The following is a 57,671-nucleotide window of genomic DNA, read 5'->3' as shown; positions in this document are numbered from 1 at the left end:
AAGCAAGCTATAGAACAGCAAAATAGGGCTTTCGTTAAAAGGGTAAATGTTCGTCTCGGAGAGCCACTACCAAAATCGATGCTTGATAAGCAACTGGAACAAAACGATCCTTTCTTAGTTGCTCAATTGGTTGTTAAAACTCAAAAAAAATTGAACGAAGGAGAATCAGTACTTCATCCAAAAACGAAGCTCACAAAGTTTGACCGTTTTATTTTGTGGATAAAAGGAATAAGAAAGTAATGGAATATTTTTATCAAGTTTTCACCTGTACATGTCTAATGGATCCTGACGCATTAATCAGAGACAATGGAGCTCAACGAATGAGGCGTCAAAATGAGTCAGAAAGCACGTATAAGCGCTACCCGTAGGCGTTTAAAGAAGAAGCTGTAGGCGGAATTTGGTATCGCCAGGCGGACTATTCCAGCCAAAAATCACAGATTTTTGTCGTTCAGGCAGGCTGAGCTTCGCTCCTATAGAAACTGGCTTCACCCAGCCCGGCACCACCATTTATTTTAAGGTTACCGCACCAAATGCCATTGGGTTTGTCGGCCGGCGAAGTAAATAACCTTGCTGCCATCAAAGTAGGCGCTTTGTTCCAGCTTGATTTGCACCCACTGATCCTGCCATTCCGGTACTTGTTGTTTGATATTGCCTTCAATCGCATAGGCGGTATTGGCATGCAGCGGCCAGTCGCCCTGTACCGGTGTGTCGCCCTGATTATCCCACATGCCGATGGTTGGGCCCGGTGCATGGCCCACAAAGCCGATAGCATGGGTGTAAGTGCTGTGGTTGATATTATGTTTTTCGGCGGCTTTATGAGTGGCAGCCAGAATCTGGTTGCCGCTGCGGCCGGTTTTAAACTCTGTAGTAAGTAAATCCTGCCAGTGGTTGCCCGTTGCCAGCGCGGCTTTTAATCCTGCCGGGGCATCGGTTTCGCCATTTTTCAGCACATAGGCCATTTCCTGGGTGTCGGTACACAGCTTCAGATAACAAATACCCACATCGGTGTGTAGTACATCACCACGTTCAATGGTGCCGCTGATACCGCAATAGGGGCTGTCAGCCTCACATTCCAGGCCGGGGCGCTGCAGATTCACATAGGGCATAAACCATACCGGTAGATCCAGCTGTTCAAAGCGCTCGCGAAGATACCAGGCTACATCATCAGTGTGTGTAACACCGGGAGTGATGACTTTGTTGCTGAAACCTTCGGCAATCACGGCGCGGGCCAGGCTGACAATTTGCGGGTACAGGTCAAGTTCTGCTTTTGTACGCTGTTCCAGCCAGCGTACTACTAAATTTTCGGCGGGCACTAAGCGATTCTGGTATTCGGCAGGCAGTACCTCTAACAATTTCTGGTGTAGGCCTGAGGTTAAGCCATCGGCAACCGGCCAGTGCTCAGAAACGTTAATACCGATTTTCTGAGGCTGACGTTTTACTATCTCATCGGCCAGCGCCTGCCATTGCTGCTCTAAATCACCACCGGCCCAGGCTGATGTATAGGGTTCACCCAGCGGATAGCGGTTTACCGATAACTTTTCCACACTGCCGTCGGCTTTGTGGCTGAACAACAACATGGTGGTGCGCCTGGCGGCAAAGGTGGGCTGGGGCACCAGGGTAAAATACACCGGGTCTTCGGCATACTCGCGGTTAATCACCAGCCACATATCCAGATCAGATTCCGCCATCAGCTTTGGCAGCAACTGTTCCAGCCGCTGATTCAGGATCTTATTCTCAGGTGCTATCCGCTCTCTGGGCGTCAGTACATGATAGTTATCGGTACTCACAAGCTGCCGCCCCTGGTCAAAGTGTTCTGTTTTTGCCTGAATAAGCAGGGAGGTAAACAGCAACGCCGATAGTGTGGCCCGGATAACAGATGTTTTCATACTCGCCTCTGTGATGTTTTGTTTTTATATGGCAGTGGTTTACTGATTACTCTACCGCGACCAGCGACAAAGTGCAGCGTGATTTGAACGCTTTAATTGCTTTACCCATCGCGAAAACTAGTACTGGTATTATGCCCTTCCTCTGGCTGGCGCAAGTTTGTCGGAGGTGGTACAAAAAAACAGCGAAGTGTTCTGTGAGCAATCATGGAATCCCTCCAGATATAAGCTGTTACACCTCACTGATCTGGCCTTGACACCTATACGGCAAGGCCGTATATTTTGGCAATGTTATTCATCGAAACTTCAACATTCACCAAGCTATTACCGAACTACCTTACGGATGAGGAATACCGTGGGCTTCAAACTTACCTTCTACAGAAGCCAGATGCCGGGGAGCTGATAAAAGGTTCGGGGGGTGTTCGTAAAGTTCGGTGGGCACCAGCGGGATCGGGAAAGAGCGGTGGCATCAGAGCAATTTATTACTGGAAGAAATCTGACCACGAGATATGGATGCTCACACTGTACAGTAAATCAGAGCGCGCCAGTATTCCTGGCCACATGCTCAAGCAGATAGCGGAGGCAATCAAAAATGGGTGACAGGAACCTTGGGGCAGAGATCCTTGACGGTATCAATGAAATCAAACAGTTCAAGAAGGGCAAATTGGCCCTGCGAACCCATGAGCTTTCAGAACCTTCACCGCCCAAAGTGATCAGGCTGAAATTGCACATGTCGCAATCAGCATTTGCCGGTCTTATGGGCGTGAGTGTGCGAACCCTTCAGGATTGGGAACAGGGTCGACGCGAGCCGCAGGGTCCTGCGATTGCGCTTCTGCGCATTGCTGAGCAACACCCGGAAGTTTTTAGCCAGCTTCACTGACCAAAGTGAGGTGTAACCAGGCCATGCACCGGATACCAAAACCTCCGCTTAGCTGCGGTTCTGTCACCGGTGATGGCGGCCGTTAGCCGACAAGGAAGGTAATTTGAGATTTCAGGGAAAGCTTACTAATTGGAATGATGATAAAGGATTTGGTTTTGTAGAGCCGAATGGCGGTGGTGATCGCTCTTTTGTTCATATAAAATCATTCCAAAAACGCTCCAGAAGACCCGCTGAAGGCGATTTGATTATCTATGAGCAAGTTAAAGAACCTCAGGGTAAATTCAAAGCAATCAATGTCAGCTTAGTTGCTGACCGTAAAGTGCGCCCAGAACCACCGAAGAAATCCGCAAATCCGGGAGCGTTAATTGTTGTTACATTTAGTGTGATTCTAACGGCAACTGTTCTTTTAAAATACCTGCCGCCAGAGGTTTTATATTTGTACATAGCCACAAGCACTATAGCTTTTATTTTTTATGCTTTTGATAAATCTGCGGCTAAAAATGGCCGCTGGCGTACACCAGAAAGCCACCTGCATTTTCTTAGCTTGGTTGGTGGCTGGCCGGGAGCCTTTTACGCTCAAAAGAGCTTAAGGCACAAATCCAGTAAAACAGAATTTAAGCGGGTGTACTGGGCAACGGTCATGATGAACATCTTTGCGTTTGTCTGGCTTTTTACCGGGCAAGGTCGACATTTCCTGCTGGCAATTGTCGGCTAATGCCAGTTACGGTGATGGCTAATACATTACTGCATCGGCTCCATTGGAATGTCGTTCAGGTTGCGTCAGTGAAGCTGGAATGGTCACCGCTTGCGTTGCAGCGTGTGAAAGAAATTGCCGTCTGAGATGAGTTTATTGGCCCGGATTACCAGGAGCATCCCGTTGTTGTATAAAAAATCTCTGTTTATGGTGGCGATTACCCTTGCTCTGTCTGCCTGTACAACAGGCCGCCTTGAGTATGTAACGCCTCAGGGTGAAACAAAATTTGCCTGTGAAAATGAACAGCCTCAGTATTAAACGTGTCGCCCTGTACGCTGGTCTGATTGCGGTGGTTGTGGGCGCGGTGGCCTTTGCGCTGAACTGGTTACTCTGGGGTGGGAATATGCCCGGGTATGGTGCGTTGCTTTGTCCCGGCAATTTTATGCTGGTATATGTATGGCACCCCCTATTCACTGAAGAGATAGATTTCTGGCCCAAACTTGTACTTCAGCTTAGCGGGCAGTTTATTGTTGTTGTGGCTTTTACGGCGTTGTTAATGTGTTTAATAAAAAGATTACTGTCTGCTTACCGGCCTTAACCAAGGCCTGTTTCGGGCATTGATGTGCTGGTCTTCGGCCAGAATTGCACCCTGTTCAAAGTGTTCCACTTATCACTACGGAGAAGATCGTTGGAAGTTATCAGAAGTAAGGCGTTTAAGGCTGATCGGGCCTGGGGCGCAAAAGATATCGCTAATATGAATGGCATTACCACCCGCCTGCACTGGACAGATCAACCCTACAAATGGCACGTTAATGATGGCGAAGAAGTATTTGTGGTGCCAGAGCGCCATATAGTTTAAAAAACGAACACCAGAGCTGCCTGAAAAAGCCTCAATCAAGGCGTGGTTGAGCAGGAATAGCGACACTCTTTCAAGCAACCAGAACGCAGAGTGAGGATTTTTCAGGCGCTCCCGAAGGGCGAGGCCCAAAAAACGCGCATCCGGCGGCAAATTTACTTGATTTAGGCCCACTAAACCTTCAAAAATTTGCCTTGCCTGCGCGCTTTTTGAACTCTCGCTGGTGCTGTTTTTTAAACTATATGGCGCTCTAATGGTCAGGTTGAAATGTTTTACCGGGTAAATGGCGAGGAAGAATCAACGGTGTTAAACACCGGCGATATTTTCTTTGCCTCAACAGGCACTGAGCATGTCGCTCATCCGATAGGTGAAGCCAGGATACTGGTTGTTGAAAGTGAAGGCAGTGTGTAGCCATTTCACAGGCTGAAAATAAAAGGGGGAAATCCCCCTTCAGTTTGTGTCAGTTCAACCTTGTTTTGCGCTCTGGCGCAGTTTGGTTACCACCTGATAACCAATGCCCCAGTTGTCGGTATTGACCTCCTCAATCAGCACAAAGGTGGTGTGAGGCTCTTTGTTCAGCACATCTGCCAGTAACTGAGTTGTGCCCTTAACCAGTTGGCGTTTTTGCTCAGCGGTAACGCCTTCGTCGGTTACTTTGATATTTACGTATGGCATGGTTTCTCCTCGGTTTTATTGAGTGGGGTAAAGGGATTGTCGGCATAGAGTTTGGAGACGATACGCCAGTCTCCTTCTTCTTTAAGCAGTCCCAGATAGTCGATAAACTGCCTGCCCAGAAGCGGGCAGCTTACTCTGGCCATGGCCTGTTCGCCGCAAAGCTCTATTGACAGAATCTGGTAGGCAAACGGGTGATCCAGTGCCTGAGGCACGGGCCGGTTTGCCACCAGCTCCAGCCATTGTTTTTTACTGCGCCGCACCCCCGGGGCATAGAGGTGGGTATTGGCGTCAAAAATACTATCGAGCAAGCTCACATCGGCGCGATGCAAACCATCGAAGTAGTGCATCAGAATTGCCTGAACTGCCTGTAGATCTTGAGTGCCGGCATCCTGGCTCACAAGGCCTGGCCTTCTGCGGCCACCGCCGCCTGATAACTGGGCCGTGTTCTTACTCTGTTGATCATCGCCTGGCAACGGGGGCCGATAGGGATCTCAACCGGGAAGAACTGCCCCCAGTTTGCATACACTGCCAGCAAAATATCCGCAGGGGAGAGGCTGTGTCCGCCCGTGTATGGCTGATCTGCCAGCTTGTTTTCTACCTGTTGCCACAGCCGGGTAACCTGATCAGCCGCTGCGATCAGGGCCTGTTGCTTTGCATTACCTTCATCCATAACGCTGTTGATAAAAAACAACTTGCTGTACGCCGGATGCATGGTGGCATTGGCAAACATCAGATTTTCAATCGTCTGTTGCCGTGCCTGGGCATCACCAGGCAATAGGTCGTTGGCGTGCTTTTCCAGCAGATAAAGAATAATCGCCGCCCCTTCGGTCAGCACTTTACCTTCTGTTTCAAGGGCGGGCACGGCACCGACAGGATTGATCTGCTGATAATCGGCTACCCTGGCCTTGCTATGCAATTCAAAGGGTTGCTCAAGTTCCCGTAGAATCACCTGAATCGCCAAAGAGCAGGCGCCGGGTGAGAAATACAGCTTGTACATGGTGATCTCCTGTTGTTAAACGCTCCGCTGATTCGGAACACCTCCAATATAAAGCGATGTATTAGGCTGATATATGGCTATAATGCGATAACACTTTTTCCAATAAAGAAACAATATGGATAAGTTTAAAGCCATGCAGTGCTTTGTGCGGGTGGTGGAACTGGGCCGTTTCAGCAAGGTGGCTGAGCAAAGCGGTGCCAGCAAGTCGATGATCAGTAAACAGATCAGTAGCCTGGAAGCAGAGCTGGGAGCAAGGCTGTTACAGCGCACTACGCGCAGGCTACAGCTGACTCAGTTAGGAGAGGAATATTTGCAGCGCTGCCGCGAGATCCTCAGGCAACTGGAAGATACCGAAGCCCATATTCAGGAACAGCAGCAAGTGCCCAAAGGCAGGCTCAGGATCAACGCCGCCATGGCTCTGGGCTTAACCGCTCTGGCCCCGGCTTTTGCCGAATTTATGCGCCAATATCCGGACATTGAACTGGATATACAGCTAAGCGATGAGGCGCAGGACTTACTGGAGCATAATTTTGACCTGGGCTTGCGGGTAGCCAGTCAGCCATTTGATTCAGGTTATGTTGGTAAGGCCATCACTCAGTTTAGTTACAGCATCTGTGCATCACCTGCGTATTTGCAGCAAAATGGGCCGATTAACCACCCCGACGATCTGCTTAATCACCAATGTTTTGAATACAGCTATTTTCGCAGTAAAAACCTGTGGCCGGTGGGCGCAGAGGGCGTGGTTATAGGTGGCAGGCTTAAGGCCAACAGCTCAGTGTTTTTACTGGATATGGTCAAACAAGGCATGGGCGTGGGTTTTATTCCCCGTTTTATCAGCCACCCGGCACTGCAGTCCGGTGAGGTCGTAGAAGTGCTGGCCAGTGAACAAAAACCCAGAATGACCCTCTATGCCCTTTATCCTGTAAGGCATTTTGCGCCCCCCAGACTCAGCCGCTTTATTGAGTTTTTGCAGAACTGGTTTGCCCGGCATCCTTATCTTTGCAGCTAGCAAAGCGTTTAGCTGATGCGCCAGCAATAATTGTCTTTGTGAATAACTATGTATGCATAAAGCGATTCATCATCCGCAAAAAATCTGGCACTATTGCCGCGTTCCAGAACCAGACAAAGAGCCACCATGGAAAGTAGCCAGATTTACCATACAGGGACTCAGTGCCGTTTGCATTCCTGCAGTACAATTTATCAGTCAAGTTCACATTTGGCTGCGGCTAATACGCATACTTTTCTGCCAGCCGGTGCGCCGGATTGTGGCGAAGCCCATTGCCAATGCCATAAAGATTAACAGCAGAGCTACCCGTCAATGTCAGCACCAATTGAGATACTCAATATTGCTCCGGAACCTCAGGATTTTATGCGTCTTAGGGAATCTGCCGGATGGCGCAATCCGGATTTGCAGACGGTGACAGAGAGTATTGCTAATACTCTTTTTTGGGTAACAATCTGGCTGAATAAAAATTTAGTCGCCACTGCGCGCATCGTTGGCGATGGTAATATGTACTTTTATATACAGGACGTTATCGTTCTCCCTTCTGAGCAAGGGCAGGGGGTAGGCAGCCTGCTGATGAATGAGATAGAGACCTACTTGCATAGGCGATGTGCTGCTGGCGCAACGGTCGGGCTCTTATCCGCTTTTGGTAAAGAAGCGTTTTATCAAAGGTTTGGTTATTCCATACGCAATGGTGAAACCCTCGGGTTCGGGATGTGTAAGTTTATGTAGTGACGGACAGAGTTGTTTTTCATTGATTATCTGAATTCAGGTTATAGAAAATACGTTGTTTAAAAACGGAGAAAACATGGAACGTTTTTACGAAGACAGTGCTACTACTGCACTTTTTATTTCAGCTACCGCTTTGGCGTTAGTGTCGGGTCTGGCCAGTAATGTCCTGCTTCAGTTTCAGGATATTTTCGGTGGCTTTGGCGTAGGGCTGCCGTTCTGGCTTGGTTGGGTATATGGAAGTTACTCGTATTGGTGGATATCAGCCACTGCCATGTTTGTGTTGTTTGGGTTTTCCTTTGTTCCGGATATTAAACGTTCCAGCTTATTTAAGCATGCGTCAACACATATCGCGATGGTGGGGCTGGTCGTGGCAAGCGTGCTGATAGTGTTTTCTGTTTTGGCTATTTACTTGCCCGTTTTACACAGCGCTTAACACAGAGAGTTTCTATTATTTCTGATTGCCGTTGCAACTATGTTTCGACGATAAGAATGCAGAGCCGGGATCCAAACTGGTCTGTTAGAAAAGAGCCAGAGCGTGGTGCAATATACTTCTGCAGCAGACTGCGCTCAGTTGATTATAAATAGAGGTTAAGCCTGTTGCTGACTCTGCTCCAAGGCGCCAGAATAGCGTTTTTGAGCCGCTGAGATTGCTATGCTTAACCTGACCCTCTTGGGAGTATTTATTCCGACATTCTTATTTGTCTCGGTGACACCGGGCATGTGTATGACTCTGGCGATGACATTGGGCATGAGTCAGGGCGTGCGCCGTACCTTCTGGATGATGTGGGGTGAAATGCTCGGTGTGGCGCTGGTAGCCATACTGGCTGTCAGTGGCGTCGCCGCGATCATGCTGCAGTTTCCTGCTGCGTTTCAGTGGCTGAAAGTGGTTGGTGCCTGTTACCTGGGTTATGTCGGTCTGCAAATGTGGCGCGCTAAAGGTAAGCTCGCGTTGCAGCAGGTTGGTCTGGTGCCTCAGTTGATGCCAAGGCGTGCCTTGTTTAGCCAGGGATTTATTACTGCAGTGTCTAACCCCAAAGGCTGGGCTTTCCATATGGCGCTGCTGCCGCCTTTTATTGACAGCCAACTGGCGTTCTGGCCACAACTACTGGTGCTGGTTGCGATCATTATATTGCTGGAGTTTTTATCAATGCTGTTGTACGCCAGCGGTGGTAAAGCACTGGCGGCATTTTTCAATCAGCAAAATAATGTGCAAACACTTAACCGGATCGCTGCCAGCCTGATGTTTGCAGTAGCACTTTGGATGCTACTGGGTTAATCGGTTTTGGCCTGCGTCAATCCTGATTTGGTACTTCCACCCCGGTAAAGTGTTTGAGACGGCTTAATCGCGGCCGGTGGGATATGCTCAACAGGTAAGAGCGCGCCTCCTTTGAGTGGGTGGGATGAACAACCTGCGATTAACGGTAAAAATTGAACCTAATCCATTCGTACAAGGAGATGTTATGTTTGTGGTGATTTTCCGGGCAAAGGTCCGCGAGTTTGACGACGAATATTCGCAAACGGCGGCACGTATGCGGGAGCTGGCAATTAAAGAGTTTGGCTGCCTGGAGTTTTCAGCGGTAACCGAGGGCAGTGATGAGGTAGCCCTGTCTTACTGGCCCTCAGAAGAGCACATCAGGCGCTGGCGCGCCCACCCCGAACATCGGGCGGCCCAACAACGGGGAAAGGAAAAGTGGTACGCGTCCTATTCTGTACAGGTGGCGGAAATTTCCCGCCAGTACAGTTCTTTGAAATGATTGTGCATGAGTATTTTTTATAGCGGGAAGCAGCTGTGTTTATTAGTTCGGCTGAAATAACTTACCAGGGTCTGGTCAGACAGCAGGGCGCTTATCTGACTTTGCGACCCGGCCTGCCACTCAGCCAATGGGTAAATTGCTTCTGGCAACTAAGGGTACCGGATGGCGAGTTTATCTACCGTGTGGTACCCGATAATTGTGTTGATTGGATCTTTGACCTCAGCGCCAAAGAACAAAGCTTTATGGTCAGGCCTTTTGTTTCGCCAGTGGAATTTCCTATATCAGGCCCGGCGTCCTATTTTGGTATCAGGTTCCACGCGCTGGCCTGTCAGGGGCTGACCGGTGTTCCTGTCGGTGAATGGGCGGGCAAGGATAATAGTATCGATGCTAAACCGCTTATTGAACCGTTGATTTCAGGGCAGGTGCAGGAGGTAATTTCACTGACCGATCAGTTCAGTCAGCGATGTGAGTTGCTTTTGGCTGCATTGCCGCAGCTGTTGCACGTTCCCAGGGTTGACCCGCGATTGGCAGGCTTTGTCCTCAGTACCTGTAAAGGGCTAAATACCGGCGCCGATCTGACCCGGTTGGATAGCACAGATTTTGGTATATCTGCCCGTCAGCTTCGCCGTTTAAGCCAGTTGCATCTGGGATTGTCGCCGAAAAATTTTCTGAAAGTGGTCAGGTTTCAGGCGGCGCTGCATTTGCTTAATGTAAAAGAACACCGGAGCGTATGGGCCGGTCACTATTACGATCAATCCCACTTTATCCGCGAGTTTAAAACGCTGGCCGGAACTACGCCTGTAAATTTTCTGAATATGTCCGTTTTGTACAATAAATAGGGCCTGGAGTGGCGCTATAGTCAGCCCTGGCAACAGCAAAACAAAGGAGCAATACCATGATTGATATTCAGGCGACATTTCCGGTGATGGTGGCGAAAAATCTGGACAAACTGGAGCAGTTTTATACCGGGGTTTTCGGCTTTGAGGCGGTGTTTTTCGAGCCCGGTTTTTACCTGCACCTGGTTGCATCGGGCACGGGCTCCCAGTTGGGGTTTATGTGCGCCAATCATGAGTCGCAGCCAGCTTTTCTCCATCCTGAGATGTGTGCTGATGGCTATGTGATCAGCTTTGAAGTGAGCGATGCAACAAAGGCCTATGCAGAGGCGAAGAAATTGGAGTTACCTGTTGTGATGGCGATAAAGGACGAGGCTTGGGGGCAAAGGCACTTTATCCTTGAAGATCCGGCGGGTTTTAAAGTCGACATTGTAGAGCACCTGCAAAGCCCTACAAACTGACAAGTTTTGTAACAGCTTGATCCATGCCGGGCTAAGCTGCCCGGTGTTAGAGTCAATGAAACAATGCAGTTAAAGGCCAGCCGGGCGCTTTCAGTGCGTCCTGCACGATGTTTAACCTGCAGTAAAATGAGGCTTTGGTTTTAAACAGGGAGTGAAGATGAAATCTATTACCACATTTCTGATGTTTGTCGGTGAGCAGGCGGGGAAGACCGAAGAGGCCGTTAATTTTTACACTTCATTATTTTCTGATTCTGAAGTTCTCTCCATTGAGCACTATGGTGCCGGTGAAAACGAGCCTGAGGGGGCAGTTAAAATCGCCAGGTTTACCCTCAATGGCACCTTGTTTATGGCCATGGACAGCCACTTGGGGCACAAATTCAGCTTTACGCCGTCTATCTCAATGTATGTTGAGTGTGAATCTGAACAGGAAATCGACGAAGTATTTGGCGCCCTGGCCAGTGGTGGTACCGAGCTGATGCCATTGGAGAACTATGGTTTCAGTAAAAAATTCGGCTGGCTGAATGACCGCTATGGCGTGTCCTGGCAATTGAACCTTATCTGAGTTGACGATAAACACAGACTTCCTATGACGGTACTGTGTTTAAAATTGATTAACCAGGTCTGTATGGCAACAGGATCAAAGAGGGAGCCCACCATAGAACTGTAGGTACAAACTTAAGATAGAAAGACAGATGCAGGCAAGACGAAGTATGCACGGAATGTTGCGTGACATCTTGTGCTTTTTCACCGCTGGACTGACTACACTATTAGATGCCCATTATTATGCGGAGACTATGGATGAAACCCCAATTCAGAGCTGGCAATAATATTGCCATGAAAATCCCACCCCATGAATATCAGCAAACCTTACGTTTTTACCGCGATGTAATTGGTCTCAAGCCGCTTCCGGTGACTGAAGAGGATGCTACTCCGCGCTTTGAATTTGGCGATAAGATACTGTGGCTGGATAAAATCAGCGGCCTTAGTCAGGCAGAGATCTGGCTGGAGATTCTGACTGATGATATGGACAACGCCGCGCGTTTTCTAAGCGACAGTGGCGTAGTCCGTTGTGATGAAATTGAGCCCTTGCCCGACGGGTTCAAAGGTTTCTGGGTGGCTAACCCCGGCAATATCATTCATCTGATCTGCGAGTCCGATAAGCTAAACTAGTTCAGCCTTTCATACGGATGGATTATGCCAGCTTCAGCAGGCTGGCCGGTACCATATCCAGTGAATCAATCAGGCCAAGCAGACCGCCCACTTCCTGGCTATGAAAGGCACAATTGACAAAGTTTGGTAACAAAACCGCCTTACGCGCATAGCCTATGCTGTCAAAGTTGATCCCGCAGATCTTTTCAATGATTTTATCTGGCAGGGCCAGTCGGGTTGCCAGAAACAGGTGCCTGGAGGCGCGGTAGCGGCGTACTTCTGCCAGGAAAAACATATCGCAACTGAAGCGTTTAACCGCATTGGGATCATTGTTGAGAATATAGTCAGCCAACAGTAGTGGTATTAAACTGCGGTTTTCCGCTTCGCTGTTATCTTCACTCAATACTATAGCAGTGTGTCCGAGTCGCGTGGCTTTCGGTGGCAAGAGTACCCCTTTATCAGCCGTGCTGAAGGGCTTGTATACCAAAGTGCAGTTAAGCTGTTCTGCCAGCGCAAGGGTATCCACTACGTCATCATGGGTGCAATGATCGACCAGCTTCTGCAGATACTCACCCCGGGAACTCATGTTTGTTTACCCTTCATCTGATGGCTGTCTAAGCCCTTTCCTTTCAACAAGTTATACGCCCATTATGGTTACAGAACAGCTAAAAAAGCAATTCTGGGCATAGCTAAAGTACAGGTTGCGCCAGATTTCCAATTAGTACGTTTACTGATAGCCTGAGCTTAACGTCGCTGTCTATGCAGGTATAAGAAAAATATGACACAAGATCAGTTAACAGTATTAGGTATTTTACTGGGAACGGTGGTGATGTTTCTGTGGGGCAAGTGGCGTCACGACATGGTGGCCCTGGGTGCGTTGCTGGCTTGTGTAATAACCGGGTTGGTTTCACAGGAGCAAGCCTTTACCGGCTTTGCTCATCCTGCAGTGATTACGGTGGCCTGTGTATTGATTCTCAGTCGTGGATTGCAGACATCCGGTGCCGTGGATGCACTGACCCGCAAAGTGTTGCCGGCCAAAGCGGGTATTACGCTGAGTCTGGCAGCACTGGTTGGCGTTGCCGCATTACTGTCGGGGATTATGAATAATGTGGGTGCCATGGCATTGCTAATGCCAGTTGCCGTGCAGATGGCGCGCAGGTTGGAATTACCTCCCGGTCAGATCCTGATGCCCCTTGCCTTTGGCACTATTTTAGGTGGTATGACAACGCTGATTGGTACGCCGCCGAACCTTATTGTAGCGGGCTTTCGACAACAGGCCGGACTGGAGAGCTTCTCCATGTTTGATTTTACTCCGGTAGGATTGGCCGTTGCTGTGGCCGGAGTGATATTCGTTGTATTGCTGGGCTGGCGCTTGGTGCCCGGGCGCAAACAAAGTGGTGTGGAGGGCTTTGAGTCGGGCGCTTATGTTACCGAAACTCGCGTAGAGCAAGGTAGTAAAGCCGAAGGGATGAGCTTGCGTGACGTTCAGAAGGTGCTGGATGGTGATGATGCGCAGGTTCTGGCGTTGGTGCGCCATGAGATGCGGATGACGGCGCCCAACCCTTACCGTACGGTCAGAGCCAAAGATATTCTGGTGATCGAAGCCGAAACAGAGGCATTGTCGAATGTGTTATCTGGTCTGGGGCTGAAACTTGAAGAAGCTAAAGATACTCGTTCAGAAGAAGAGCAACATAGCGAGAGCGAACACGGCGAGGGTAGTGAGAAGCGTGAACACGCCGCGGACGAAAAAGCAAAGGCCAGCAGGAATATTGAGCATGACGACGGGTTGGATCCCGATTCCCGCGAAGACGAAGACAGCACTCAGGACAGTGAAATAGTACTCAGCGAATTGGTAGTTTTGCCCGGTTCTCCATTAAGTGGCCGCTCCGCTTCAGAGTTATTATTACGCACCCGCTACGGGCTGAATCTGCTGGCACTGTCACGCCAGGGCCACCGCTCAATTAAACGCCTGCGTCAGACTGCGCTGAAATCAGGAGATATGCTGTTGATGCAGGGTAGCAAAGAAGCAATTGGCGAGTTTGGTGCCGACAACAGCTGCGTGCCACTGGCTGAGCGGGAACTGAGTATTCCGGATACTAAAAAGGCCTGGCAGGCGAGCCTGATTATGCTGTTTGCCGTGGGAGCGGCAGCGTTCGGTCTGTTACCTGCAGCGGTCACGTTTACTCTTGGTGTATTAGTATCAATGGCGTTGCGCACTGTTCCACCAAGGGCAGTCTATCAATATGTTGACTGGCCGGTGATTGTATTGCTGGCGGCATTGATCCCCGTAGCCGAAGCGATGGAAAGCACCGGTGCAGCGGGTTTGATAGCGGCATTTCTGCTCAACTCGGTTGCACTGGGTGATGCCGTGGTGGGTCTGATTCTGATTATGGTGGTGACCATGTTTTTGTCTGATTTGATGAATAATGCAGCCACTGCCGCCATGATGTGTCCGATTGCTCTGGGCACTGCATCAGCACTGGGAGTCAGTGCCGATTCCTTTTTGATGGCAGTGGCCATTGGAGCATCCTGCGCTTTTCTGACTCCGATTGGTCATCAGAACAACACCATGATCCTCGGTCCGGGCGGTTTCCGGTTTGGTGACTACTGGCGTATGGGATTGCCACTGGAAGCGTTAGTGGTGATCGTCAGTATTCCCATGTTGTTATGGATCTGGCCGTTATAAGTACAGGATTTTTCGCGAAGTAGCTGATGTGACTTACTCAGTGACGTATGTATAAGGAAAAATAACCAATAGTGTCCTGTGTTACTTACAATGATGTTTAGATACAGCTATACGTATATTTAGCTCTGATAAAGTGCGGGCCGATTAAATTCAGTTTTTTTTCCGACAGCCTGATAACAGTGGAAGGAGTATTCACTGAAATTAATATTAAGCGGCAAAGCGGGCTCTATCACTATCGTTCTGCTACAAATTGTTAACCATAAAGATAAGGTTGGCGTTAACGATTTCTGTCATCTTTACTCAGTAGGATACGCGTATCTATTGGTCATCCATAAGGCTGCTAAGTGTTTTTACGATGATGGCGTGTATGATGAAGTTGATTTCGATATGAAACTTAGTCTTGCAGGCCTGTCAGTCTGCCACCATGATAAGTCAGAGAAAGGATTATCGTTATGACGGTTGACTTATACAAATTATTGGTAGATGAAACGCCGGATGCGCTTATTGCCACCTGTCCGGATGGAAAGGTGCGGCTATGGAGTGGGGGGGCGGAAGCCACGTTTGGTTATACTCAGCAAGAGGCCATTGGTAAGTCGGTTTACGAGCTGATTATTCCTCAGGACCGCGTCGAAGAAGAACGCGATATTCAAAGCAAGGCGCAGGGGTCTGATGTGGCCACCTACGAGTCACTCCGCCAGCGCAAAGACGGCTCTTTGATATACCTCAGTATTTCTATCCGTGCAGTTAAGGATAACGGGGGTAAGGTAAAATACTTTGTTTCCAACCAAAAGGATGTCACTCATCAGAAGATTGAACGTGATGCGAAATTGCTGGCAGCCAGATACCTGAATTTGCTGGAATCGATGCCCGATGCCATTGTCATGGTCAATGTGACAGGCAGGGTCGTCATGTCAAATTCTCAGGCAGAAAGCATGTTTGGCTGGTCACGCAAGCAATTGTTGGGTAAACCCATCGAAGTGTTGATGCCTCAGCGTTTTGTCGGCCCTCATGTTGGGCACCGCTCCAAATACTTTTCTCAACCCAGAACCCGTTCAATGGGGGCCAGCCTGGAGTTATATGGGCTGCGCAGAGACAATAGTGAATTTCCCGTGGAAATCAGCCTCAGCCCTATCGAAACGGAAGAGGGTACGATGGTGATGAGCGCAATCCGGGATATCACAGAGCGTAAGAAAGCTGAGAATAAATTTCGCGAGCTACTGGAATCGGCCCCTGATGCAATGATTATTGTCAGCCGGGATGGCAGCATCGTTCTGGTTAACTCGCAATCTCAAAAACTTTTCGGTTATTCACGGGAAGAGCTGTTAGGCCAGAAGGTAGAAATGCTCTTGCCTGCCCGTTTTCACGATAAACATCCTAAACACCGGGATTCGTTTTTCACTGAGCCCAGGGTACGTCCAATGGGTGTGGGCCTTGAGTTATACGGGCAGCGCAAAGACGGTACCGAGTTTCCTATTGAAATCAGTCTTAGCCCTCTGGATACAGAGGGTGGGTTGTTGGTGTCCAGCGCAATACGGGATATCTCTGAACGTAAACGGGTAGAGCGTGAGTTACAGAATAAGAACCTGGAGCTGGAAAAAGCGAACAGTGCGAAGGACAACTTTCTGGCTACCATGAGCCATGAGTTACGCACGCCCCTCAATGCCATTATCGGGTTCACCGGAACGCTTTTAATGAAATTACCTGGTCCTCTTACTACTGATCAGGACAAACAACTACGCACTATACGCGGCAGCGCGAGGCATCTGTTGTCGCTGATTAATGATTTGCTCGATCTGGCCAAAATTGGTGCCGGGAAAATAGAGCTGAATCTTGAGCGGCTCGATTGTCGCGAAATAATACAGGAAGTCTCAGGCACGTTACGTCAGTCCGCTGAAGACAAAGGTTTGTCGCTGGAGTGCAACTTGCCCGCGAAGAAAATGATGGTAGAGGCTGACAAAAGGGCATTAAGTCAGATCGTTCTCAACCTGATTAATAACGCAATAAAGTTTACCGACAAAGGGCATGTCAGAATTGGCTGTAAGCGCAGTAAATCGAATAATAAAAATGTTGTCAGCATTACGGTTAGTGATACCGGTGGTGGGATTCGCAAGGAAGATCAATCCAGATTATTTACCGCCTTTTGCAGAGTGGACTCCAATTCCACGACACCCCAGGAGGGTACAGGGCTGGGGTTACATTTGAGTCAACGACTGGCCAACCTTATGGATGCAGAGATCGTCTGTAAAAGTGAGTATGGCCAGGGTAGTGAGTTTTCTCTACGACTCAGGGAGAGCTTAAAATGAGCGCGACGATACTGACCATCGAAGACAATCCGGACAATCTGGCATTGATGGTCTACATATTAGAAGCCTTTGATTTCAGGGTTGAAACCGCGACTGACGGTCACAAGGGGCTGGAAACCGCCTCGCGAGTTAACCCTGATCTTATTCTGTGTGATATTCAGATGCCGGAGATGGATGGGTACCAGGTGATCCGGCATTTAAAAGACGATACCCGTCTTGCCCATATTCCGGTAATAGCGGTGACGGCATTTGCTATGGAGGCGGATAGTCAAAAGATTAAGCGAGCTGGATTTGATGGTTACATTACCAAGCCTATCGAGCCCGAAGATTTTGTTGAGCAGATTCGCACGTTCCTGCCATCGGCGAAGGTAAGGAACCAGGAGTCATCCTTTGTCGCTCCGGCATCAGTGGAACAGAACAAAAAAACGGTGTTGGTCGTTGACGATCAGCCTGTTAATCTGGAATTGGCTACCAGTTTGCTCGAACACTACGGTTATCGGGTACTCAGAGCGCAGGGGATGAAAAAAGCGCGGATGATTCTGCGGGACGGTGTGCCAGATCTGATTTTGTCGGATGTCTGTATGGATGACGGCAATGGTTATGATTTTATTCGTGTGGTTAAGGCGGAGCCTGCACTTCAGGACGTACCTTTTATCTTTTTGACCTCCACGGCCATTTGTGAAACAGAGCGCGCGAAAGGTTTGGCTCTGGGTGCAGACAAATTTCTTTTTCGGCCGATGGAACCACAGCAATTACTACGGGAAGTAGAACAATGCATGAATCGAAACGGACCACGGCAATGACAACCATATTGGTAGTGGATGATCATGCTGTAAGCCGGGAGTTTTTAACAACGCTGTTTGGCTACCGTGGGTACCGGGTACTGGAAGCCGCCGACGGCAAGGAAGCCCTTGAAAAAGTTCGCGAAACTCATCCTGATCTGGTTGTTGCCGATGTCCTGATGCCGACAATGGATGGATTCGAATTTGTCCAGCGGGTTCGTGCCGAGCCTGATATCGAACAAACCCGGGTGATCTTCTATACCGCCAGCTATCATGAACACGAAGCCAAATCTCTGGCCAGAAGCTGTGGGGTTTCGGATGTGCTGACCAAGCCCTGTGACCCGGAAATTGTTTTGGATACGGTGGAACGAGTTCTGAAGGAAGTGACCGAGATGTCTCCAATGCCGGAGAAAGCTCAGTTGGATGAACAGCATCTGAAATTACTCACCAATAAACTCAAGTATCTGGCTGACGATTTAGGCACAACAAATGAACGCTATGCCACCCTGATTGAGATCAACTTACAACTGGCTTCTGAACGTGATCCCAAGCGTTTAATGGACAGTTTGTGTCATATTTCCCGCAAACTGATAGGGGCAAAACATTCGGTACTGGCGGTTAAAGAAAAGCGCGATCATAGTCTGATATATACAGCGTCCAGCGGTTTTGATAAGGATATTTCCACTGGTCTGCAGGTCAATGATCTGTGGCATGGTGACATACCCGGCAAGATGAAAAATCAGAAAACTGTGAGCCGGACTAACCTGAAACAACGAAAGCCTGACCTTGGCCTTCCTTCAGGCCATCCTGAGGTGAACTCTGTGCTTGCGGTTCCTATTATGTCTTTATCCAAACTATATGGTTGGATTTGTCTGAGCGACAGATTAGGCGCTGAGAAATTCAACCAGGAAGACGAAAGGTTACTGACCATTCTCGCAGCGCAGACGGGCCGGATATACGAAAATGGCAGTTTATACGCCAGTTTATTAGAGCAGGAAGAGCGATTCAGGCAGCTTGCTGAAAATATCAATGATGTGTTTTGGTTGGTCTGTGTGGAGACGGGCGAAGATATATACATCAGCCCGGCGTTTGAAGATGTCTGGGGGCTTACCAGTAAACCGGGTAACAGGCGAACTGAGTATTGGCTGGCTGCTGTTCATCCGGAGGATCGCGAGCTGATACCTTCAGTGTTAAATGAAGATACGCAATATGATGTGGAATACCGTATCCTCAGGCCCGATGGTTCTGTTCGGTGGCTCCATGATCGCGGTTTTCCTGTATATGATGCACAAGGTCAGGTTTATCGCTTTGCCGGAATTGCCAAAGATGTCACCAAGCGTAAGACAGACGAAGAAAAAATTGCCCGTCTGACCCGGATTTATTCGGTGCTCAGCCAGATTAACGCCGCCATTGTCAGGATTCATGAACGCCAGTCCCTTTTTGATGAAGTGTGCCAGATCGTGGTCACCCATGGGAAATTTGCTATGGCGTGGCTTGGTACACGGAATCCGAAAACCAATACGATTGTACAGGTCGCCTGTCAGTCCGGTGAGTCTGAAATGAGCAATGTTGCGGACAAGTTTCATGGTCTGAGTGAGGATGACGCCGAGACCGGAATTGTCGGGCAATCTATATCCCGGATCGAGTCAATGTATTGTAATGATATCAGTCAGGCAAAAGCGGTCGGTTCATTTAGTCAGGCCGCCCTTGAGTGCGGCTATAATTCGCTTGTTTCTCTGCCAATCCAGACGGAAGACAAGGTTGTTGGTGTACTGGTCTTGTTTGCAAAAGAAAAAGAATTCTTTGACGCCACCGAAATGAAACTGTTGCAGGAGTTGGCGAATGACATTTCGTTTGCGCTGGAATATATCAAAAAGGCCGAACAGGCTAACTATCTTGCTTACTATGACGCATTAACCGGGTTGTCAAACCGGACACTGTTTCATGATCGCCTGAGTCAGTTTATCCAGATTTCGCAACATGAATCGGAGCGTCTGGCTTTGGTGATCATGGACCTCAACCGTTTTAAGACGGTCAATGATACCTTCGGCCGTCAGGCAGGCGATAGCCTGATCCGGCAACTGACACAAAGACTGAGATCTCATGTGAAGGACTCCGCTCACCTGGCAAGAGTCGGCGCCGATCAGTTTGCCTTGTTGCTTCCTGATTTCAGGCACGCAGATGATGTTGCCAGAAGGCTGGAAAGCTTGCTCAGAGCGTGTGTAGACGAACCGTTTAAACTGAATGGAGATCAATTACGCATATCTGCCAAGGCCGGTATAGCGCTGTTTCCTGAAGATGGGAAAGATGCCGATTCATTGTTTCTTAACGCTGAGTTGGCGGTAAAAGGGGCCAAGTCAAAAGGAACGGAGTTCGTATTCTTTGACCGGAAAATGTCAGACAGCGTCACCAAGTCGCTGGAACTGGAGAATATGTTACGCCAGGCTCTGGATAATAAGGAGTATGTGCTGTATTACCAGCCTAAAGTGGACCTGAAAACGGGGCAGATTAGTGGTCTGGAAGCCTTGATCCGTTGGAAAAGCCCAACCCTGGGGTTGGTGCCACCGGTTCATTTCATTCCTCTGCTGGAACAAACAGGGCTGATTCTTGATGTTGGCGTATGGGTTATGGAACAGGCCGTGAGAGATATTCTCAGTTGGCAGCAACAAGGTGTCAGTGTGCCGCGGGTTGCGGTCAATGTATCTGCGTTTCAGTTAAAGCAAAGCGATTTTGTTGCCAGAACCAGTCAAGTGGTCAGCGCCCTGGGGGCTGAGATGTTGCTGGATCTGGAGCTGACTGAGAGTATGCTGCTGGGAGATGTCGAAGACAGCCTAAGTAAGCTCTCTGCGATCAGAGCACTAGGATTAGAAGTGGCGATTGACGATTTTGGTACCGGCTATTCGTCCCTCAGTTATATTGCCCGCCTGCCTATAGATAGTCTGAAAATTGACCGTTCATTTATTATCAAGATGTCACAGCATGATTATGACATGATCATTGTTTCGACCATTATCACTATGGCTCACAATATGGGACTTAAAGTCGTTGCCGAAGGCGTTGATGATATCAGGCAAGTTAGTATTCTAAAGAAAATGGGTTGTGATCAGGTACAGGGGTATTTGTTCAGCCACCCGGTATCATCGGAAGCAATACAGGATTTACTGATTCAGGATAATCCTTTTAGTTTGTCGTAGCAGATAATAGGTATTAATAGCCGCTGGCCACCGTATCAGCCTGTTTTAACCCCGTATATCTTTGCTAAGATAGCGCCCTGGCCGAATTAAGATCAAATACTATGCGCTGTAATAAACAGACTGATTACCCTCTTGAAACCCTGCCTCAGCCTGTTATTTACCAGAGCATGACCCCACAGCGTTTTAGCACCGATGTGGTGCCGAAGTTTGAGCCTGCGGTATTTAAAGGCTTTGCCCGGGACTGGGATATCGTTAAGGCAGCCAGACAGAGCGCCGGGGATGCGGCCGGTTATCTGCAACACCGGGCGGCCAAAATCATGCACAGGATGGTGATTGCGCCGGCTGATATAAAGGGCCGGATTGGCTACAACCAGAGCCTTGATGGCATGAACTTTCAGCTACAGGATATTGATCTTGCCAGGGGCATTGAGCAGATGATCAATGGTGACAGCCAGGCTCAGGAGCAGCGCTGTTTTCAATCTGTACCGGTCACCTCCGGGTTTCCCGCCTTACTGGATGAGATCCCTAATCCCCTTGTCAGTGACACGGCCAAGCCATTTGTCTGGGTAGGTAATCGTTTGACGGTGTCTCCTCATTTTGATGAGGCCAACAATATTGCTGTGGTAGCGACGGGGCGCAGGCGTTTCACGTTTTTTCCGCCGGAGCAGTTAGCTAATCTGTATATTGGCCCGCTTAATTACACACCTGCCGGCCAGCCAGTCAGTCTGGTGGATTTGCATGAGCCTGATCTGCAGCGTTTTCCCCGCTATGCCGAGGCTTATCAACATGGTCTGTCGGTAGAACTCGAAGCAGGCGATGCGGTGTATATACCCTCACCCTGGTGGCACCATGTGCAATCGCTGGAGCCCTTCAATATTCTGATTAACTATTGGTGGAGCGGCTCATTTGTTTCCAGTTCTATGCCTTTTACCTTTTTGTTGCACGGTATGCAGGTAACCAAAAATATGACACCGGCCCAGCGCCAGGCCTGGAAAAGCATTCTCGATTATTATCTGTTTGAAGAGGGCGCAGATCCCGCCGCCCACATTCCGGAACCTGCCCGGGGAGTGCTGGGGCAACTGACACCGGAGATGGCCGCTCAGTTGCACCAGTGGCTGGCTCAGCAAATACGCTAAGAGGCCAATTATTCGGCTCGATTGATATCGACCAGTACCGATTTAACGGTAAGCTGGTTATGCAGGGTTTTGTGTACCGGGCATTTATTGGCAATCTCCAACAACCGCTGGCGCTGTGCCTGATCCAGCTCTCCTTCGAGCCTGATTTGCCGTTCAATTACTTCCAGATTATCGCCTTCACAATCCTCACAGTCCTTGCCATGTTGGCGCTGGTGGCTGAGCGTTACCTCAACGTGCTCCAGTGGCAACTTCTTATGTGTGGCATACATTCTCAGCGTCATGGCGGTACAGGCGCCTAAGGCGGCCAACAGGTGTTCATAAGGATCGGGGCCCATATTCTCCCCACCCATAGCCACAGGTTCGTCGGCCAGCCAGTAGTGGCTGTCACTGCTGACATGCTGGGTGAATTTGTGGTTTTTCTCCGCCACCTTAACCTGACCTTGTGCAACTTTGGTCTGCGGTTTTTCAGGGCTGATATAACGACCGGCCCAGGCTGAGATAACATTGGCGGCGTAATCGGCATCGCTTTTCCGGCTTAGCAGGTGATCGGCATCATCAAGGCTGATAAAGCTCTTCGGATGCCTGGCATCCTGATAAATCTTCTCCGCTTCATTAATACTGACCTGGGTGTCGCCAGGTGCATGCATAATCAACAGCGCCTTGTTCAGCTGTGTAAGGCGCTTGCCCTGGTATTGGTCGATATCCTCCAGAAACTGTTTCTGAATCTGGAAGTGGCGGGGGCCCAGTCTGACCCGGGCCTGACCCTGTTGTTCAATCTGTTCTACGGCGTCGCCAAAATTTTTAATCACATGGCTGGCATTGTAAGGTGCACCGATAGTGGCCAGCGCTTTAACCTCCGGTACCTTGTCTGCCATTGCCAGTATCGCCGCACCACCAAGGCTGTGACCGATCAGCAACTGCGGTGCCTGATAATTCTGGCGCAGAAACTCACAGGCCCTGAGTAAATCACCGATATTGGAGGAAAAGTTGGTATTGGCAAAATCGCCGTCACTGTTACCCAGGCCGGTAAAGTCAAAGCGCAACACCGCTATACCCTGCCCGGTCAGGGCTCTGGCAATACGTGAAGCCGCAGCAATGTCTTTGGTACAGGTAAAGCAGTGGGCGAACAGAGTATAACAGCGCGGGGGACTTTGTGGCTGCTCGAGCAGGCCGCTTAAATTGCCGTCACTGCCAGCAAAACTGACTTCGATGCGCATGGTTTTCTCCTTGACAGGGATAACTGAGGGTTATCATGCCAGTTATCCCCGTTAAACAACAGTGTCGTCATTAAGCGGGTTTATCACCACTCATCCGGCTAACCAGCGCCTTGCTGCTGGCGATCATCTTTCCGGTTTTCTGGCGCAGTTTCAACAGCAGCAAATAGGTCAGTGGCAGCAACAACAGACTGGTCAGGGTCGAGAACAGCAGCCCGCCAATGATGGCGATTGCCATGGGTGAGTAGGGCGGACCGTCACCGCCGATCTGTGTACTGCCCAGCGCCAGCGGGATCAGCCCCAGAATAGTGGTGGCGACAGTCATCAGTATCGGCCGCACTCTGTTCAGGCAGCCTTCGATAATGGCGTCAGTGGCCTTATAGCCTTCGTTAATCAACTGATTAACCCGGTCCACCAGCACGATACCGTTATTGACCACGATACCCATCAGGATCAGCATGCCGATCATACCCATAATCGACATTGAGGTACCGGTGAGCAAAAAGGCCCAGAATACCCCGGTAAAGGAGAACAGCAGTGAGGTGATTACGGCCGTAGGTAACAGCAGGGACTCAAACAGTGCGGCCATCACGATATAAATCATACACACAGCCAGCAGCATATTGATCTGCATCACCGATTCATTTTCATTCTGGTTACGGAAACTGCCATCGAGGGTCCAGCTGTAGCCAGCGGGCAGCTCAATGTTACCCATAATATTTTCAATACCTTGGCGGGCCTGTTCCAGCGTGGTGCCCTCTTCGAGATTGGCGCCGATAGCCAGAGCGGTCTGACGATGATAACGGCGGATCTCCGAAAGCCTTGGCACAATGCGGATATCGGCGAGCATATCCAGGGTCACGTTCTGGGTTTCACTGCGTTTGACGGTCAGGTTTTTAAGCGCCTCTACCGAATGTTGCAGGCTTTCATCAAACATCAGGCGAATATCCACCTCTCCGGTGTCGCCATGGCGGAAGGTGCGCAGATTATTGCCGCGCAGGGCCGTGGTGACCACATTGGCCACGTCTTCGGCACTGATGCCGAAACGAAAGGCTTTCTGCCTGTCTACCAGTATCTGTAGCTCTTCTTTTTCGGCGCTGATATCGGCGCGCACGTCGGTTAAGCCCGGCACCGATTTAAGCACCGGCACAATACGATCGGCCATTTCCATCAGTACCTCAGAAGACTGGCCGAGCAGGGTCAGGCGCACACCGCCATTTTGCTGATTCCAGCTAAAGCTGGGCTTGGCTCTGACAAAAGACGGAAAGTCCTCTTTGATCATTTCCTTGATCTTATTCTGCTTAACCGGCAATTCGTCATTCAGGGTAATACCTGATACGGCATGGCCGGTATTGTAATAGCTGTACACCTGCTTGATATGAAAGCGCTGCTGATTGGCATAGAGGAAAGCCTCCATGCGGTCTACTTCTTTTTCGACTTCATCAAGACTGTAGTTACCCTGAATATTGTAATTCAGCCACAGCTGGTTATTGGGGTTCTCATTATCCTGATCGCTGCTGACCACACCCATGGGTATGGCGGTGCTGATCAGAATGCCTAAAGCAATCAACGCGGTTTTGCCCTGATGAGCCAGGGTCCAGCGCAACGCGCCCTGATACAGACGCCGGAACCGGCCCGGCCCGTGGTCTTCTTGTTTGCGCCTTGGCTGCATGCGGCTGGTCAGAAGCGGGATCAGGGTCTGGGCAATCAGCAAAGAGGCAAACAGGGAGATACAAATGGCGATCGCCACATGCTCCAGAAATACCGTGATGTTGACTTTGGCACCGATGATATTAGGCAAAAACACAATGGCGGTGGTGGCGGTACCGGCGATCACCGCCAGGCTGACCTTGGAAACACCGGCCTTAGTGGCTTTTATGGCGTCGGGCTCGGATTCTTTTTCATGAAAGATACTCTCGGTGACCACCACCGCATTATCAACCAGCATGCCCACGGCCAACATCAGACCCATCATCGACAGAATATTCAGGCTGTAACCCATAAAATACATACAGGCCAGTGCGATGCAGATGGAAAAGGGCACCGATAACACCACTATCAGGGTGCTGGTCCACTGGCGTAAGAAGCCATACAGCACCAGCACCGAGAGCAGGGCGCCAATTAACCCCGCCTGCAGCAGATCGCTGAGTGACTCTGTTACGCTGTCTGCTTCATCCTGCATGATAAACAGCTTGATACCGTTAAAGGCCGGATTGTCATTGGCCTGGTCTATCACATCCAGCACCGCCTGAGAGACCTCCACCAGATTGCTGGTGGATTCGCGGAAAATATTCAGGCCGATGGCATAGCTACGATCCAGGTGGCGGCCCTCGGTGCGCTTGGGACTTTCATAATTGATATCGGCGATGTCTTTAAGGTGGATGCCGCGGCGGACGATCAGATCTTCAATCTCCTGCTTTGAGCGAAACTCACCCTGAGGGTTGACCATGATCTTCTGATTCAAATCCTCTATATGGCCGGCGCTCATGGAGAAATTGGCATCCCTGAGGGTTTTGCTCAGTTCATTGACATCCACATGCAGGGCGGCGATACGGTTTGAGTCAAGGCGTATGGCAATTTGCTTCTTGAGCACGCCGTAGAGCTCAACCTTAGACACACCGGGTACCCGCTCGATGGGCATTTTCAGGTTGCGCTCGAGCAGGTCGTAGGCGTTAGACAGGTCCCGCTCGCTGGATATGCGCAGCTGAAAGATGGGCATATCGTTGGTGTTGAACTTGTAAACCAGCACCCGCTCCACATCCTGCGGCAGTTCGTCGCGGATGGCATCGATCTGTTCACGGGCTTCGATACTCTTGGCGCTGATATTTTCATCCCAGGCGAACTCCAGGAAGATTTCCGCTCTGTCTTCATTGGAGGTGGAGGTCATGCGCTTGATACCGGAGAGGGTCGCCAAAGCCTCCTCCACCGGCTTAGTGATCATCCTTTCCACCTCGGCCGGGCTGGCATCTTTGTAAGGCACCTGCACCACGATCTGAGGAATATCGATGCCGGGGAATTTCTCCAGAGGCAGCAACCGGCTTGCCAGCAGCCCCATCAGCAGCATGGAAAAGAAAAACATGCACAGGGTAACGGGTTTGCGGATAGCAAAGGCGGCCAGTGAGGCGCCCATATTATCAAACTGCTTCATGGCTGAGCTCCCCATTAACAGGGGCCGGAACAAAGGCCTTGCGATCAAACAGGCTGTAAAGCACCGGGATCAGCAGCAACGTGAGCAGGGTGGCAAAGGCCAGCCCCCAGATCACGGTCACCGCCATGGGAGTGCGGATTTCAGCGCCTTCACCCAGGCCCAGCGCCATTGGCAATAAGCCTAAGGTAGTGGTGAGGGTGGTCATCAGAATCGGCCTCAGGCGACTGCTGGCAGCCTCGAAGATGGCACTGTGTTTATCACTGCCGGCGGCGCGAAGCTGATTGATTCGGTCCACCAGTACGATGGCGTTGTTGACCACAATACCGGCAAGCATAATCAGGCCGATAAACACCACCACGCTGATGTGGGTGCCACTCAGATACAGACCGTAGATGGAGCCTGCGCAGGCCAGCGGTACAGTGAACAGGATCAGAAACGGATGCAGCAGGGATTCAAACTGTGAGGCCATCACCAGATAGACCATAAATATGGCCAGCAGCAGGGCCAGTTTGAGGGAATCGAACGAGACCTGCATTTCTTCATTTTGCCCGGCCACACGGGCCTGCATAGTCAGCGGCAGGTTCAGCTGATTCACCAGTTGTCTGGCCGCCAGTGCACCTTCACCAAGATCGCCGTAAGCCAGGTTAGCCGAGATGATGGCCACCCGCTCCTGACCCACCCGGGTAATTTCGCTCGGACCCACTGACATCTGAATGTCGGCCACTGCGTCCAGCACGATGGCCGGGCTTTGACCCGGGTTGACAATCATATTGCCGATATCGGTGATGGAATCCCGCTGATCTGCCTGGCTGCGCACCAGAATGTCCACCTTGCGATCATCGATGGAATAGCGGCTGGCGACCTCACCGCCGATTTTAGCGGACACCCGTTTGGCCACTTCAGAGGCGGTCAGCCCTAACTGGGCCAGTTTGCCGTGATTAAAATAGATCTTCAGCTCAGGATGTCCGGCCTCAAGACTGGATTTAATATCCACAAAACGATCCTGTTGCTGCATCATAGCGACCAGCCGGTCGGCCTGGCGTGACAATGCGCCGAGCTCATAGCCGGTGATTTCAATCTCCAGCGGCGTACTGAAGCTGAATAGCTGCGGGTTGCCGAATTTGGCCTTAACGCCGGGTTGCGTGCGCAGATACTCGCGCATCTGCTCTTTTACCTTAAGTTCATTCTCTGCGCTGCTGTCGGCACTCATCACCACATTGAGTTTGCCCCAGTAGTCGCCGCCCTGTGCACTGGAGGCATTCATAAGACTGCCGGTACCGGCCAGCGAGTAGGTGCGCTCAACCTTATCCAGTTGATTGGTAAAATCGGTCAGTTCGGCGATGATGGTATCGGTTTGTTCAAGCCGGGCACCGGTCGGAAGGTTTACTTCCACATGGAACTCACCCTGCGCCATGGAGGGAATCAGCTCCATGCCCAGTTTTGGCAGTAATAAGAGTGAGGCTAATGATAATCCAAGGATGGTCATCAATACGGCCACACGCTGTCTCAGGGCTTTGGACAGAATGCTTGCATAACCTGTTTCGATAGCGCTGAACAGACGGTCGAAGGCCCATAATACCGGGCGTAAAATAATGGCGAAGACTTTCCCAAGCAGGGCTTTGCTCCCCAGGAACAGGGTGCTCAGGGCAAAGCTGATGGCATAGATGCTTTTTGATATCAGCCAGACCAGTTTGGCAAAGGGCCACAGCACAATGCTGATAATACGCCCCAGTCTGCCCGGTGTTTTGGTATTGTTATCAGCACTGAGATCCAACTGGTCGCGCGGGGTATCCGCCTGCGGCTGTTTTTCTCTGGAGGCCAGCATGGGGATCAGGGTCAGGGCTACCACTAAGGATACACCCAGGGCGAAGGTTACGGTCAGGGCCTGATCGCTGAACAGTTGTCCGGCAATGCCTTCTACGAACACCAGCGGGAAAAATACCGCCATGGTGGTGAGGGTAGAGGCCACGATGGCGCTGGATACCTCTTTAGTGCCTCTGGCGGCAGCTTCGGTTTTGTCTGTATTTTGCTGTTTATGACGATCGATATTCTCCAGCACCACAATACTGTTATCCACCAGCAAACCGATGGCCAGGGCAATACCCCCTAAGCTCATGATATTCAGGCTGATATCATTGGCGTACATCAGGTTGAAGGTGGCGATAATCGACACCGGAATCGACAGGGAAATGATCAGGGTGGGCCAGAGGTTTTTCAGAAACAGATACAGTACCACCATGGCCAGCAGACCGCCGACGATACCGGCGGATTTCACCTGTTCGATGGCGCTGGCGATAAAGCGGGACTGATCGTAGACCTTGGCTAACTGATAGCTGCCAGGCAGGTCTTCTTTTACCTGCTCAAGACGCTGACGCACATTTTCGGCCACCTGCACGGTGTTGGCATCGCCCTCTTTATAAATAGCGATTTCTACTCCCTCAAGACCATCGAAGCGGGTAATAGCATCACGCTCTTTGTGGCTGTCATGTACCTCAGCAATATCCATAAGGCGGATATGCCGGCCTTCGCGGGTGGCCACAAACAGGTTACGCATCTGCTCCAGATCGCGGAACTGATTTAAGGTACGTACCAGATATTCGCGGCTGCCTTCCTGCACCCGGCCACCTGAGCTGTTGATATTTTCTGCTTTGAGGCGTTGGATCACTTCGTCCATGGTGATATTCAACTGGCTGGCTTTTTGCTGGTTTACCAATACCTGAATTTCATTTTCCAGGCCGCCGCCGACTTTGACTGAGGCTACCCCGTTTACCGACTCCAGCTTGCGCTTGATTTGTTCTTCGGCAAATACCCGCAGTCGTTTATGAGCCTGCAAGTCGCCAGGGAGGAGGTCGCTTTGGGTCAGTCCCAGTCGCAGAACCGGATCCATATCCGGGTTAAAACGCATCAGCAGCGGCTTTTTCACATCCAGAGGCAATTGCAGAACATCCAGCTTTTCGCGTACATCCAGGCTGGCCATATCCATATCTGTGCCCCACTCAAACTCGAGGATGACATCAGACTGGCCGGCTTTGGACATGGATTTTACGCTGCGCACCCCCTTGACCACACCGATGCTTTCTTCCACCGGCTTTGACACCAGCTGCTCCACTTCCGCGGGCGCAGCGCCGGGGTAGTCGGCGCGAATAGTCAGGGTGGGGTAGGACAGTTCAGGCAGTAAATTCAGTGCTAGTCTTGATAGTGACACCATGCCAAATAACATGATGGCAAAGGTAAACATGCACACAGTAACCGGCCGTTTTACGGCAATATCCACAATACTCATAACAGATTCCTTCGGGATTTAGCCGTTAACCACTTCGACGGTGGCCTGATCTTTAAGGTTATGATGGCCGGTGATCACCACCTGCTCGTCACCACTAAGGCCCTGCAATACTTCTACGTTGTCTCCTTCACTAAAGCCGGTGACCACTTCCTGTTTACTGGCAATACCGCCTTTGACCACAAATACTGAGGTCTTGTCGTCAATATTCAGCAGCGCGCGGCGGGGCAGTAAGGTGGCGTTCTGATGGGTAGCGTAATTGAGGTTTACCTGAGCAAACATGCCAGCTTTAAGCTGATTATCTGTATTGGGTACTCTGAGTGTGACTTTAAATGTACCGGTCTGCGAATCAATAACCGGGCTGATTCGCTCAACAAAGGCGTTAACCTGTTGGTCTCCTAATGCGGTAATAGCAAGCGCTGCGGATTGTTCTTTATGTACACGGGGGAGCTCTTTTTCCGGCAGATGCACCACACCGTAGAGTTCTTTTTGTTGAACAATGTGGAACATGCGCTCTCGCTGAAACGATTCCGTCAGATTGCCTACTTTAGCGTTACGTTCGGCGATAAAGCCTGAAATAGGTGCGGTAATGGTGGTTTCAGCCAGATCCAGGCGTGCCAGGTTCAGGTCTGCTCTGGCAGCATCGTAAGCCGCGCTGAGTTTATCGAAGGTATCATCACTGACCAGTTGTCTTGAATGCATGTCACGGACTTTTTTCAGCTCTTTTTCGATACTGCTCAGGTTGGCCTGACTTCGATCCAGATTCAGCTGATAACGCTCAGTCTCCAGTCGTGCGAGGGCCTGGCCTTTTTCTACATAGTCGCCTTCTTCCACCAGAATTTCGCGGATGATGCCGGAGGCCCGCGCCACCACAAAGGCCTCTTCTTTGGCTTCCAGAATAGCAGTGGTGCTGTAGGCAGAGGAAATATCGCCTTTACTCAGACCCGCTACTTCTACCGGGATGGCAATCACCTCTTTGGCCGTGTCGGTATTGGTTTTTGCATCGGCGCCGCCACAACCGCTGAGCAGGCTTGCTGAAACGAGCATTGAAAGGGCGAAAGCGGATTTTACTATTTTGTTATACATTTCCCTGAGATCCTGATGTTAATTAAATCATAACGACGAATGTGTTAATGGCAGAATTTGCATACCCTATGCCACTTAAAATATTTATAAAAAACAATGGTATATATAAGCCCTGTAAACTTTATTGGGGAATCACGCCACTTGGTTGATAAATCTGACCAATGAATGATGAAATTCAAAATGCCCAAAAAAACGATGAGGTGGAAATTGTAGTGCTGAAGGTATTGGCGCAGAAGCAGAGAATTGTAAGCAAATAGGTGGCAGTGCCAAGCAGTAGGGTGATCAAAAGAGGCACTTGATAAGACTTTCAGGGGAGCATAAATAAGTTTGTCCGATGAAATTGGGGGGGCGTCAGTATCTTTTCTCGTGCACATATATTCTGCGATATTGGAACCAGATTGGCGTCAGAAGTGATTCTGACGCCAGGGTCGTTCCTTTTTGTGCAAGGTTTACGGGTCAGGGCTGAGTGATTTTATCGGCATAGGCAAACAGCGCCGGTGCGCCGCCGGTATGCCAGAACAGCACTCTGTCATCAGCACTGAAATAACCCTGCCTGATTAGATCTGACAGACCGGCAAAGGCGCGACCGGTATACACAGGATCCAGTAAAATGGCCTCAGTTTGGGCAAGGGTCTGAATCGCTCGCTTTTCGGCTTCGCCGACCACGGCATAGCCGCCGCCGAGATAATCGGCGTTGAGTAATACATCCTCCTCGCTAAAGGGCTCAAGTCCAAGCTGTGCGGCGGTCTGATTGCTGAGCTCCAGCACCCGCCCGGCAAAGCTTTGCTCTGCTGATTCGGCCTTATCGATACGGATACCCAGAATTTTTGTTTTAGCACCTGTCATTCTGGCCCCATTGAGCAACCCGGCATGGGTTCCCCCGGAGGCTGAGGCAAATACAATATGGCTGAATGTCAGTTCAGTTTGTTGCTGCAATTCGGCCATGGCATTCACATAGCCCAGGGCGCCGGTGATATTGGAGCCACCATAGGGCACCACAAAGGGCCGCTTACCAGCGCTTTTCAGGCTTTCAACCAGTGCCGGAATACCTTCACCTTTGCGCTTTTCACCGGCCCAGTGAATGCGGGCATTAAACAGCTTATCCAATAGCAGGTTGCCGTTAACCTGCGCGGGCTCTTCGCCCCCTAACACCAGATGGCATTCCAGTCCCAGTCGCGCCGCAGCAGCGGCAGTTTGTCGGCAGTGGTTGGACTGAATAGCACCGGCGGTAATAATGCAATCTGCTTTTTGCTCTGTGGCCTCGGCGAGAATATATTCCAGTTTACGGGTTTTGTTGCCGCCTAAGGCCAGCCCGGTCAGATCGTCGCGTTTAATCCAAAGCTCTGGTCCGTTGAGTTGTTTACTTAATGTCAGTAGCGGCTCAACAGGAGTAGGCAAGACGCCTAAAGAAAGTCGTTGGGTCAGCATTAATCGGTCTCCGGCTGTTCAGGTTTTTGAACCGGTTTTTCGCTTTGAGGAAGCTTTATAACCGGGGTTTGCAGGATCAGGCTGTTAGGGTAGGTGATCAGTTCACCTTCGTCTTTTCTGATCAAAACATGGAAGGTGCTAATCTCTTCGATGATGCCCACCATTTCATAATCTTTGTTTGCTACGCGGATACGATCGCCAACCCGGTAAGGGAAGTTAAAGAAAATCAGAATGCCGGAGGTGATATTGCTGAGAATAGACCACTGAGCAACCATGGCCACACCCAGTATGGCAAAGGTGGAAGACAGAAACACCACCAGATTACTGTAATCGATGCCCAGTACCATCAGCGCCGCAAAAACAAATACCATCAGATGGGTAATACCCAGGGCTTTTTTAATAAGCGCTTTACGTTTATTGGGCGCTTCTTTGGTTTCCACCACCCGACGCACAAAGATACGAATAGCCGTACCACTGAGAAAATACAATCCAAGCAGTATCAGCAGCAACAGGATCTGGTTTTGCATAGTTTATTTTTTCACCCAACTGCCGCTGAGCAACACATAATGACCGGCCTGGGTTTTCTCTATGGCCTTTTTACCGGCCAGTGCTTCTACCTGCTCAAGCTTAATATTATTTTGCCTGGCCAGTTGTTCATATTTACTTTTACGCTTGGCATTGATCTCCTGCACCAGCTCCTGCACACCCTGTGCCTCTTTAATGATACCCAGGTAGCCATCAGTTTGTTCACCTACCAGTCCCTGATCCTTGGCCTGATCCAGTTCGATGGCAGCGGCGCTGAAGGCCAGCAGTATCAACGGCAGAATAAAAAGTGTTTTGAGTAATTTCATCATATGCTCCTTAGAATAATTCACTGTCTTCACTGAACAGATCATCCAGCTCTTTATCCACTTTGACCCGGATTTGGTGATCGACTTTCACGTTCAGGTTAATGGTAATGGGTTCTTTGGTTTCCACCTGCACTTTATGGGTACAGGCAGATAACATCAGGCCCGCCACTAGCAGGCTGACAATCTTAACGGCCTTAATCCTCATTTATTCCTTGCTCCAGTTTGTCTTGTATTTCTTCACCCAGACGCAATGCTCTGAGCAACGTAAAGATATTCTCTTCATGGGTGTAATTAAAATTCACATCCTGTTTTTCATCCGGGTTACGCCCTTTTATCTGCATATCAAGAAAGAGTAATCCATTTGGTTGCATACTGACATCGGAATTCAGCTCTGTGAACTCCAGATTTTGCAGTAACGACAGCACCGGTTCCAATTGTGGCTGACTCTGCTTAAGCGCAGCAAAGGCGGCATTATCTGTTATATGCAGTTTTCCCTGATCCAGGTTAAACAGGCTGCCATTGCGAATTTCCACCTGCCGGTTGTGGATATGCAGCGGAATATTGCCGCTGACCCGCCCCTGAACATCGATTCCGGTTTCCTGTTGTAATTCCAGAATACGGGCCATATCCAGATTGTTAAGGGTCAGCAGGCTGCGTTGAGGTTCATCCGTCAACATCAGCTTGTCCAGTTTAAACTGGCCATCAAATAACTGCCCCTTTAACTCCTCAATCACAACGTTACTCTCTTGTGATTTTATCAGCGCACTGACTGCGAGGATATCCACACCTGTTTGCAGCGAATCTATGTTCAGAGTAGCGGGAGTAATCTGAAGCTTACCTGAACTCTGTTTACCATCCAGTATCAGGTTGACGCCCTTAGCCAGGTATTTGCCGTAGGCTATTTCCATATCGTTGATGGTCAAATTGCCAGTGCTTTGCCCGCTATCTGACTGGTATTGAAGATTGGCGCTTAACTTGCCCTGACCTGCCTGCAGAGGTGGGTTTTGTTGTTGCAGCAGATTGTTTAGCAGCTTTACAGACTGCTCCGGGATTCTGAAGTCGAGCTGATGTTGCCGTTGTGACAGCTTTGCACTAAATCCGGAGGGCAGTGTGAAGGTATGGCTGGAAACCGATTTATCCAGCGCTGTAGCAGGTTGGCTAAGATCTAATGCGGTATGGAACTGATGATTCAGCTCTGGTTGTTTGATTTCTGTTCCCTGTACCAGGGCCAATTTGGCACTGCTTATGCCCTCAAGGGCCAGTATATTGCCATCATAATCGAAGCTGTTTTTATGTCGTAAACCCGCCAGTTGCAGCGCCTCGCTGGTCAGCTTGTCGGCGGTGATATCCATCTCACCCTGCAGGAACATGAGATCGGCAGAACTCAGGCTGAGTTTAAGTTGCAGTTTTTCACCACCAAACATCCTCTGAGTAAGGGCGTCCAGGGTCATTGATATGTCAGTGTCCAGCCCCTGGTCGGGGTTATAACTGGCATTTAAGTGAACCTGCAGAGCCGACAGGGTGATGTCGTTATAGCGCAACTGCTCAATGACCAGACGATGATTCGTTGCACTAAAGCTTAGGTTATCAGGCAAAGTGTTCGTTTTCAGAGCAGTGAGATCATTGATTTTCAGATTTCCTTCACCCTGCCACTGAACGGAGCCGTTCTCTGCACGCAACCGATAAGCGGCGCTCAGTTGCTGGAAGTCCGAGGCGATATCTTTCAGGGTCAGTACTGCCGTCAGAGGTGACTCGCTGCGGATATTGATTTCTGGTGCTGCAATGCTCTGAGGGCCCAGATTAACTGGCTCAGGTATCTGAAGAATTAATTTATCAGGCTGCCACTTTGTCAATGATTCGGGTAACAAGCGGGAACAGCCTTGTGCGAATAAGCTGACAGGCAGTGCCGAGAGATCCACCATAGCCTGCTGACTGAGAATATCTGCGCGAAGACCAAGGTTGCCACTGGCTTCAATTTGTACCGTGCAGGGAGGCTCTGCATCTGATTCAGCCAGGATAACAGAGCTCTCAACACTGAGTTGGTGCTGGCTGTCCAGAGTCTGGCCATCAAATGTCCAGTCGGTCTGAACCGGGTTGTGACCAATATTCTGTTCAAGGTTCGCAGGCAGGTCTGCCAGTGACGCCAGTTCTGCCGGATGCCATTTAAGGGTGCCGCTTAAAAGGTTGTTTTCAAGTTTTGCTTCCAGCACTACCGGGCCACTCAGGCGCAACTGTGGCTGATGGTATTCAAGAGACAGGTTGACCGGTGTTTTAAGCAGGGGGCTGGAGAGCTGGATGTTATTGATATTGATAGCGGGCAAATCAGGGATCTGCCATTTAAGGGGCTGGGTTAGTCGATCTGAAGAGGCACTTCGTTGTTGCTGGTGAATAACCGTAACACTGTCTATGTTCAGTGATTTTTCACTGAGGTCCCAATTGGCCTGCTGCAATGTGATATCAGCGTTAGGTAACGAGAGGCATAGCTTATGAACAGCTAATTTGTTCAGGCTGTCTACGTCAAAATCTATACACTGGAGCGTGATGGTGCCGGGCTTAAGATACAGGTTTGCCAGGCCCATCAGTATGGGGTTCCTGGCGAACCAGATTGCTGTTAACAATAACAGCAGCAATGCTATCCCTGTCAGTGTTTTTTTCATTGCCAACCTCAGCACCTTAATAAGGACACAGTGGCCTGCTATTAAGGTACCCGTAGTAAATCAGAACTCTAGTTCACTTGACTGAGGTGAAGCTGTCAACATTAACTATTGGTAATACTGACCCGCTGACCATCGGTGAGCCGTTCAGCGCCTCTGATGGCGACGCGATCACCTGCTTTGAGACTATCACTCAGCACGCTGACCCAATCCTGCTCGCCGGGGCCGACAATGACCTTCTGGCGATGGGCCACATTCTGATTGTCGACCACTACCACAAAGGTTCCATCCTGGCGCAGTAACAGAGCGTCACGGTGAACTTTAAGACGATTACCGTCGAGCGCAATAGGTAAACTGGCCGTAATATGCTGGCCTGAAGTCCAGTTGGACTGGTCTCCCGCTGGCAATTTAACACGCAGCTCGAAAGACTGAGAACGCATATTGGCACTGGGTATAATTGCACTGACAGGTGCCAGCAGGCTCTCATTGTGCTGGTGTAGTAACACCTCTTTATTCTGACGTACCGCACTGAGATAACGTACTGGTACCTGGATACGCGCTTCAAGCTGTTGTGTATCCAGTAACATCACTAATATATCACTGCGGTTAACATCACTGCCTGCCTCTCGCAAACGTTCGGTGATAACACCGGCATAGGGGGCCAGAACGGCTGTACGTTTTAATTGATCGTCAATTTGCGCCAGCCTGACCCGGGCAATGTCCAGATCCGACTGCGCAAGTGCGAAACGCGAGCGCATTTGCGCCAGTTCAAAGGCCGATGCGCTGTGGGTTTTAGCCAGCTCAGCCAGACGTTCAGTTTCACCGCGAAGATAGTCCATCTCGATACGGGCCCGTTTAATCTGAGCCTGCTGTTCCTGTTGTTGCAATTGCAGCGGTAGCGGATCAATCTGCGCCACTTTCTGGTTTTTCTGTACCTCTGCCCCAGGCTCGGCTATCCATTGTAATCGCCCGCCAACGCCCGCAGTTAACTGTGCATTGTTGCGGCTGTAAATGCTGCCAACGAATTCAATTTTCGGATTGACGTGAAGCTCCTGCACCGGTTCCACCGATACCGGCGTTAACCGTTGAGGCTCAGCGGCTGTCAGACTGTGGCTGAAAGCAAGCGTAGTGATGAATAATATAAGATGACGTTTCATACTTTACTCCGCATGAATGTTTGATAAGTAACCGTTGCCAACTATGGCTTGTGCGGGTCTGGCTTCTCCCAGCCTCAACAGGGCAGGCAGTAACACCAGAGTGAACAGAGCGCTGATAGCCATGCCACCAACAATAACAGTGGCCAGTCCCCGATAGATTTCTGATCCAACACCCGGCATCAGCATCAACGGCAACATGCCGAACAAACTCGTCAGAGTACTCATATAAACCGGGCGTGCCCGAATGCTCACTGCCAGCTCTGTGGCATCACGACAATTCAACCCTTCTGACTGGCTGCGCCGGGTCTGATCCACAAGCAATATGGCGTTGTTGACCACCAGGCCCAGCAATATGATAAAACCTATCATGGTCAGCAAATCCAGAGACTGGAAACTGAACAGATTGAGTAGCCAGAGGCTAAGTACACCTCCGGCAATGGCCATCGGCATCACGCTGAGTACTAACAAACTGTCACGGGCAGATTTAAACAGTGCGGTCATCAGTAAAAACAAAATAAAGATGGCGAGTACGAAATTCAGTGCCATGTCTGAAATGGCCTGCTTCATGCGATTGGCATTACCACTGACCTGAACGCTGGCATCCGCAGGCAAAAGGGCACGTATTTTTGGCAGAACTTCAGTTTCAAGGGTGCTCATGGCCTCTTGCAAAGAGAGCTCTGCGGGTGGATTTAGCACCAGGCTAAGCGTACGTTTGCCATTAACGCGCCGCAGCTGACTTGGCCCTACGGTACGGGTTACATTGGCCAGTTCACCTATCATCTGCACGCCTGCCAGTGGGGTGTAAACCGGTAAAGCGGCGAGCTCATCGGGATGTTGCCAGTTCTGGGCACGCAATATAACGTTCATTCTGTCGTTGCCATCAAAATACTCACTGACAAATAAGCCACCGGTCAGGGCCCTGACCATGTTAGCCATCTCTGCGCGGGTCAGACCCGCATCACTGATTCGCCGGTCATTGGGCTGTAATCTCAGTTCTGGCTCGGTCATGGCCAGTCCCGGTACCGGCTGAGCGCTGACATCAGGCATCACTTTATTAATCTGTTCGATGGCGCCTGATGCTGCTTGCATCAGCGGGTTAAGGTCGGGTCCTTGCAGGTCAATATTGATAGAACGACCATTACCACCACCAGAAACATTGATCATTGAGCCGCGAAACAGGAACGTCTGGGTATCGGGCAGATCGCTGAGCACCTGGGTGCGGATCTCTGTCATCAGCTCTTCAACCCGGGTCGGGTCGGCAGCATAAATAAAACCGCCGCTGGCATTAGGCCCAAAGGTATAAAAATTATAACTTTTGATGGTGGGCTGTTTGTCACCGTCGAGATAGGGGGCCAGACGATTCTTAATCCGCATCGCCAGCTCCTGCTCAAGAAAATCAATGTTTCCGCCGGGGGGCAGATTAAAAGAATAGAAAAAACCATCAATAGGGGCACGTGGCATAAAGTCGGTTTTCGGTAGTAACATGGCGATGATCAGCAATGAAGTCATCAGCAAACCGCCAATCCAGCCCAGGCGTTTAGTGTGGCTGTCGGTCAATACCATTAGTTTTGCCGCCAGCTTCCGCCAATACTGTTGCAGGGGATCCTCTCCCCGCTGATGAGACAGCGCAAAACGACTCACCAGAGGTACAATAGTGATGGCCGATAACATCGATGCGATTACCGCCACAGATAAGGTCAGGGCCAGATCGGAAAATAGCTGGCCTTCGATGCCCTGCATTTGCAATATGGGTAAAAAGATCGCTACGCTGGTGGCAGTAGAAGCGAACAGCGCCCCGGTAACCTGGGTGGCGCCCTTGAGTACGGCCTTTTTGTCGTCCAGCCCGGTTGCTTTCAGGCGCACGATGTTTTCCTGCACAATGATTGCCGCATCCAGTACCAGACCCACAGCAAAAGCGATTCCGGCCAGTGAAATTACATTCAGTGATCGATCCAACAGGTTCAGGGCTAAAAAGGCCACCATTACCGAAAAAGGAATGCTCAGGGCAATAATCAAAGTAGCCCGCCAGCTTCGCAAAAAAAGCCATAAAATCCCTAGTGCCAGTAACACTCCAAGGCCCAGATTGCTTTTTACCAGCATCAGGGCGTTTCGAATATGTTGTGAAGAATCAAAGCTTAAATCAATTTGCAGGCCATGCTTCGCTAGTGGCCCCTGATTCAGTTCATCAATAGCCAGATTAATATTGTCAAGTAAAGCCACTGAATTGGCACCATTAGTGCGTTGAACGGTAATATAGTAGGCCGGTGCGCCATTACGCAGGGTTAAACCGGCCCGATCGGTGAGTGTGCGTTCGACTTTGGCAATGTCATTCAGATAGACTGGAATCCCATCTGCTTCAGCAATAATGAGTTGCCCCATCTGTTCAATCTGATACTGACCGGCAAAACGCACTGTGTACTGACGCCGTCCCACATCGGCAAAACCACCGGAGGCATCGGTGGCACCAGCGAGTCTGGCGCGTATAGTACTGATGGGAATGCCTAACGATGCAGCTTTGTGGACATCGAAGGTAATCCGTACTTCTTCTGGTCGCTGGCTGTTGAGGTTAACCTGAGAAACACCGGCAATGCTGGCTAGTCTCGGTTCCACCAAATCCTCAATCACCTGCTGATAGATTGAAATATCTGTTGCCGGGTTGCTATCTGTGGTTCTTATCAGCAGCGATGCAGCGGCGGCGGTGCCCCCCTGATTACCACCTCCGGCGCTGATAACCGGATCAAAGGCGTCAACGGGTAAGGGCGGTGCCTGATTTAATCTGTTGATCACATCCAGCATCGCCCCTTGCATATCCGTACCGACTTCATAAGTAAGGGTGATGTTGCCAAAGCCGCGCTGAATATTAGTGGTAATGTCAGTGACACCAGGCGTATTGCGAACGGCATTCTCAAGGGGTTCTATGATCACGGACTCCACCTCTTCGGGTGCGGCGTTTCGCCATCCTGAACCGATGTTAATCTGAGGTTGTTCGATATCCGGAATCAGTTGTATCGGTAGCCTGAACAACGAGATAATGCCAAATACCAGCAATAGTGCCATCAGCACGAAAACGGCTGCCGGATTTTTTATACTTGCTCGGGTCAGATTCATATGTGTGGGCTTTTCTGTAAAGTTGGCAGAAGCCTAGCCTGATAGGACGTTAGCGCCATAGCTTTGCGTTCACTGACAAAAAAACCGGGGTGAAAAAGGGGCTGGTTAATACTCTGTTACAGACTGCAATATCCAGGGCCGGCAGAGTTACATTTTTTCAGCGGGTTCTTAAGCTTATCAGGCAGAAGGAAATAGGAGAGCGCTGAATAAAAAAGCCAGTCAGATAGGCTGACTGGCTTTGTAGTAATAACCCTGTTCGCTGGTAAAGGTTACTTTTTCAGCGGGGTATATTCTCTCTGCGCATGGCCGGTATAAAGCTGCCTTGGACGACCTATTTTTTGTCCTGGCTGGCTGAGCATTTCATGCCAGTGAGAGATCCAGCCAACGGTGCGGGCCAGAGCAAAAATACAGGTAAACATGTTGGTCGGAATACCGATGGCTTTAAGCACAATACCCGAGTAGAAGTCCACGTTAGGGAACAGCTTCTTCTCTTTAAAATAAGGGTCGCTGACCGCAATGCGCTCGAGTTCCATGGCCACATCCAGCAATGGATCCTTGATGTTCAGCTCAGCCAGCACTTCGTGGCAGCTTTCCCGCATAACGGTGGCGCGTGGATCGTAGTTCTTATATACCCGGTGGCCGAACCCCATCAGACGGAACGGATCGTCTTTGTCTTTAGCACGCTCAATAAATTCAGGAATACGATCTACTGAACCGATTTCTTCAAGCATATTCAGGCAGGCTTCATTGGCACCACCATGAGCCGGACCCCATAAAGAAGCGACACCAGCTGCAATACACGCGTAAGGGTTAGCACCTGAGGAGCCAGCCAGGCGCACGGTTGAAGTGGAGGCGTTCTGTTCATGATCTGCGTGCAGTGTGAAAATACGATCCATAGCTCGGATCACGGCTTCACTGGAATGGTAAGGTTCAGCCGGTACAGAGAACATCATGTTCAGGAAGTTTTCAGCAAATGAAAACTCATTTCGGGGATAGACAAATGGCTGACCCACATTGTACTTGTAACACATAGCGACAAGGGTAGGCATTTTCGCTACCAGGCGGTATGCACTGCGAATGCGCTGCTCTGGATCGGTGATATCCAGATCATCATGGTAAAAAGATGCCATTGCTCCAACGGTACCGCACAACATAGCCATGGGGTGGGCATCACGTCTGAAACCCCGGAAAAAATTATTCACCTGATCATGCACAAGCGTATGGCGGGTAATTGTATGCTTAAATTCAGCATATTGTTCGGCATCAGGTGCTTCACCATGCAGCAGCATATAACATACTTCTAAGTAGTCAGCTTCTCGGGCCAGTTCTTCAATCGAGTAACCGCGATGCAACAGCACCCCGTTGGCACCATCGATATAAGTGATATCAGATTCGCAGGAACCGGTGGCCATAAAACCGGGATCGAATGTGAAATAGCCGTTGGCGCCCAGGGGTCTTACGTCGATCACGTCATTGCCCGCAGTCCCGGATAAAATAGGAAGTTCGATTTCCTTATCACCTACCTTCATGATGGCTTTTTTATCTGCCATAAGATGCTCTCCTTCAGATTGCTTCTGTGGTGTTTAATGGAACTTTTCAGCTCTTTGCATATGCTGAGAACGCTTCCCTGATCGCAGGGAAAATCTCACATAGGCATAAAAAGTGCGGCTATTTGTACTGATATTAGCTGCTCAAGTCAATTTTAATGCGTTTTCGTTCGATATCTATTCAACTAAAGTCCAGTATTACTGAGTACTCTTAAAAGGATAAGCTGACAGCCGTTGCATTGCCAATCAGAACGGGTGCCAGAACCCGTCAAATGACCTGCGGTCGCTGACAAATTCTAATGGCATGCTTCGCAGATTATTGATCCTGAGAGGGATTTAGCGACTATTTTATCTGGTACAGGAAGGTTTTAAAAAATCAACGGACTGAAAAATGGCCGGAGTATAAAATTTGCTCACTCGATGTGTTTATATGCTGCCAGGCGCTGTTTCGGTTGTAACAAAAATTGTAATTATGCATTTGGCTGGATATACTTTGCATCGTTTAAGTATCGGTGTTTGTAGCATTTTTTTAACAAATGGCATGTCACCACGTCACTCAAAAACGACGGCTTGAATCCTTAAGGTGTTAATCCTGCGCAAAGTCGGATTAACAGCGATAAAAATTCAAACCCTACAGGGTAAAACGGGCAACAAATCGTGAAAAAACAAAGACCAGTAAATCTACAGCTTAATACGATTAGTTTTCCTCCTTCTGCTATTTCGTCCATTTTGCATCGGATTACAGGTGTCGCCATGTTTTTCGCTTTGATCTTTGTGATCTGGGCGTGGGCGGTATCTGTATCTTCTGCACAGGGCTATGCGATGGTGGTGGAATGTATGAACGGTGTGCTTGGCAAGGTGATTGCCATTGGTACGGCTTCCGCGTTTATTTATCATCTACTCGGTGGTGTCCGTCACTTGGTGATGGACATGGGCCACTGGGAAGAACTGCAGTCCGGTGATCTCAGCGCTAAAGTCGTCATCGCCCTGTGGATCGTGCTGACCATAGTAGTAGGAGTCATTCTGATATGATTACCAATCAGGCGAGTTTCAAGCGTGACGGCGTACAGGACTACGTGTCTCTGCGTACAACAGCTTTAATCATTACGGCCTTTGCGCTGTATATGCTGTGGTTTTTTGTTTCGACCCCAACTGTAACCTATGAGATCTGGCGAGATCTGTTCTCAGGTCTGGGCATGAAAGTGTTCACCCTGGCAACGTTGATCAGCATTATGATTCACGTACGCATCGGTCTATGGCAGGTACTGACGGACTATGTCAAGGCGACGGGTTTGCGTGCGGCATTACAGTTTATTTTGAACCTGATGGCTTTCGCTTATGTGGCGGTGGGCCTGTTTGTACTGTGGGGTGTGTAAGTGACTATTCCAATTCGCGAATTTGATGCAGTGGTGATTGGCGCCGGTGGCGCCGGCATGCGTGCGGCCCTGCAAATTTCTCAGTCTGGCAAATCCTGTGCCTTACTTTCCAAAGTTTTCCCGACACGTTCCCATACGGTTTCTGCCCAGGGTGGTATCACCGTGGCACTGGGTAATGCCCATGAAGATAACTGGGAATGGCACATGTATGACACCGTAAAGGGGTCTGACTATATTGGCGATCAGGATGCCATCGAATATATGTGTAAGAACGGCCCCGAAGCCATCATTGAGATGGAAAACATGGGCTTGCCGTTTTCCCGCTTCGAGAATGGCCGTGTATATCAACGCCCATTTGGTGGCCAGTCGAAAGAGTTTGGCGGAGAGCAGGCGGCTCGTACTGCCGCTGCTGCAGACCGTACCGGCCATGCCCTGTTGCATTTGCTATATCAGCAGAATGTAAAAAATAAAACAAAAGTATTCAGTGAATGGTATGCCCTTGACCTGGTAAAAAATCAGGACGGTGATGTGGTTGGTTGTACCGCTATCGATATTGAGACCGGTGAGGTGGTGTACTTCAAGTCTAAAGCCGTGGTACTGGCCACAGGTGGCGCCGGCAGAATTTTCGCGTCCACCACTAATGCCCATATCAATACCGGTGATGGCGTGGGCATGGCTCTGCGCGCAGGTGTTTCCATGCAGGATATGGAAATGTGGCAGTTCCATCCAACAGGTATCGCAGGGGCTGGCACCCTGGTGACCGAAGGTTGCCGTGGAGAAGGTGGTTATCTGCTGAATAAAGATGGCGAGCGCTTTATGGAGCGCTATGCCCCTAACGCGAAAGATCTGGCTGGCCGGGATGTGGTTGCCCGCTCAATGATGACCGAAATCCGTGAAGGACGCGGTTGTGAAGGGTCCTGGGGAACGCATCTGAAACTTAAACTGGATCATCTGGGTAAAGAGGTTCTGGAATCGCGTTTGCCGGGTATTCTGGAGTTGTCCCGTACCTTTGCCCATGTGGATCCGGTAAAAGAACCCATTCCTGTTATTCCTACCTGTCACTACATGATGGGCGGTATCCCTACTAATGTTGATGGTCAGGCTTTGCGAGTTGATGAGCAGGGCAATGAACATACTGTTAAGGGCTTGTTTGCCTGCGGTGAAATTGCCTGTGTATCCGTGCATGGTGCTAACCGTCTGGGCGGTAACTCGTTGTTGGATCTGGTTGTTTTTGGTCGTGCCACGGGTATGCATCTGGGCAAAGCACTGGATGAAATCGGTGATCAGCGTGATGCGTCTGAGTCTGACCTGGATGCCGCAATGTCACGCTTTAATCGCTGGGAAGGTTCCGACGTGGGCAAAGGCGAAGATCCGGTACAGATCAAAAAAGACATGCAGGAGTGCATGCAGCTTAACTTCTCTGTTTTCCGGGAGGGCGACGCGATGGCTAAAGGCCTGGCTGAGCTCAAAGAGATTCGTGAGCGCCTGCAAAATGCCCGTCTGGATGACAAGAGCAACGACTTCAATACTCAGCGTATAGAATGTCTGGAGCTGGATAATCTGATGGAAACGGCTTACGCCACTGCCGTTGCAGCTAACTTCCGTACGGAAAGCCGCGGCGCACACAGCCGTTTCGATTATCCCGATCGTGATGATGAAAACTGGTTGTGCCACAGTGTCTATCGGCCTGAGTCTGAGTCTATGCTCAAGCGCCAGGTTAATATGTCACCTAAACTGCGTGAGGCCTTCCCACCGAAGGCCCGGACTTACTAGAGGAGCATAAGATGAAATTGAAATTCTCAATTTATCGCTACAATCCTGATGTCGATAATGCCCCTCGCATGCAGGACTATGAGCTGGACGTGGAAGAAGGCCGTGACATGATGGTGCTGGATGCACTGATTTTGCTTAAAGAACAGGATCCGACACTGGCATTCCGTCGCTCATGCCGTGAAGGTGTTTGTGGGTCTGACGGCGTTAACATGAACGGTAAGAACGGACTGGCATGTATTACACCGTTGTCTGCTCTGGGTAAAGGTAAAGTCGTCGTGCGCCCATTGCCTGGTCTGCCGGTGGTGCGTGATCTGGTGGTGGATATGAGCCAGTTCTATACCCAGTACGAAAAAATTAAGCCATATCTTATCAATGATGACACCAAGCCTCCGGCACGGGAGTATCTGCAAAGCCCTGAAGAGCGCGAAAAGCTGGATGGTTTGTATGAGTGTATCCTGTGTGCCTGTTGCTCAACATCCTGTCCGTCGTTCTGGTGGAACCCTGATAAATTTATTGGTCCTGCCGGGCTGTTGCATGCATATCGCTTCCTGGCTGACAGCCGGGACACGGCGACAGAAGAACGACTCAGTGAATTGGATGATGCGTTCAGCGTATTCCGTTGTCATGGCATTATGAATTGTGTCAGCGTTTGTCCGAAAGGGCTGAATCCGACCAAGGCCATTGGTCAGATTAAATCCATGCTCTTGCAACGCGCTGTTTAATTGAGGTTTATCCGACAGTGAGATTGCAACGTAGTGGATTAGTGATTAGATAAATGTTGATCGGTGAATAGCCATCCATAACAGGGTGGCTATTTCTTTATTAAAAGGGGCACATTTTTGACATGTAGCACCTTGAAATTCGACGCTACGGCGTCAGTACAGAATAGTTAACTCCTGTCTTAATGATTAAGGGACAAAAATGCTAGAAAGCGTGATGAAAGCATGGTGGGATTCATCTCACATGGCTGGTGGAAACGCTGCTTATATAGAAGAACTCTATGAAGCCTATCTGGATGATCCTAAGAGTGTCTCTGAGCAGTGGCGTGAAATTTTCGACCAGCTACCCAAGGTAAATGGCGTCGAGCTTGAGTCAAAACACAGCGAGATCCGCGAACAGTTCCGCGCCATGGCTCAAATGGGGCCCATGAGTCGTGTCAGTGCTGCCCCTGCAGGCTCCTCAGCCAGTGATCTGAAGCAGGTTAAAGTCTTACAGTTGATTAACGCGTATCGTTTCCGCGGACATCAGCATGCTAACCTGGATCCGCTCGGCCTCTGGAAACAAGAGCGGGTCAGGGATCTGGAACCGTCTCATCATGAACTGAACGAATCTGACTTTGACACCATTTTTAATGTGGGATCCTATGCCATTGGCCAGGAAACCATGCCTTTAGGTGAATTGTTCAAGTCTCTTAATCGTACTTACTGCGGCTCCGTCGGAGCTGAGTATATGCATATCACTAATACTGAGCAGAAGCGATGGTTACAGCAACGTTTCGAGTCTGTTCAGGCCCAGCCAACGTTGAGCCGGGACACCAAAGTTGGAATTCTCAAGGGGTTGGTCGCCGCTGATGGTATGGAAAAATACCTCGGTTCTAAATTCCCCGGAGCTAAGCGTTTCTCATTAGAAGGGGGGGATGCTCTGATCCCCATGCTGAAGAACCTGATTAGCCATGCGGGTAGCAACGGCGCCAAGGAAGTGGTCGTTGGTATGGCTCACCGGGGTCGTCTGAATGTTCTGGTAAATGTACTGGGTAAGAATCCGTCAGTGCTGTTCGATGAGTTTGCCGGAAAGCATGATGAATCACTGGGTTCCGGCGATGTGAAGTATCACGCCGGTTATTCTTCTGATTTTGCTACACCAGGCGGTAATGTGCATCTGGCAATGGCCTTCAACCCGTCACATCTGGAGATCGTTAACCCGGTTGTTATCGGGTCGGTGCGCGCGCGTCTTGATCGCAGAGATTGTAAAGACGGCTCTGCTGTATTACCGGTTACTATCCATGGTGATGCGGCTATTGCTGGCCAGGGTGTGGTGCAGGAAACCTTTAATATGTCGCAAACCCGCGGTTTTGCCGTAGGCGGCACCGTGCGTATTGTGATTAATAACCAGGTAGGTTTCACTACGTCTAAAATTGAAGACGCCCGTTCGACCCAGTACTGTACCGATATTGCCAAGATGGTACAGGCTCCCATATTCCATGTGAATGCGGATGACCCGGAAGCGGTGATTTTTGTGACCAATCTGGCCATCGATTACCGCAATACGTTTAAACGGGATGTGGTGATTGATCTGGTTTGTTACCGTCGCCATGGACACAATGAAGCCGACGAGCCCAGCGTTACTCAGCCGCTTATGTATAAGAAGGTCAAGAAGCATCCGGTTGCCCGCCAGCTGTATGCCGATCAGCTTATGGCCGAGGGCATCATTGAAAAACATGAAGTAGAAAAACTGGTCAGTGATTACCGTGCAGCCCTTGACCATGGTGCTTGCGTGGTTGATGAATGGCGGCCTATGACCGAGCACTCTGTTGACTGGTCCCCTTTCATTGGTCACGACTGGGATACTGAATACGACGGCGCGCTGTCTTTAGACAAGCTGAAAGAGTTGGGTGAGCGAATCTGCCACTTTCCTGAAGAGTTTGCACTGAATTCCAGGGTCAAAAAACTGTATCAGGACAGAGCTGCGATGATCGCCGGCGACAAAAAGCTGGACTGGGGCTGTGCTGAGTTACTGGCCTATGCGAGTATCGTTGACAGAGGCAGTCGCATTCGTATTTGTGGCCAGGATTCTGGTCGCGGCACCTTCTTCCATCGCCACGCTGTACTGCACAATCAGGAAGACGGTCAGACCTACATGCCATTGCAGCATGTGTCCGATGAGCAGGGGCCGATCGAAATTTATGACTCTGTACTTTCAGAAGAAGCGGTGATGGCCTTTGAATATGGTTATTCTACTGCAGAGCCTGGTTGTCTGACCGTCTGGGAAGCCCAGTTTGGTGACTTTTCCAATGGCGCGCAGGTAGTTATTGATCAGTTTCTGAGTTCTGGTGAACATAAATGGGGGCGTCTGTGTGGTTTAACCTTGTTGTTGCCTCATGGTTATGAAGGGCAGGGACCTGAGCATAGTTCAGCAAGACTGGAGCGTTTTTTACAGTTATGCGCTGATCATAACTGGCAGATTTGTGTGCCATCGACACCGGCTCAGGTTTACAATATGCTGCGCCGGCAAATGGTTCGTCCAATGCGTCGCCCTTTGATTGTAATGTCACCTAAATCTCTGCTGCGCCATGCCCAGGCCACGTCCAGTCTGGAAGAACTGGCAGAAGGTCAGTTTAAGAATGTCATCGGCGAGATTGATGATATGGATGCCAAGAAGGTTAAACGGGTGGTGATGTGTTCCGGCAAGGTTTTCTACGATTTGCTTGATCAGCGTCGTAAGAATGAACAGGATGATGTTGCCATTATTCGCATTGAGCAACTGTATCCGTTCCCTCATGATGAGATTGCTGAGGTTCTTAAACCTTATCAGCATGTTAAAGACTGGGTATGGTGCCAGGAAGAGCCGCAAAACCAGGGCGCCTGGTATTGTAGTCAGCACCATTTTTATGCTGCGATCCCACAAGGGACCAAGTTAACTTATGCAGGGCGTTCTGCATCTGCTTCGCCAGCCGTAGGCTATGTTTCATTGCACAATCAGCAACAAAAAGCGCTGGTTGAAGATGCATTATCGATAAAGAAATAAAGGGACCACTATGACCATTGAAATTAAAGTTCCGGTATTGCCCGAATCCGTGGCCGACGCCACTATTGCCACCTGGCACGTTAAACCCGGTGACAGTGTCTCCAGAGATCAGAATCTGGTGGATATAGAAACCGATAAAGTGGTTCTTGAAGTTGTGGCGCCAGCTGACGGCGTGATCGGTGAAATAATCGAAGAAGAGGGTGCCACTGTAGGCGCCGAACAGGTTATTGCCAAGCTGGATGAAGGAAAGTCATCGGGCGGTGCATCATCTGAGAAAAAATCTGACGACAGTAGCGACGATAGTGAGGATGACGCGAAGGATGAGGATGACTCTGATGATAAAGACACCGAGAAGAAGCAGGCCCCAACCAGCGGTAAAGGCGAAAACATGGAAATAAAGGTGCCGGTATTACCTGAGTCTGTAGCCGATGCGACTATTGCTACCTGGCATGTTGAGCGGGGTGAGTCGGTATCCCGGGATCAGAATCTGGTGGATATCGAAACCGACAAAGTGGTACTCGAAGTCGTGGCACCAGCTGACGGTTCACTTTCAGAGATCCTTGCTAAAGAAGGCGATACGGTGACCGCAGAGCAGGTAATTGCAAACTTTAATGCAGGTGGTTCAGGTTCGGCAGAGTCGAAAAGCAGCAAGCAGGAACAGTCAGACTCCGAAAGTGACGACAGCAGCAGTGATGCGTTGAGTCCATCTGTACGCCGTTTGCTTGCAGAGAAAGGGGTGGATGCCGCTAAGGTAAAAGGTACTGGCAAGAATGGCCGTATTACCAAAGAAGATGTAGAAAAATACCTTAAAGCTGATGATAAGTCCGACAGTAAAGGCTCAGGTGAACAAGCCACGCCTGCTGCTGTGGCAGGGACTGCTGATCGCACTGAAAAACGTGTGCCGATGACGCGCCTGCGTAAGACCATTGCCAATCGCCTGTTGGAAGCGAAAAACTCTACCGCCATGCTCACTACCTTCAACGAAGTGAATATGAAGCCGGTGATGAGTCTGCGCAAGCAGTATCAGGAAGCCTTTGAGAAACGCCACGATGTTCGGCTTGGTTTTATGTCTTTCTATGTTAAGGCAGTAGTGGAAGCACTTAAGCGTTTCCCCGAAGTGAATGCATCTATCGATGGTGATGATATCTGTTACCACAACTATTTTGATATCTCTATGGCGGTTTCAACACCCCGTGGTCTGGTTACACCTGTGCTGCGTGATTGTGACCAATTGTCGATGGCAGATATTGAGAAAGGGATCAAGGAACTGGCAGTCAAGGGTCGCGATGGTAAGCTCTCAATGGCTGATTTGCAGGGCGGGAACTTTACCATTACTAATGGTGGGGTGTTTGGCTCATTGATGTCGACGCCGATTATCAATCCACCACAAAGTGCAATTCTCGGTATGCATAAAATTCAGGATCGCCCCATGGCAGTAGATGGCAAGGTTGAGATTCTGCCGATGATGTACCTGGCCTTGTCTTATGATCATCGTATTGTCGATGGTAAGGAATCCGTGGGCTTTTTGGTCACCATCAAAGAGTTACTCGAAGATCCGACGCGTCTGTTACTCGACGTTTAATACCAGAGGGGTTGCCGCAAGGTGACTCCGCTACAGTACAGTCTCTGCTATGGTTAGTCATAGCAGAGTAGAGTGCTTAGTTCACAGATTGTTCTAAGTGCACGCGGTTTATATCTATCGGTATTAGACCGCGAATTTGGGGGGGACCCCGCGAGCCGGCATAGTTGCCGGATAACCCGCCGGAATGTGAATTTCGGTAAATTCTGACTGCTGATGCAGTTTTTCGCAAAAAAACGGAAAGAACACCATGAACTTGCATGAATATCAGGGCAAAAAACTCTTTGCCGAATATGGTTTACCCGTTTCCGAAGGGTACGCTGCCGAGACACCTCAGGCGGCAGTAGAGGCTGCTGAGCGTATTGGCGGTAGTGAATGGGTGGTTAAGTGTCAGGTACACGCCGGTGGCCGTGGTAAGGCTGGCGGTGTCAAACTGGTTAAAACCAAAGATGAAATTCGTCAGTTTGCTCAGCATTGGCTGGGTAAAAACCTGGTCACATTTCAGACTGATGAACACGGGCAACCGGTTAACAAGATCCTGGTTGAATCCTGTACCAATATCGATCAGGAACTCTATTTAGGTGCTGTTGTTGACAGAGCCAGCCGCCGTATCGTTTTCATGGCATCTACCGAAGGTGGTGTAGAGATAGAAAAGGTTGCAGAAGAAACACCGGAAAAAATTCTCAAAGCGTCTATCGATCCTCTGGTTGGTGCTCAGCCTTATCAGGCTCGTGAAATCGCTTTTAAGCTGGGCCTTGAAGGCGTTCAGATCAAGCAGTTCACGAAGATTTTCCTGGGTCTGGCGAAGATGTTTGAAGATCTGGATGTGGCGCTTATTGAAGTGAACCCACTGGTTATTACCAGTGATGGTGATCTGCATTGTCTGGATGCGAAACTCGCAGTAGACGGCAACGCACTGTATCGTCAGTCTAAAGTTCAGGATATGCATGATCCTTCACAGGAAGATTCCCGTGAAGCGCAGGCTGCCAAGTGGGAGCTGAATTATGTGGCGCTGGATGGCAACATCGGTTGTATGGTTAACGGAGCCGGACTGGCGATGGGTACCATGGATATCGTTAAACTGCATGGTGGCTCACCGGCAAACTTCCTCGATGTTGGTGGTGGTGCAACGAAAGAACGTGTAACTGAAGCGTTTAAAATCATTCTCTCCGACAGCAATGTACAAGCCGTTCTGGTGAACATTTTCGGTGGTATCGTACGCTGCGACATGATTGCCGAAGGCATCATCGGCGCGGTAGAGGAAGTGGGCGTCAATGTTCCTGTTGTCGTGCGTCTTGAAGGCAACAATGCCGAACTGGGCACCAAGAAACTGGAAGAATGTGATCTGAATATTATTGCCGCTACCAGTCTGACCGATGCAGCTGAGAAAGTGGTAGCCGCAGCGGGAGGTGCAGCATGAGCGTCTTGATTGATAAAAATACCAAAGTGATCTGCCAGGGTTTTACCGGTGGTCAGGGTACCTTTCACTCTGAGCAGGCGATTTCTTATGGAACGCAGATGGTTGGTGGTGTAACGCCGGGTAAAGGCGGTACTGAGCATCTTGGCTTACCGGTATTCAATACTGTACGTGAAGCCGTCGAAGCGACAGGCGCCACGGCGTCGGTGATTTATGTTCCGGCACCATTTTGTAAAGACTCTATTGTTGAAGCGGCTGATGCTGGTATCGAACTGATCGTTTGTATCACCGAAGGTATTCCGACCATCGACATGCTGTACGTGAAAGAGTATATCGACCAAAAAGGTGTGCGCATGATTGGGCCAAACTGCCCTGGCGTAATCACCCCTGATGAGTGCAAGATTGGCATCATGCCCGGTCACATTCATAAGGCCGGCAAAGTGGGTATCGTATCCCGCTCCGGGACGTTGACCTACGAAGCGGTTAAACAGACTACTGATGAAGGTTTCGGCCAGTCCACCTGTGTCGGTATTGGTGGTGACCCTATCCCGGGCTCCAACTTTATAGACATTCTGAAGCTGTTCGAAGAGGATCCGAAAACGGAAGCCATCGTTATGATTGGTGAGATCGGTGGTACAGCAGAAGAAGAAGCTGCAGCTTACATCAAAGATCATGTCAGCAAGCCTGTTGTCTCTTACATCGCTGGTGTAACAGCACCTCCGGGTAAGCGCATGGGCCATGCCGGGGCCATTATCTCTGGTGGTAAAGGTACCGCTGATGATAAGTTCAGTGCGCTGCAGGATGCGGGTGTTACCACAGTGCGTTCACTGGCCGAGATTGGCAAAGCATTGCGTGACGCAACTGGTTGGTAAAATACAGCGCTGACGCAAAATAAAGAATAAAAAACCCGCGCCGAGCGGGTTTTTTTATATTTAGTGATGGACTGGAGGTCTGGAGATTTGTCTTGTGGTGGTTGCAGGACTGACCAGTTGACAGCATACTGGAGGTGTTAATAAAACGTTAAGGAGAGAGAAAATGAGCGCGCAGACGCTAACCGGATTTCGTTATTCAATATTATCATTGGCACTGTTGGGACTCAGCGGTTGTCTCGGCAGTGACAGCAGCGAGCTGCCTACACCAACACCACCACCCACGGGTTCTCCCGCACCGGCTCCTGAGCCGGAACCTCTTCCTCCACAACCTGAACTCAGCACTTTTTCACCGGAGGGTGAGCCTGTCAGTGCCAGTATCACCTGGACCGATTACGGCGTGCCTTATGTCAAAGCCGATAACCTTGAAGGGTTGGGGTATGGAGTGGGCTTTGCGTTTGCCAATGACAATATCTGTATCCTGGCAGATCAGGTTATCAAGTTTAACTCACAGCGCTCGCGCTTTTTCGGTCCCCACACTCCGGGAACGGAAGACAATGCCAACCTGATTAATGACTTCGGATTTCTGACTTTAGGGATCCGCGAAAATGCCGAGCAGAATTATGACCAGCTCACCGAGCAAACACGGGCGTTGTTGGAAGGATATGCACGAGGCTATAACGAATATCTGACCACTACCGGTGTGAATAATATTGATCCCGGCTGTGCGGGTCAGCCCTGGGTACAACCCATTAGTGCCATGGATTTGCTCACCTATGCGCAAGGTGTGGCATTGTTACCCGGAGCCAGTAATTTTGTCGGCGCTATGTTTATTGCCGCGCCGCCAGGACAGGGCTTTGCACCGGTTCCGGCTGCCGCGGGTCAGCTACCACAGAGTATGAAGTTTGATGTGCAGCTCGACGGGATCCCCGATGCTAATCCCACTGAAGCAGGGTCAAACGGTTGGGCAATCGGTAAGGATCTTACTGCCAGCGGTCAGGGCATGCTGCTGGCTAACCCCCATTTTCCCCATACTGGTAATCAGCGATTCTGGCAATTTGGTACAGAAATTCCCGGTCAGTTAAAAGTGGTTGGTGGATCTTTGTCGGGGATGCCGGGCATTGTTAATATCGGCTTCAATGAGGATGTGGCCTGGACCCATACCTTTTCTACTGCTGATCATTTTATCCTGCATCGTTTGAGTCTGAATCCGCAAGATGCTTCAGGCATCAGTTACATGCTGGACGGAGAAGCCGTAGAGATGACCAGTAAAACGCTCCAGGTAGAGGTAGCAATAGCACCAGGCGTTACGACAACACTGGAAAAAAACAGTTATTACAGCGAGTTTGGACCTGTTATCGTGGTGCCAGGGGCACTGCCCTGGGGAACAGACTTTACCGGACAGAAGGTTGCCTTTGCCATCAATGACGCCAACCTGCCTAACTTCGATGTGTTTGATCATTGGCTGGGTCTGAACCGTGCGCGCAATATCGAGGAGTATAAGGAGGTATTCCGGCAACGTACGGGCATAGTGTTTAATAATGCGATGGCCACAGATAAAGAGGGTAACGTGTTTTATATCGATGGTTCATCCGTTCCCAATTTGTCGGTGGATGCGGTTGAAGCCTGGTCACAGGATGTGTTCTATCAGAGTTTCTCTCAGGAGGCAGGCCTGACCATAGTACCGGGCGATTCGAGCCTGTACCTGACCGAGGGTACAATGGAATACGACCGTGCGCCTAAACTCCAACGCACTGATTTTGTGCAGAACTCTAACAACAGTTACTGGCTGACCAACCCGGCCGAGCCTATTACTGATGTGCCGCTTTTATATGGCACCACCAACACCCAGCAGACCTTGCGTTCGAGAATGGGGCAAAAAATGCTTGCTGAGGGCGGCTCTGACAATGGTTTGTTTACCCTGAGCGATCTGCGTGATGCGTTAACCAATAATCGTAATTATCTGGGAGAAGCCGTGCTGGAACCCTTGCTGTCGGCTTGCACGGCAAGGGGTGATGAAGGCGTTTCCGTTCAGGGCCAGACGGTCAGTATTGCTCCTGCTTGTGATGCGCTGAGCCTGTGGGATGGGCAAATGAACCTCAATAGCGCAGGGGCGATGATGTTTCGCGAGTTTGCCACTGAGTTTGACAGCAATCCCCAGTGGCAGGTGCCATTCAGCCCTCAGGACCCGTTAAACACACCGCGAGACATTAATACCAATGACAAGGTATTGCAGCAGTTGGCTACCGCTATGTTACGGATCCAGAATGCCGGGCTGGCCCTGGATGCGACTCTTGGTGAAATTCAATTTGTTGAACGCAGTCTGCCCGATGGCAGTCCCTCCGGGATTCGTCTGCCCTGGGCTGGAGCGAATAATGTTGAAGGAGGCTTTAATGTGTTTCGTTCAAATATGGCGAACGACGGTTTAATTCTGCCTCGTCACACTTATCCACAGCTGCCGGGTTCGCAATTAAGTGAGCAGGGTTATCATATTACCTATGGTTCAAGCTGGAAATTTGTGATGCAGTTTACGGAGCAGGGGCCGGAGGCAGAGGGCATACTGACCTATTCCCAATCCAGGAGCCTGTTTTCCGATCATTATTCAGATCAGACGCAGCTGTATTCACAGCAACCTCAATTGCGACCGATTTACTATCATAATGAAGATATTCAGGCTAATAGCATAAAAACACTGGAGCTAGACAGCAGTCAGGGGGACTAGATTACCATCGCTATCCAGTCGAACGCCGGTCAACTGACCGGCGTTGTTGTATTCTGCATCGCTATAATACCTGCTACAATCGGCGTTTTGTTTCTTCTTGCACTGATATAGGGGTTCTGATGGCCGAGACAGATGTGCGTCCGACCAATTTTATTCGTCAAATTATTGATAAAGATCTGGCTGAAGGTAAACATCAGCAGATCCATACCCGTTTCCCTCCGGAGCCAAACGGCTATCTGCATATCGGCCATGCCAAGTCTATTTGCCTGAATTTTGGTCTGGCACAGGACTATCAGGGTTTGTGTAATCTGCGATTCGATGACACCAACCCTGAGAAGGAAAATATCAATTTTGTAAACTCCATCAAAGATGATGTTCACTGGCTGGGCTTTCAGTGGCAAGGTGACGTGTGTTATTCCTCTGGTTATTTCGATCAGTTACATGGTTTCGCCATCGAACTGATCGAGAAAGGGCTGGCCTATGTAGACTTTTCTCCTCAGGAAAAAATGCGTGAAATGCGCGGTACGCTGAAACAACCTGGCATCAACAGCCCATACCGGGATACCTCTGTAGAAGAAAACCTTAAACAGTTTGAGAAAATGACGGCGGGTGAATATCAGGAAGGCCAGTGTGTTCTTCGGGCTAAAATTGATATGGCTTCACCCTTTATGTGTATGCGTGATCCAGCCATCTATCGGGTACGCTTTGCCCATCACCATCAGACGGCAGATAAGTGGTGCGTGTATCCCATGTACGACTTTACCCATTGCATCTCTGATGCGATTGAAGGCATTACTCATTCTTTGTGTACCCTTGAGTTTCAGGATAACCGACGTCTGTATGACTGGGTGCTGGACAATATTACTATTGAGGCCCGTCCCCGACAGTATGAGTTTTCACGGCTCAATCTCGAGTACACGGTGCTGAGCAAGCGTAAACTGATTCAACTGGTTAGTGAGAAACATGTGGATGGCTGGGATGATCCGCGTATGCCGACTATCGCGGGTTTACGTCGCCGTGGCTATACACCTGCTTCCATACGTGAGTTTTGTAAGCGCATCGGTGTCACCAAAATGGACAATATGGTCGAGATGGGGGTGCTGGAATCCTGTATTCGTGATGATCTTAACCAGAATGCGGCCCGGGCTCTGGCCGTATTGGATCCCATAAAAGTGGTGATTGAAAATTATCCACAGGACAAGATTGAGACGCTGAATGCCCCCAATCACCCATCTGACGAGAGCATGGGGAGTCGTGAGATCCCTTTTACCCGTGAACTCTATATTGAAGGGGAGGATTTCAGGGAAGAAGCCAACAAAAAATTCAAAAGACTGGTATTGGGTAAAGAAGTGCGACTGCGTAATGCCTATGTTATCAAAGCTGAGAGAGTCGAAAAGGACGGTGACGGCAATATAGAAACCATCTTTTGCAGTTATGATGCGGATACATTGGGCAAAGATCCTACTGACGGTCGCAAGGTGAAAGGTGTAATTCATTGGGTCAGCGCTGTTGAGGGTATTCCTGCTGAAGTTCGCCTGTATGACAGACTGTTTAAAGTCCCTAACCCCGGCGCAGAAGAAGATTTATTTGAGACGCTGAATCCTGAATCACTGAAGGTGGTTAAAGGGATCGTTGAGCCCAGTCTGGTCAATGCAGAGCCGGGTAAGGCCCTGCAGTTTGAGCGTATCGGCTATTTCTGCAAAGACAAGCATGCAGATAACCTGGTGTTTAATCGTACGGTCAGCCTGCGGGATACCTGGGCGAAAATAGAAGGGCAGTGAAATAGCTATCAACTGCAACACCGATAAGAGCTTTACCGCAGAGACGCCGAGAGCGCAGAGATTTCACCGTTTTAAACGGTACAAACTCCGCGCCTCAGCGGTGAATTGCGATAGTCTGTAGCCCGTCAAGGAGCGAAGCGGATTGCGGGATAGTCCAGAGCTCTCCTGGATTCCCCCGTATTCCGCTTTGCTACATACGGGCTACGGGTCTTTATAGATGATCTCGCAGAGTCGCTGAGGCGCAGAAGGAGAAGAATATTTTATCCTTCTCTGCGTCTTGGCGTCTCTGCGCGAGATCAAATAACACTGGTAACGGGCGACTATTTAGGCTGGGCGTCCAGGCTCTGACCGTTTACTTCTTTGCTCTCATCACTCATTAAGTACAGGTATACCGGCATGATGTCCTCTGGGGTTTTCAACTGATTGGGATCCTCTCCCGGGTAGGCCTTCGCCCGCATGCTGGTGCGGGTGGCACCGGGATTGATGCAGTTAAAACGTATTGAGCTGCCGGAATATTCATCGGCTAATAATTGCATCATTCCTTCTGTGGCAAATTTAGAAATTGCATAGGTTCCCCAATAGGCTCGTCCCTGGCGACCAACACCCGATGACGTCATAACCACTGATGCTGTTTCAGAGAGTTTTAACACAGGTATCAGCGCCTGAGTCATCAAAAACACACTGTTGAGATTAACCTGCATTACCTGCTGCCATTCCTGTTCGGGAATTTGTACAAATGGTCGCAAATGTCCCAATACACTGGCATTGTGTAATAAGCCATCAAGGCGCCCAAACTGTTCCCTGATCGTCTGTGCCAGTTGCTGGTAATGGCTGGCTGTTGCGCCATTTAAGTCAAGGGGAACAATAGCCGGTTCTTTGCCACCATCACTGACAATCTGATCGTATACCTTCTCGAGTT

48 protein-coding genes (2 of these 48 cut by a window edge) are annotated in these 57,671 nt (G+C 49.9%); 30 read left to right on the top strand and 18 right to left on the bottom strand.

The genetic code is table 11. The features are described 5' to 3' along the window. Window positions 1-240, top strand: the 3' portion of a protein-coding gene (locus CDA54_RS15460) for a hypothetical protein (protein WP_099035937.1). The gene continues 9 nt to the left of window position 1, outside the view; the window shows 240 of its 249 coding nt (coding positions 10-249); its start codon lies off the left edge, out of view; its stop codon occupies window positions 238-240. Window positions 241-518: 278 nt separating this feature from the next. Here the strand turns inward: CDA54_RS15460 and CDA54_RS15455 are convergent, their stop codons facing one another. Further along, a complete protein-coding gene (locus tag CDA54_RS15455; protein WP_099035936.1) occupies window positions 519-1,886 on the bottom strand; it encodes a M24 family metallopeptidase in 1,368 nt (455 codons plus the stop codon). 589 nt (window positions 1,887-2,475) lie between these two features. Between CDA54_RS15455 and CDA54_RS15445 the strand changes: the two genes are divergently transcribed. From CDA54_RS15445 to CDA54_RS19635, 5 genes are all read left to right on the top strand, one after another. Continuing rightward, window positions 2,476-2,763 (top strand): helix-turn-helix domain-containing protein, encoded by a 288-nt coding sequence (locus CDA54_RS15445; protein ID WP_099035934.1) that lies wholly within the window; start codon window positions 2,476-2,478, stop codon window positions 2,761-2,763. A 103-nt stretch (window positions 2,764-2,866) separates the two neighbouring features. After that, window positions 2,867-3,478, top strand: a complete 612-nt coding sequence (locus CDA54_RS15440; protein WP_099035933.1) for a DUF1294 domain-containing protein — start codon at window positions 2,867-2,869, stop codon at window positions 3,476-3,478. A 271-nt stretch (window positions 3,479-3,749) separates the two neighbouring features. Beyond that, complete coding sequence (locus CDA54_RS15435; protein ID WP_143452311.1) at window positions 3,750-4,055, top strand: hypothetical protein; 306 nt, start codon at window positions 3,750-3,752, stop codon at window positions 4,053-4,055. 90 nt (window positions 4,056-4,145) lie between these two features. Next, window positions 4,146-4,316 carry a disulfide bond formation protein DsbH gene (locus CDA54_RS15430; RefSeq protein WP_099035931.1) on the top strand — a complete coding sequence of 57 codons (171 nt, stop codon included), beginning with the start codon at window positions 4,146-4,148 and terminating at the stop codon, window positions 4,314-4,316. Between the two features lie 264 nt (window positions 4,317-4,580). Beyond that, window positions 4,581-4,724, top strand: a complete 144-nt coding sequence (locus tag CDA54_RS19635) for a cupin domain-containing protein (RefSeq protein WP_180237240.1) — start codon at window positions 4,581-4,583, stop codon at window positions 4,722-4,724. Window positions 4,725-4,778: 54 nt separating this feature from the next. On the opposite strand, the gene CDA54_RS15425 is transcribed toward CDA54_RS19635, so the two are convergent. Genes CDA54_RS15425 through CDA54_RS15415 form a run of 3 tightly spaced genes read right to left on the bottom strand, consistent with a single transcriptional unit; the run spans window position 4,779 to window position 5,985 of the window. Then, entirely contained in the window at window positions 4,779-4,988 is a 210-nt protein-coding gene (locus CDA54_RS15425) for a 2-hydroxymuconate tautomerase family protein (protein WP_099035930.1), read from the bottom strand. Further along, entirely contained in the window at window positions 4,976-5,386 is a 411-nt protein-coding gene (locus CDA54_RS15420; RefSeq protein WP_268235340.1) for a nuclear transport factor 2 family protein, read from the bottom strand. Before CDA54_RS15420 ends, CDA54_RS15425 begins: the two co-directional genes overlap by 13 nt. After that, window positions 5,383-5,985 (bottom strand): glutathione S-transferase family protein, encoded by a 603-nt coding sequence (locus tag CDA54_RS15415; RefSeq protein WP_099035929.1) that lies wholly within the window; start codon window positions 5,983-5,985, stop codon window positions 5,383-5,385. The genes CDA54_RS15420 and CDA54_RS15415 overlap by 4 nt, the downstream gene beginning before the upstream one ends. Window positions 5,986-6,100: 115 nt before the next feature. Between CDA54_RS15415 and CDA54_RS15410 the strand changes: the two genes are divergently transcribed. The 9 genes from CDA54_RS15410 to CDA54_RS15370 all read left to right on the top strand — a co-directional run bounded on the left by CDA54_RS15410 (window position 6,101) and on the right by CDA54_RS15370 (window position 11,938). Continuing rightward, complete coding sequence (locus tag CDA54_RS15410; protein ID WP_099035928.1) at window positions 6,101-6,994, top strand: LysR family transcriptional regulator; 894 nt, start codon at window positions 6,101-6,103, stop codon at window positions 6,992-6,994. Between the two features lie 309 nt (window positions 6,995-7,303). Next, a complete protein-coding gene (locus CDA54_RS15405) occupies window positions 7,304-7,720 on the top strand; it encodes a GNAT family N-acetyltransferase (protein WP_099035927.1) in 417 nt (138 codons plus the stop codon). A 76-nt stretch (window positions 7,721-7,796) separates the two neighbouring features. Further along, window positions 7,797-8,153: a hypothetical protein gene (locus CDA54_RS15400; RefSeq protein WP_099035926.1), complete on the top strand. Its 357-nt coding sequence runs from the start codon at window positions 7,797-7,799 to the stop codon at window positions 8,151-8,153. Between the two features lie 219 nt (window positions 8,154-8,372). Next, window positions 8,373-8,996, top strand: a complete 624-nt coding sequence (locus CDA54_RS15395; protein WP_099035925.1) for a LysE family translocator — start codon at window positions 8,373-8,375, stop codon at window positions 8,994-8,996. A 184-nt stretch (window positions 8,997-9,180) separates the two neighbouring features. Next, window positions 9,181-9,474 (top strand): antibiotic biosynthesis monooxygenase family protein, encoded by a 294-nt coding sequence (locus CDA54_RS15390; RefSeq protein ID WP_099035924.1) that lies wholly within the window; start codon window positions 9,181-9,183, stop codon window positions 9,472-9,474. A gap of 35 nt (window positions 9,475-9,509) precedes the next feature. Then, complete coding sequence (locus CDA54_RS15385) at window positions 9,510-10,313, top strand: AraC family transcriptional regulator (protein ID WP_099035923.1); 804 nt, start codon at window positions 9,510-9,512, stop codon at window positions 10,311-10,313. A gap of 56 nt (window positions 10,314-10,369) precedes the next feature. Continuing rightward, window positions 10,370-10,768 carry a VOC family protein gene (locus CDA54_RS15380; protein ID WP_099035922.1) on the top strand — a complete coding sequence of 133 codons (399 nt, stop codon included), beginning with the start codon at window positions 10,370-10,372 and terminating at the stop codon, window positions 10,766-10,768. 157 nt (window positions 10,769-10,925) lie between these two features. Beyond that, window positions 10,926-11,330: a VOC family protein gene (locus tag CDA54_RS15375; protein WP_099035921.1), complete on the top strand. Its 405-nt coding sequence runs from the start codon at window positions 10,926-10,928 to the stop codon at window positions 11,328-11,330. A 236-nt stretch (window positions 11,331-11,566) separates the two neighbouring features. Then, complete coding sequence (locus CDA54_RS15370) at window positions 11,567-11,938, top strand: VOC family protein (protein ID WP_099035920.1); 372 nt, start codon at window positions 11,567-11,569, stop codon at window positions 11,936-11,938. A gap of 22 nt (window positions 11,939-11,960) precedes the next feature. Here the strand turns inward: CDA54_RS15370 and CDA54_RS15365 are convergent, their stop codons facing one another. After that, on the bottom strand, window positions 11,961-12,503 hold the full coding sequence (locus tag CDA54_RS15365; protein WP_099035919.1) for a hypothetical protein: 543 nt from the start codon (window positions 12,501-12,503) through the stop codon (window positions 11,961-11,963). Between the two features lie 192 nt (window positions 12,504-12,695). Between CDA54_RS15365 and CDA54_RS15360 the strand changes: the two genes are divergently transcribed. From CDA54_RS15360 to CDA54_RS15340, 5 genes are all read left to right on the top strand, one after another. Further along, on the top strand, window positions 12,696-14,603 hold the full coding sequence (locus tag CDA54_RS15360) for an SLC13 family permease (protein ID WP_099035918.1): 1,908 nt from the start codon (window positions 12,696-12,698) through the stop codon (window positions 14,601-14,603). Window positions 14,604-15,055: 452 nt separating this feature from the next. Further along, the gene (locus tag CDA54_RS15355) at window positions 15,056-16,906 is read left to right on the top strand and encodes a PAS domain-containing protein (protein ID WP_099035917.1); all 1,851 of its coding nucleotides are present in this window, start codon (window positions 15,056-15,058) and stop codon (window positions 16,904-16,906) included. Further along, complete coding sequence (locus CDA54_RS15350) at window positions 16,903-17,709, top strand: response regulator (protein WP_099035916.1); 807 nt, start codon at window positions 16,903-16,905, stop codon at window positions 17,707-17,709. The genes CDA54_RS15355 and CDA54_RS15350 overlap by 4 nt, the downstream gene beginning before the upstream one ends. Next, window positions 17,706-20,882 carry an EAL domain-containing protein gene (locus CDA54_RS15345; protein ID WP_180237239.1) on the top strand — a complete coding sequence of 1,059 codons (3,177 nt, stop codon included), beginning with the start codon at window positions 17,706-17,708 and terminating at the stop codon, window positions 20,880-20,882. Before CDA54_RS15350 ends, CDA54_RS15345 begins: the two co-directional genes overlap by 4 nt. Window positions 20,883-20,983: 101 nt before the next feature. Beyond that, window positions 20,984-22,018, top strand: coding sequence for a cupin-like domain-containing protein (locus CDA54_RS15340; RefSeq protein WP_099035914.1), 1,035 nt, complete (start codon window positions 20,984-20,986; stop codon window positions 22,016-22,018). Window positions 22,019-22,026: 8 nt separating this feature from the next. Here CDA54_RS15340 and CDA54_RS15335 read toward each other — a convergent pair whose 3' ends face one another. The 12 genes from CDA54_RS15335 to CDA54_RS15280 form a co-directional block, all read right to left on the bottom strand. Further along, the gene (locus CDA54_RS15335) at window positions 22,027-23,235 is read right to left on the bottom strand and encodes a bifunctional alpha/beta hydrolase/OsmC family protein (RefSeq protein WP_099035913.1); all 1,209 of its coding nucleotides are present in this window, start codon (window positions 23,233-23,235) and stop codon (window positions 22,027-22,029) included. A gap of 70 nt (window positions 23,236-23,305) precedes the next feature. Beyond that, window positions 23,306-26,380 carry an efflux RND transporter permease subunit gene (locus tag CDA54_RS15330; protein ID WP_099035912.1) on the bottom strand — a complete coding sequence of 1,025 codons (3,075 nt, stop codon included), beginning with the start codon at window positions 26,378-26,380 and terminating at the stop codon, window positions 23,306-23,308. Then, window positions 26,367-29,663, bottom strand: coding sequence for an efflux RND transporter permease subunit (locus tag CDA54_RS15325; RefSeq protein ID WP_099035911.1), 3,297 nt, complete (start codon window positions 29,661-29,663; stop codon window positions 26,367-26,369). Before CDA54_RS15325 ends, CDA54_RS15330 begins: the two co-directional genes overlap by 14 nt. An 18-nt stretch (window positions 29,664-29,681) precedes the next feature. Beyond that, window positions 29,682-30,746, bottom strand: coding sequence for an efflux RND transporter periplasmic adaptor subunit (locus CDA54_RS15320; protein ID WP_099035910.1), 1,065 nt, complete (start codon window positions 30,744-30,746; stop codon window positions 29,682-29,684). A 456-nt stretch (window positions 30,747-31,202) separates the two neighbouring features. Then, window positions 31,203-32,174: a D-cysteine desulfhydrase family protein gene (locus tag CDA54_RS15315; RefSeq protein ID WP_099035909.1), complete on the bottom strand. Its 972-nt coding sequence runs from the start codon at window positions 32,172-32,174 to the stop codon at window positions 31,203-31,205. Beyond that, window positions 32,174-32,701, bottom strand: a complete 528-nt coding sequence (locus tag CDA54_RS15310; protein WP_099035908.1) for a mechanosensitive ion channel family protein — start codon at window positions 32,699-32,701, stop codon at window positions 32,174-32,176. Before CDA54_RS15310 ends, CDA54_RS15315 begins: the two co-directional genes overlap by 1 nt. Before the next feature lie 3 nt (window positions 32,702-32,704). After that, window positions 32,705-33,028 (bottom strand): YdbL family probable chaperone protein, encoded by a 324-nt coding sequence (locus tag CDA54_RS15305; RefSeq protein WP_373286105.1) that lies wholly within the window; start codon window positions 33,026-33,028, stop codon window positions 32,705-32,707. Window positions 33,029-33,035: 7 nt separating this feature from the next. Next, window positions 33,036-33,182, bottom strand: a complete 147-nt coding sequence (locus tag CDA54_RS15300) for a YnbE family lipoprotein (RefSeq protein WP_373286106.1) — start codon at window positions 33,180-33,182, stop codon at window positions 33,036-33,038. Between the two features lie 37 nt (window positions 33,183-33,219). Further along, a complete protein-coding gene (locus tag CDA54_RS15295; protein ID WP_099035905.1) occupies window positions 33,220-35,682 on the bottom strand; it encodes an intermembrane phospholipid transport YdbH family protein in 2,463 nt (820 codons plus the stop codon). Between the two features lie 101 nt (window positions 35,683-35,783). Next, on the bottom strand, window positions 35,784-36,836 hold the full coding sequence (locus CDA54_RS15290; protein ID WP_099035904.1) for an efflux RND transporter periplasmic adaptor subunit: 1,053 nt from the start codon (window positions 36,834-36,836) through the stop codon (window positions 35,784-35,786). A 3-nt stretch (window positions 36,837-36,839) separates the two neighbouring features. Then, a complete protein-coding gene (locus tag CDA54_RS15285; RefSeq protein ID WP_099035903.1) occupies window positions 36,840-39,944 on the bottom strand; it encodes an efflux RND transporter permease subunit in 3,105 nt (1,034 codons plus the stop codon). 269 nt (window positions 39,945-40,213) lie between these two features. Further along, a complete protein-coding gene (locus tag CDA54_RS15280) occupies window positions 40,214-41,494 on the bottom strand; it encodes a citrate synthase (protein ID WP_099035902.1) in 1,281 nt (426 codons plus the stop codon). A gap of 654 nt (window positions 41,495-42,148) precedes the next feature. Between CDA54_RS15280 and sdhC the strand changes: the two genes are divergently transcribed. From sdhC to glnS, 10 genes are all read left to right on the top strand, one after another. Further along, window positions 42,149-42,523, top strand: a complete 375-nt coding sequence (gene sdhC, locus CDA54_RS15275) for a succinate dehydrogenase, cytochrome b556 subunit (RefSeq protein ID WP_099035901.1) — start codon at window positions 42,149-42,151, stop codon at window positions 42,521-42,523. Next, complete coding sequence (gene sdhD / locus CDA54_RS15270) at window positions 42,520-42,867, top strand: succinate dehydrogenase, hydrophobic membrane anchor protein (RefSeq protein WP_099035900.1); 348 nt, start codon at window positions 42,520-42,522, stop codon at window positions 42,865-42,867. Before sdhC ends, sdhD begins: the two co-directional genes overlap by 4 nt. Then, entirely contained in the window at window positions 42,868-44,640 is a 1,773-nt protein-coding gene (sdhA, locus tag CDA54_RS15265) for a succinate dehydrogenase flavoprotein subunit (protein ID WP_099035899.1), read from the top strand. An 11-nt stretch (window positions 44,641-44,651) separates the two neighbouring features. After that, window positions 44,652-45,362 (top strand): succinate dehydrogenase iron-sulfur subunit, encoded by a 711-nt coding sequence (locus tag CDA54_RS15260; protein ID WP_099035898.1) that lies wholly within the window; start codon window positions 44,652-44,654, stop codon window positions 45,360-45,362. 199 nt (window positions 45,363-45,561) lie between these two features. Then, complete coding sequence (locus tag CDA54_RS15255) at window positions 45,562-48,384, top strand: 2-oxoglutarate dehydrogenase E1 component (protein ID WP_099035897.1); 2,823 nt, start codon at window positions 45,562-45,564, stop codon at window positions 48,382-48,384. Window positions 48,385-48,394: 10 nt separating this feature from the next. Next, window positions 48,395-49,966 carry a 2-oxoglutarate dehydrogenase complex dihydrolipoyllysine-residue succinyltransferase gene (odhB, locus tag CDA54_RS15250; protein ID WP_099035896.1) on the top strand — a complete coding sequence of 524 codons (1,572 nt, stop codon included), beginning with the start codon at window positions 48,395-48,397 and terminating at the stop codon, window positions 49,964-49,966. Between the two features lie 247 nt (window positions 49,967-50,213). Then, the gene (gene sucC / locus CDA54_RS15245; protein ID WP_099035895.1) at window positions 50,214-51,383 is read left to right on the top strand and encodes an ADP-forming succinate--CoA ligase subunit beta; all 1,170 of its coding nucleotides are present in this window, start codon (window positions 50,214-50,216) and stop codon (window positions 51,381-51,383) included. Then, on the top strand, window positions 51,380-52,252 hold the full coding sequence (sucD, locus tag CDA54_RS15240) for a succinate--CoA ligase subunit alpha (RefSeq protein ID WP_099035894.1): 873 nt from the start codon (window positions 51,380-51,382) through the stop codon (window positions 52,250-52,252). Before sucC ends, sucD begins: the two co-directional genes overlap by 4 nt. A 163-nt stretch (window positions 52,253-52,415) precedes the next feature. Beyond that, a complete protein-coding gene (locus tag CDA54_RS15235) occupies window positions 52,416-54,971 on the top strand; it encodes an acylase (RefSeq protein WP_099035893.1) in 2,556 nt (851 codons plus the stop codon). 119 nt (window positions 54,972-55,090) lie between these two features. Then, window positions 55,091-56,752 carry a glutamine--tRNA ligase gene (gene glnS, locus CDA54_RS15230; RefSeq protein ID WP_099035892.1) on the top strand — a complete coding sequence of 554 codons (1,662 nt, stop codon included), beginning with the start codon at window positions 55,091-55,093 and terminating at the stop codon, window positions 56,750-56,752. Between the two features lie 320 nt (window positions 56,753-57,072). On the opposite strand, the gene CDA54_RS15225 is transcribed toward glnS, so the two are convergent. After that, window positions 57,073-57,671, bottom strand: partial view of a YciK family oxidoreductase gene (locus tag CDA54_RS15225; RefSeq protein ID WP_099035891.1) — the 3' portion only. 145 nt of this gene lie beyond the right edge of the window; 599 of the gene's 744 nt are visible here — the last part of the coding sequence; the start codon falls outside the window, past its right edge; it ends in the stop codon at window positions 57,073-57,075.

Source organism: Lacimicrobium alkaliphilum, assembly GCF_002591895.1.
In the GTDB taxonomy this organism is placed as follows: Bacteria; Pseudomonadota; Gammaproteobacteria; order Enterobacterales; family Alteromonadaceae; genus Lacimicrobium; species Lacimicrobium alkaliphilum.
The sequence above is the reverse complement of the archived record's forward strand: the minus strand, read 5'-3'. Positions and strand labels throughout refer to the sequence as shown.

Bases quoted from the DNA above. Each gene is read 5' to 3' on its own strand.
- CDA54_RS15455 (WP_099035936.1), bottom strand. From the start codon at position 1,886: ATGAAAACATCTGTTATCCGGGCCACACTATCGGCGTTGCTGTTTACC.
- CDA54_RS15445 (WP_099035934.1), top strand. From the start codon at position 2,476: ATGGGTGACAGGAACCTTGGGGCAGAGATCCTTGACGGTATCAATGAA.
- CDA54_RS19635 (WP_180237240.1), top strand. From the start codon at position 4,581: ATGTTTTACCGGGTAAATGGCGAGGAAGAATCAACGGTGTTAAACACC.
- CDA54_RS15425 (WP_099035930.1), bottom strand. From the start codon at position 4,988: ATGCCATACGTAAATATCAAAGTAACCGACGAAGGCGTTACCGCTGAG.
- CDA54_RS15415 (WP_099035929.1), bottom strand. From the start codon at position 5,985: ATGTACAAGCTGTATTTCTCACCCGGCGCCTGCTCTTTGGCGATTCAG.
- CDA54_RS15410 (WP_099035928.1), top strand. From the start codon at position 6,101: ATGGATAAGTTTAAAGCCATGCAGTGCTTTGTGCGGGTGGTGGAACTG.
- CDA54_RS15405 (WP_099035927.1), top strand. From the start codon at position 7,304: ATGTCAGCACCAATTGAGATACTCAATATTGCTCCGGAACCTCAGGAT.
- CDA54_RS15400 (WP_099035926.1), top strand. From the start codon at position 7,797: ATGGAACGTTTTTACGAAGACAGTGCTACTACTGCACTTTTTATTTCA.
- CDA54_RS15395 (WP_099035925.1), top strand. From the start codon at position 8,373: ATGCTTAACCTGACCCTCTTGGGAGTATTTATTCCGACATTCTTATTT.
- CDA54_RS15390 (WP_099035924.1), top strand. From the start codon at position 9,181: ATGTTTGTGGTGATTTTCCGGGCAAAGGTCCGCGAGTTTGACGACGAA.
- CDA54_RS15380 (WP_099035922.1), top strand. From the start codon at position 10,370: ATGATTGATATTCAGGCGACATTTCCGGTGATGGTGGCGAAAAATCTG.
- CDA54_RS15375 (WP_099035921.1), top strand. From the start codon at position 10,926: ATGAAATCTATTACCACATTTCTGATGTTTGTCGGTGAGCAGGCGGGG.
- CDA54_RS15370 (WP_099035920.1), top strand. From the start codon at position 11,567: ATGAAACCCCAATTCAGAGCTGGCAATAATATTGCCATGAAAATCCCA.
- CDA54_RS15365 (WP_099035919.1), bottom strand. From the start codon at position 12,503: ATGAGTTCCCGGGGTGAGTATCTGCAGAAGCTGGTCGATCATTGCACC.
- CDA54_RS15360 (WP_099035918.1), top strand. From the start codon at position 12,696: ATGACACAAGATCAGTTAACAGTATTAGGTATTTTACTGGGAACGGTG.
- CDA54_RS15355 (WP_099035917.1), top strand. From the start codon at position 15,056: ATGACGGTTGACTTATACAAATTATTGGTAGATGAAACGCCGGATGCG.
- CDA54_RS15350 (WP_099035916.1), top strand. From the start codon at position 16,903: ATGAGCGCGACGATACTGACCATCGAAGACAATCCGGACAATCTGGCA.
- CDA54_RS15345 (WP_180237239.1), top strand. From the start codon at position 17,706: ATGACAACCATATTGGTAGTGGATGATCATGCTGTAAGCCGGGAGTTT.
- CDA54_RS15340 (WP_099035914.1), top strand. From the start codon at position 20,984: ATGCGCTGTAATAAACAGACTGATTACCCTCTTGAAACCCTGCCTCAG.
- CDA54_RS15335 (WP_099035913.1), bottom strand. From the start codon at position 23,235: ATGCGCATCGAAGTCAGTTTTGCTGGCAGTGACGGCAATTTAAGCGGC.
- CDA54_RS15330 (WP_099035912.1), bottom strand. From the start codon at position 26,380: ATGAAGCAGTTTGATAATATGGGCGCCTCACTGGCCGCCTTTGCTATC.
- CDA54_RS15325 (WP_099035911.1), bottom strand. From the start codon at position 29,663: ATGAGTATTGTGGATATTGCCGTAAAACGGCCGGTTACTGTGTGCATG.
- CDA54_RS15320 (WP_099035910.1), bottom strand. From the start codon at position 30,746: ATGTATAACAAAATAGTAAAATCCGCTTTCGCCCTTTCAATGCTCGTT.
- CDA54_RS15315 (WP_099035909.1), bottom strand. From the start codon at position 32,174: ATGCTGACCCAACGACTTTCTTTAGGCGTCTTGCCTACTCCTGTTGAG.
- CDA54_RS15310 (WP_099035908.1), bottom strand. From the start codon at position 32,701: ATGCAAAACCAGATCCTGTTGCTGCTGATACTGCTTGGATTGTATTTT.
- CDA54_RS15305 (WP_373286105.1), bottom strand. From the start codon at position 33,028: ATGATGAAATTACTCAAAACACTTTTTATTCTGCCGTTGATACTGCTG.
- CDA54_RS15300 (WP_373286106.1), bottom strand. From the start codon at position 33,182: ATGTTATCTGCCTGTACCCATAAAGTGCAGGTGGAAACCAAAGAACCC.
- CDA54_RS15295 (WP_099035905.1), bottom strand. From the start codon at position 35,682: ATGAAAAAAACACTGACAGGGATAGCATTGCTGCTGTTATTGTTAACA.
- CDA54_RS15290 (WP_099035904.1), bottom strand. From the start codon at position 36,836: ATGAAACGTCATCTTATATTATTCATCACTACGCTTGCTTTCAGCCAC.
- CDA54_RS15285 (WP_099035903.1), bottom strand. From the start codon at position 39,944: ATGAATCTGACCCGAGCAAGTATAAAAAATCCGGCAGCCGTTTTCGTG.
- CDA54_RS15280 (WP_099035902.1), bottom strand. From the start codon at position 41,494: ATGGCAGATAAAAAAGCCATCATGAAGGTAGGTGATAAGGAAATCGAA.
- sdhD (WP_099035900.1), top strand. From the start codon at position 42,520: ATGATTACCAATCAGGCGAGTTTCAAGCGTGACGGCGTACAGGACTAC.
- CDA54_RS15260 (WP_099035898.1), top strand. From the start codon at position 44,652: ATGAAATTGAAATTCTCAATTTATCGCTACAATCCTGATGTCGATAAT.
- CDA54_RS15255 (WP_099035897.1), top strand. From the start codon at position 45,562: ATGCTAGAAAGCGTGATGAAAGCATGGTGGGATTCATCTCACATGGCT.
- odhB (WP_099035896.1), top strand. From the start codon at position 48,395: ATGACCATTGAAATTAAAGTTCCGGTATTGCCCGAATCCGTGGCCGAC.
- sucC (WP_099035895.1), top strand. From the start codon at position 50,214: ATGAACTTGCATGAATATCAGGGCAAAAAACTCTTTGCCGAATATGGT.
- sucD (WP_099035894.1), top strand. From the start codon at position 51,380: ATGAGCGTCTTGATTGATAAAAATACCAAAGTGATCTGCCAGGGTTTT.
- CDA54_RS15235 (WP_099035893.1), top strand. From the start codon at position 52,416: ATGAGCGCGCAGACGCTAACCGGATTTCGTTATTCAATATTATCATTG.
- glnS (WP_099035892.1), top strand. From the start codon at position 55,091: ATGGCCGAGACAGATGTGCGTCCGACCAATTTTATTCGTCAAATTATT.